Raw genomic sequence first — 54666 nt, forward strand, 5'->3', positions numbered from 1 at the left:
AAGTCGGAACGGGCCATGGCGCACACGCAGCCATTGGGGCAGCCGTCGAACTTGAACTTGAACTTGTAGGGGAAGGCCGGACGGTGCAGTTCGTCCTGATAGTCCTGGGTGAGCTGATAGCACATGTCCTGCGTATTGTAGCAGGCATATTCGCAGCGGGACTGCCCAAGGCAGGCCGCCGGGGTACGCAGGTTGGAGCCGGAGCCGCCCAGGTCATTGTGCAGCTTGTGGGTCAGCTCGTGGAAGATTTCTTCCAGCTGGGGGGTCTGGGTGCCCAGCAGCACGATGTCACCGGTGGAGCCGTGCATATTGGTCAGGCCGGAGCCGCGCAGATCCCAGATATTGCACAAGGCACGGAGAAATTCCGTATTGTAGTACTTGCCGGACGGCTGGGCCACGCGGATGGTGTGGAAGTGGGCCACGCCGGGGAACTTTTCGGGCTGGTCGCAGTAACGGCCGATGACGCCGCCACCGTAACCGAACACGCCCACGATACCGCCGTGCTTCCAGTGCGTTTCCTTGTCTTCATAGGACAGTTCCAGAAGGCCCAGAAGATCGTCGGGAGCGTCCGCGGGAATCTGATAGTCCAGCCCGTCAGGGTTGGCCGCGCGGTGGGCCGCTTCCTGCTTGATGTCGGACACAAAGCTCGGCCAGGGGCCGCTTTCCAGCTGATCCAGCAGAGGGGTTGCATGTTTCAACATTCGCCATACCTCCATTTACTAGCGCAACGATTTTTCGTTTATATGGACTGCCATTCCAGTATGACAGCATGACATCGATGCCCGTCTGACAGCACCAGCATTACCGATTTTCGTTGTTCCGCACAAGAAAAATTTGGTTGATTAAATCACTATACAGCATGGTTATGGAAAAAATACGCTGCGGCGCGGCACGCTGCGCTGCGGATGCCCCAGATTATTTTTCAACGATATTTCGTTTATAAACGCCCTTTTTCTTGATTTTTCTTGCCAATTCTCTTCCCGGATATAACGATATTTCGTTTTAACAATATACAGCATCATCCCGCCCAGCCCCGGAGGACCGCAGCGCACACAATTGGTGCAAAAAATAAGATACTCAGGAAAAGGAGCAGAAATGGCTGTGGGGCCAGTGCTGCGCAAGCCAGCGCCGCATCATCTGATATTCTTCTGTTGCCAGCCCGGCGTCACAGGCCAGCTGACAGAAAATGCGGGACCGCGAGAGCGCCTGAAGGCGCTCCAGCAGCAGAAAGAGGGAAGGAACCGCCGCGGGCAGACAGGCATCGCCACAAAAAAAGGCTTCGCCCCGGCGGGAAAAGGCCGTCATCAGGGACAGCGCCCCCTGATCGGGCGGCGGAACAATGCGGCACACGTACCAGGCCGTCATGCGCGCCCCCTGGGGCCGTGCTTCCGCTGCCCCGTCTCCCGGACAGTCCTCCGTCACGGCAGACAGCCCGGCAAAAAAGCGCCGGCCGCCGGGGGGCAGCCGCAGCCCCCACTGGTGAAACAGGCGCTGCAATGTCCAGCGGGAAAGGGCCAGGCCGTACAGGCGCTCGATGAGCAGGCCCACCGACTCCCGGTGCCAGAGCGGAAAGGCAATGTCGCTGCGCTCCGGAAGCCCCCGGGCCAGAAGCTGCAACAGGGCAGCGGCCCGCTCCTGCCCGATGAGCGCACCGTGGGGACGCCCCCGTCGCCGGAGGGTCAGGGCCGCCTCCCCTTCCTGCCGGAAGGCCCGCACCCAGCGGGCCACGGTAACGCGCGTCACCCCGAAGACCTCGGCGGCGCGCTGCTGCGTCAGCTCGCCGGAGGTGACGGCCTCCACGGCCTTGCGCCGTATGATGCACAGGATATCCGGGGACAGCGTTCTGCCGTCACGACGCGCCATGCCGCCCTGCTCCCGTCTTTCCGCCCCGCACCGGGGCAATGCCGTACTTCCTGAGCCGCGAACACAGGGTGGTGGGGCTGATGCCCAGCAGACGCGCGGCGCCGCCGTCCCCGTAGATTCTGTTGCCGCAGGCCGCAAGGGCGCGCAGGGTATTGTCCCTGGCCAGCCGGACCATTTCCTGTTCCGTGTACACGTGTTCCTCTGTGCCGGCGCTGCCGCCCTGCTGCGTTGTCTTCAGCACGGCGTGCAGCATGGCGGCGTCCACACGGCTTCCCGTGGCCGTCAGCACCACGCGCATGAACACATTGCGCAGCTCGCGCAGGTTGCCCGGCCAGGCATAGTCCCGCAGCAGCTGCCAGCAGTCTTCCGGCAGCTGCGGGCAGGGCCGCTTGTACTGACGGGCCAGGGATTGCAGAACCCGCTGCGCCAGCAGGGGGATATCCTCCCTGCGCTGGCGCAGGGGGGGCACGTCCAGGGAAAAGACATTGAGATAATAGAACAGGTCTTCCCGGAAGCTGCCCTGCCGGACCCGCTGGGGCAGGCTGGGATCAGCCGAGGCCATGAAGCGCGTGTGCAGGGGCTGGGGATTGGGTTCCCCCATCTTCCGGAATTCCCGGGAACGGAGGATGCCCAGCAGCTTGCGCTGCACCAGCGGCGGCAGGTCCTGAATATTGTCAAAAAAGAGAGAGCCGCGCCGTGCAGCCTCCAGAAAGCCGATGACGCCGGTTCCCTCCGTTGTGGCGGAGCCGAAGAAATCCCGTTCAAAATGTTCTTCGGAAAGGCGGGTGCAGTCCACCCTGACCAGCGGTCCCCCGGCCGCAGGACTCTGCCGGTGCAGTTCCCTGGCCACACTGCCCCGGCCGGACCCCACTTCTCCCACGATAAGCACGGGAATGGACGCATAGGCAACCTGCCGTATCCTGTCCCGCAGCTCGCGCATGGCCGGACCGTCTCCCAGCAGGGCTTCGTCCGAGGGCGCCATATCGGCCCGCAGATAGACATTTTCGATTTCCAGGCAGCGCTTCAGGCGGGCCAGCTCCTCAAAGGCCTGGGCATTGGCAATGGACACGGCCAGATATTCCGCCACAAGGCGCAGGCTGTCCATTTCCGGCGCTTCATGCCGCTGCCGGCTGAACAGGGCCAGCACGCCCAGCATGGTCCCCTTGTGCACCAGCGGAAGGCCCAGAAAGGTCTGAATCCCCTCCGCCTCGATCCACTGCGGATCACTCACCCAGGGCATGCGGGGGGAAACCCCGTCCACATGAAAGGCCTGACCGGATTGTGCAATGCGGCCCACCTTGCCCCGCCCCAGGGGAAAGCGCTGGAACTTCCCGTCAAGGGCCGTCCACTCCTGCCCGCCGCAACGGGACCGCCCGGAACTGGCCACCAGCCGCAGGCACTGCCGATGGTCCGTGCAGTCATAGAACTGCCGGCAGGTGGCACAGAGGTCGGGCGTGCTCTGCTCCAGCAGCCATATCCGGCACAGGGCCGTACCGGGCAGACGGCCCAGGGTGCCGGCCACCAGAGAGAACACCTGCTCAAGGGTATGGCACTGGGCCATCTTCAGCAGCAGCCAGTGCACATTGCCCAGCGAGGGCACCCCAGGCGCGCCGTCCGCCGGCCGCACGGCATGGCCGTCGGCATGGGAAGGAAAGGGCGCTGTGGTCATGCCGGCATCATCCTGACACCTGCCGCCCTGCTCCGGCCGGGACGGCTTGTCCTCCCCTGCCGGGCAGGAAGCACCGCCCGGAACGGCCGGCGCAGACGAAGAAACGCCGGCATCCTCCCGCACGGGCTGCGGCGGAAACTCCGCCCCCACGAGCTAGCCCCGCTTTTCCTGCTGGCGACGCTCCCGGCGCAGGCGCAGCATATGCAGCACCATGCGCAGCACAACCCAGCCGCCCACCAGAATCAGGATAAAGGCAAAGCCCAGCACGCCCCAGGCATGCAGGCCCACGCCCTCCCACAGGCCCAGCACCCAGAAGAACAGAAAACAGCCCACCAGAAAGGCGCCCCAGCCGCAGCCCCGCCGGAAGCCGGTCTGGGCAAAGAAATTGATGGCCGCGCCCAGCCCGAGAATGGAGACGGCGCTCATGAGCAGCAGGGAAAGAAATTCGATCATGCAAACCTCCGAAAAAAGAAGAGCGGGAGCAGCCGTCATCCGTCCCGGCGGGGGCGCACGGGCAGCGGCTGGCCCAGGTCGATGCCCTCCGGTCCCACCACGGCCCGGTAGGGATATATTTCCACCCCGGCGGCCTGGGCGGCATACATGAGGTCCGCGTATTCCGGGTCAATGCACGCCGCCGGCGCAAAGCAGTGCCCGTCAGGGCGCTGCACCAGATAGAACATGGCCGCCCGCTCGCCGCCGGCCACAATATCCATGAGTTCACGCAGATGCTTGCGGCCGCGTTCCGTGGCCGCATCGGGGAAGCAGGCGGCGTCATCCTCCATCATGGTGACGTTCTTGCACTCCACCCACAGCGGCGGCAGCCCGTCGCTCCAAAAGCAGGCATCCAGCCGGCTGGCGCCGCGCACGGCCTCGCGCCGGCAGTGGCTGTAGCCGGCGGCAAAGGGCAGCCGCCCGGCATGAAAGGCCGCCTCCAGCAGCCGGTTGGGGACGCTGGTATTGACCCCTACCCAGAAACCCCCGGCCCTGTCCAGCCCGCGGGGCGTGGGGTCCGGCGCGCGCAGGTCCTCATCGGCCGGCCGATCGGCCAGCCAGACAGCCTCCTGGGTAAAGCGGAGCTTGCGGGCCGGATTGGCGGCCGGGCTGGCCAGCACCGGCGCGCCGGGGCGCAGCAGGCCGAGCATGCTGCCGGAATTATTGCTGTGAATCCACACCGCCTCGCCCTGCAAGCGCATTTCCACGCTGAAACGCCGGTAACGGCGCAGAAAACGCCCGCAGACACAGGGGGCGGAAAAGGGAAGCAGGGGACGGGGCATACCACCTCACCACGACCGGTGGCATCAATTTACAGCACGTGCGGAACCTGCTATGCTGAAGGGCGCTTTTTCCCACCGGGAGAATGAACGCCATTGGCAAGCCATGCCTGCAAGGAGATCCTCATGCATATTTCCGATCGCTTGAGCACCATCAAACCTTCCCTGACCCTCAGTGTCAACACCCGCGCCATGGAATTGCGCGCCCAGGGCGTACAGATCACCAGCCTTGCCGTGGGCGAGCCGGACTTCCCCACCCCCAAGCACATCTGTGATGCCGCCAAAGCCGCCATTGACGAAAATTTCTGCCGCTACACGGCCGTTGCCGGCATTCCCGAACTGCGCAAGGCCGTTGCCGGCTACTTCAAGCAGTTCTACGACGCGGACATCGCGCCCGAGAATACCATCATCTGCGCCGGCGGCAAGCACGCCCTCTTCAACTTCATCCAGGCCACGGTCAATCCCGGCGATGAAGTGCTCATTCCCGCGCCCTACTGGCTCAGCTACCCGCCGCTGGTGACCCTGGCCGGCGGCAAGCCCGTCACGGTGCCGGCCACCTCCGAGCACGGCTTCAAGGTCACGCCCGCCATGCTGGAACCCTACCGCACGGACAAGACCACCCTGCTCATCCTCAATTCGCCCAGCAATCCTTCCGGCGCCGTCTACACGGCTGACGAACTGGATGCCCTGCTGGACTGGGCCGAAGCGCACAATGTCTTTGTGCTCTGCGACGAAATGTACGATCAGCTCGTCTTTGCGCCGGCCAAGATGGCCAGCGCCATTCACCGCTTCATCAAAAAACCCGAGGGCATCGCCATCCTGGGCGGCATGTCCAAGAGCTTTGCCATGACCGGCTGGCGCGTGGGCTATCTGGTGGGCCACCCCGAACTGATCAAGAAGATTTCCAGCATGCAGGGCCACAGCACGTCCAATATCTGCTCCATTGCCCAGAAGGCCGCCCTGGCTGCCCTCACCGGTCCCATGGACTGCCTGCATACCATGCGGGAAGCCTTCCAGCGGCGCCGCGATCTGGCCATGGACATCATTGCCGGCTGGCCCTGGGCTGTCTGCCCCCGCCCGGACGGCGCCTTCTACCTCTTTGTGGATGTGCATGCCTGCTACGGCAAGGAAGTGCACAATTCCACGGAAATATGCACCAAGCTGCTGGAAGAGGCCAATGTGGCCGTGGTGCCCGGCGCGGCCTTCGGCGACGACAACTGCATCCGCCTGTCCTATGCCGTGGCTGACGACGTGCTGCGCAACGCGCTGCTGGCCATGGGCAAGGTCTTTGCCCGGCTGTACGCCCAGAAGTAGCGCCCTGCTCCGGCCGGGAGCAGGCAGGCATGCCGGGGCGCTGCGCCAATCAGGAAAACTGCCTGTTTTTTTGTTGACAAGTCTCCCGGTCTGAGGCAGTATCACTTCTGCACCAAGGGGTTGTAGCTCAGTTGGGAGAGCGCTTGAATGGCATTCAAGAGGTCGGGAGTTCAATTCTCCCCAGCTCCACCAGAAAGCAAAGGCCGGTCAGCACGCTGACCGGCCTTTTTCTGTGCCCGCGACCAGTTTCCGTACCGACAGCTACAGTGCAGCGCCCGTTGCGCAGCGCGGCCTTTTCCGCCCCCTTGCGGAAAAACGGAAAAAAGGCTTGACAAAGTTGCCTCTTTCACGCAAAGTCATTCCCACGCCAAGGGGTTGTAGCTCAGTTGGGAGAGCGCTTGAATGGCATTCAAGAGGTCGGGAGTTCAATTCTCCCCAGCTCCACCAGAAAGCAAAGGCCGGTCAGCATGCTGACCGGCCTTTTTTCATGCGGCCCCGCCCCCGTCCGGAAGGGGGCCGCTCTCTTTACGGCATTGCCCCGCCTAGGCGTGCATGGCCCGGCGCACGGCAGCCACCTTGGCGCCGATGTCCTCGGCACCCACCAGCTCGGAAACCAGCGCGCAGCATTTGGCCCCGTGGCTGGCCACCTCGCGGATATTATGCTCCTTGATGCCGCCGATGGCCACAAAGGGCACGGAAATATGGGTCGCCACCCAGTCCAGATAGGCAAAGCCCACAGGGGCCACCACATCTTCCTTGGTCTGCGTGGCAAAGATGGGTCCCACGCCGATATAGTCCGCCCCCAGTTTCACGGCCTCGCGGGCCTGATCGGGATTGTGGGTGGACAGGCCGATGCACATGCCGTCGCCCACCAGGGCACGCACGTCCGGCAGCGGGATGTCCTCCTGCCCGATGTGCACGCCGTCGGCCTGGGCCAGTATGGCCAGGTCCACATGATCATCCACAATGAAGCAGGCCCCGGCCTCACGGGTCAGCCGGCGCATGAGGCGGCACTGTTCCAGCATTTCGCCGCCCTTCATCTTTTTTTCTCGATACTGGATAATGCGTATGCCAGCTCCCAGCAGGGCGGAAACCACCGTTTCCAGGGAACGCCCCAGCGAAAGGCGCGAATCGGTCAGGGCATAGATATCGGTCTGGCCGGGCAGGATGACAGGCATGAAAACCTCCTAGTTTTTGCAGGAAAGCCATATCCGGCGCAGGCAGCTCTTCAGCAGGCGTCCCGGCCGGAACGAGGTATGCGCCAGGTGGACGGGCCAGCGGAAATCCCGGACAGCCACCTCCTCCGGCGTCAGCAGGGGAAAACGCGGGCGGCAGCCGTTGGCACGGCAATGCGCCTCGCCCCGGCGTGCCAGCGCCTCAGCCAGCGGCACCTGGTCCACGGGGCAGCCCAGCAGGGCATAAACGGCCTCGTCCAGCGCCACGCAGGAAGCGCTGGCCGCCAGCAGGCCCAGGGCGTAGGGCTGGCCGGCGCTGGGACCGGTGACGTGCATGGCCGTAATCCCGTCCAGCAGGCCCAGCACGGGCGGCAGGGCCGCCCAGAGCGCCGCCAGACACGCGGCAAAAAAGGCCGGGTCCTGCCCCTGACGGGTATGGATAATGGCCTTGCGCAGGCCGCTTACGCAGCCGAAGCAGTTCTTGACGCTCAGGGTCAGCCGCATCTGGGAATGTGCCTTGACCCTGGCCGCGGAAAAAATCAGATCGCTTTCCTGTGCCAGACGGGCCACGGGAAAGGTCACCCCCGTATCCAGACGCAGCGGCAGGGGTGCCTCCAGAGCCTCCACGGCCAGCCCCAGAGGACGCAGGGCAGCGTCCAGTCCCACGCGGCGCGCCACGTACTGCGCCGTGCCAAAGCCCGGCGAATCCGCCACGCGCACCACGGCGCCCTGTTCCTGAAGCCAGCGGCAGAGGCCCGCCACCACCAGCGGTTCGGTACAGGCCAGCGGACGGGCGGAAACCAGATTGGGCTTGACCAGCACCCGCGCCGTGCGCAGCCCTTCTGCACCGGGCAGGGCCGCATCCAGCACGCGGGGCAGAACCTCCGCCACCTGGGTCGTGCGGGAGCAGCGGGCAATGGCCACAATCGGCTCCCCTGACGGGAAAACATCATACATGGGCAAACTATGCCGCCGGCCGCCAGACTTGTAAAGCAGCCTCTTTTCAAGGCATGCCTCTTGCGGTAGTGTGCGGCTTTCCGCTCCCCTTACTCTTTCGGAGGATTCCGTATGCTCCGTCTGTTCCGTATTCCGCTTTGCATGCTGCTGTGCTGTCTGGTGCTGACCCTGGCCGTGCCCCCCGCCGTGGTGCTGGCCGATGATGGGGATCAGACCGCCTCGTCGCAGAAGGACCCCGCTGCCCAGAAAGCCGACGATGACGCCCAGAAAAAGGCCGAGGAAGAAAAGAAAAAGAAAGAGGATGCCACCAAGCCCGTGGTGGATCCGTGGGCCGACATCTGGGAAGGACAGCGGGACTACCTGGTAAGCGTCATCAAGGAAGCAAAGGAAAAGAATACCCAGTTTTCCGGCCGCGTCACCAGCCTGAGCCCGGCGGAGGAAAACGAGGCCCGCCGTCTGCTGGTCCTGGCCAACAACTTCCGCAAGTGGCCCAACCCCCTGGAGGCCGTCAGCCGCCGCATCAGCCTGACCATTCGGCGTGTGGACCAGCTGCTGCAAACGCCCCTGCAGGAACGGGCCATGATCCAGGCCATGCTGGAGCGCGTGCGCGGTCTTTCCTCCTCGCTGCCCGACGATACCCAGAGTGCCGGACAGGAAATCAAGAACTACGCCAAGGATATCCGCGTGGCGCGCAGCCGCCTGGAAAATCTGCTGCGCCGCTACGATACGGCCCTGGCACCGGCACAGAATCTGCTGCGGGACCTTTCCACCACCCAGAAGGAAATTTCCGCCCTGCTGCCGGGCCTGTGGAAGGAATACTACCTGCACGGGGCCGTGCCCTATCTCAGCCCCGACACCTGGAAGCGCGTGCTGCGGCAGTTGCAGTACTTCACCCAGGGGCTGATACTGCGCGTGCCCGTGGAAATCCCCATCACGCCCGAACAGTGGGAAAGCGTCTTCCTGCGGCTGGGCGCCAGCGTGGCCTTCAGCCTGCTCATTCTCTTCCTGCTGTATCGCAACTGCCGGGGCTGCCGGGACAATATGACGCTGCGTCATATTTTCCGCGTCAGCCTGCCCTGGCTCTTTCTGGGCATCTGCCTGATTTCGGCCTCCATTGCCTCATCGGACGAGACCTTCCGCCTGTTCCTGGCCCTGGGCAATCTCAATCTCATTGTGGCCCAGGTCTTTCTGGCCTGGGACCTGCGCCGCCTGCGACATACGGAAGTGCCGGCGGAATCGTCGCCCCTGTGGCGCCTTATCCCGCTGACCGTCATGGCCTATATTCTGCTGTATCTGCCCCTGCCCGCCGCCATCGGCGTGGTCACGTGGATCATGAGCATCATTGCCTACATGATTGTGCAGCGCAAGCGCCGCTTTGACACCAACTTCGGCCCCATGCAGCTGGAAACCTCCATCTGTTCCGGCCTGCCCGCCGTCATCTGGATTGTGCTGATCCTGGCCCTGATGGGCCTGCACGTCTACAGCATGGTGCTCTACCTGCTCTATGCCTCGGTGTCGCTGGCCCTGCAACTGAGCATGGGCAGCATGTCGCTCATCAACCGCATCAACGACCGTCTGCCCAAGGACGGCGGCCGCGCTGCCCTGTCCAGCGTTCTGGTGGCCCTGGCCGCGCCCACGGTCATCATCCTGGCCTGCGGCAGCATCGCCATGTGGGTCATCACCCTGCCCGGCGGGGGCTATCTGCTGCAGGACTATGTTCTCAAGGGCGTTGACGTGGGCGCCACCCGCTTCAACGCCCTGCAGGTGCTGCTCATTGTGAGCATGTTCTTCATCACGCGCACGGCGGTGCGCATGGGCTGCCGCTTCATTTCCCACCTGCCGGAGCGCGGCCTGAGCATTGAAGGCTCGCTCATCCAGCCCATGCAGACGGCCGTCACCTATACCTTCTGGGCCTTGTTCGGCATGTTCGTGCTCCGGGCACTGGGCATGGAACTGAGCAATCTGGCCATGATCGCCGGCGGTCTTTCCGTGGGTATCGGTTTTGGCATGCAGACCATCATCAACAACTTCCTCTCCGGCCTCATCCTCATCTTCAGCCGGACCATGCAGGAAGGCGACGTGGTGGAAGTGGGCAATACCACCGGCCGCGTGCGCAAGATCAGCGTGCGCGCCACCGTGGTGGAAACCTATGACAATGCCATCATCTATGTGCCCAATTCCGAATTCGTGTCCAGCCGCCTCATCAACTGGACGCGCAACAGCCGTTCTGTACGCCTCCAGGTGGATGTGGGCGTGGCCTACGGCACGGATACCGCACTGGTCATGCGCCTCATGCACGACATTGCCGGCCGGCATCCCCGCATTCTCAAGCATCCCGAACCCATTGTGCTGTTCACGGCCTTTGGGGACAGCACGCTCAACTTCGCCCTGCGCTTCTGGGTACAGGACTATGACGTGGGCGTGTCCACCTCGTCCGATCTTCGCCTGATCATGGAGCGCGAATTCCGCGCCCACAATATCGAAGTGGCCTTCCCGCAGCTTGATGTGCACATCAAGCAGATGCCGCCGCGGGCCATCACCCCGCGCGACATGCCCCCCCGCAGCGAACCGCGCGCCCCGCAAATCCGCCGGCCGCGGCCCAAGGTCATGCGTCATCCCAGACGCGATGCCGCACAAACAAAAGGAGGAGCCAATGATCCGTCGTAAAAACGAACTCACCACCTTTGAACGCCCCATGTTCGGCGGCCCCGGCACGGGCAGCGGCTGGCAGATCCTCAATGACGGGGACTTTGCCGGCAAGGGCCGTCTGTTCAATCACCTGCTGCTCAAGCCCGGCTGCGGCGTGGGCAAGCATACCCACAAGGGCGACTTTGAAATCTACTACGTCCTGCGGGGCGAAGGCCACTATGACGACAACGGCACGGAGGTCATCCTCCATGCCGGCGACGTGGCCATCTGCAACGCCGGTGAAAGCCACGCCCTGGAAAACCGGGGCCAGGACGATCTGGAAGTCATTGCCCTCATTCTCTTTGCCTGAGGCCAGCTCACGCCACGGGCGCCGGGAAAAGGGACAGCCTCCGCAGAGCTTCCTGCCCCTGTCCCCCTTCCCCGCCACGCCTTTTCAGGGCGGACGGCACACACGTAAAACAAACAGGCCTTTCCCCATCTGGGGAAAGGCCTGTTTCCTTTCTGATATTGCGCCCCTCCGGGGCCTATGCCGCAAAATGATATCCGGCTTCCAGCGCCCGGATATTGTCGGGAATGAGGCGGGCATAATGGCCGCTCACCACACGCTGCATGGCCGCCGCCACCGCTGCCGTCGACAGCATGCCGGTGGCCCGCAGCCAGGCGCCCAGGGCCACCATATTGGCCATTTTCACATTGCCCAGCTCGCCGGCCATATCATTGGCCGGAATGTAGACCGTGCGCCGGGAGGGGTCCAGCAGCTCGCGGGAGATGAGCGAGGCATTGACCACCTGTACCCCGTCCTCCTGGAGACGCGGCTGGAACTTGCGCAGCGACGGCTCGTTGAGCACAATGAGGGAACAGGGCCGCCCCACCAGCGGCGAGCCCACGGGATGACTGTCCAGCACCACGGTACAGTTGGCCGTACCGCCGCGCATTTCCGCCCCGTACACCGGGATAAAGCTCACCTCCAGGCCGGCTTCCATGCCGGCCTGGGCCAGCAGATTGCCCGCCAGCATGACGCCCTGCCCGCCGAAACCGGCCATGATGACATCCATGTAACCGCTCATGCCGTTACCTCCTCGCCAGCCGGAGCCTGGGCGGTCACGTCCCGGTAGACGCCCAGGGGAAAGACCGGAATCATTTCCCGGCCGATGCGCTCATTGGCCTGTACCGGGTTCATGTGCCAGTTGGTGGGGCAGCCGGAGAGCAGCTCCACAAAGCCAAAGCCCAGCCCCTGCAACTGCACCTCAAACGCCTTGCGCAGGGCCTTTTTGGCCCGCCGCACATGCGCCACCGTGTCCAGGGCGCAGCGCTCGGCATAGGCCACACCGGCCAGGCCGGCCATGATCTCCGTCAGATGCACCGGTCCGCCATCGCCCCGCAGGTGACGCCCGGTGGGCGTGGTGGTGGTCTTCTGCCCCAGCAGGGTGGTGGGGGCCATCTGCCCGCCGGTCATGCCATAGACCGTATTGTTGATAAACACGGCCGTGATGGCTTCGCCCCGGTTGGCCGCGTGGACGGATTCGGCAAGCCCGATGGCCGCCATGTCCCCGTCCCCCTGATAGGTAAAGACCACGCTTTCCGGCCGGGCACGGCGGATGCCCGTGGCCACGGCACAGGCGCGGCCGTGCGGCGCTTCCACGGCATCCACGCTGAAATAGTCATAGGAAAAGGCCGAACAGCCCACCGACGCCACCAGAATAGCCTTGTCGGCCACGCCCAGTTCGTCCAGCACCTCGCAGACAAGGCGATGGGCAATGCCGTGATGGCAGCCCGGGCAGTAGTGCGTCTCCTTGCCGGACAGACTGGCAGGCGCATCAAAAACCAGTGTTTCGTCCGCGGACGGGCAGCAGCCGTCCTTGTGCATTGCGTCCTGCATCTCAGTCCTCCTTGAGTGCCGCCAGAATGGGATCCAGCAGATCGTCCGCGCCCACCAGCAGGCCGGGCATGATGCCATGCCAGCCCACCACCGTGCGCTGCGGCAGAATGTCCAGCGCCAGGCGCACATCTTCCACCATCTGGCCGGTATTCTGTTCCAACACCAGCACACGCCGGCCCCGGACCACCCGGCGCAGGGCCGCATCCGGCCAGGGGAAGAGCGTCACCGGGCGGAACAATCCCACCTTGAAGCCCTGATCACGCAGCTGCCGTATGGCGCTGCGGGCGATGCGGGCAATGGAGCCAAAGGCCACCACCACCAGCTCGGCATCGTCGCACTGCCAGGTTTCCCACGCCGCATCGGCGCGCATGGCCTCATAGGTCCGCATCAGTTCCTGATTGCGGGCGGCCAGGGTGCCCTCGGCCAGATAGACGGACTTGAGCAGCCGGGGCGCCGCCCCGGCACCGCGCCGGCCGCGGCCTTCCAGACGCCATGCGGATGACAGGCGGGCGTAATCCTCCGCCGTCAGGGCATCGGCCGGCGGCTGACGCCGCACCGGCTCCTTGATCTGGGCCACGATGGCATCCCCCAGCAGCATCACCGGATTGGTATAGCGGAAGGCCAGCGCAAAGGCCCGGAACATGAAGTCATAGCACTCCTGGGCCGTGGACGGGGCCAGGACAAAGTTGCGGTGATCGCCGTTGCCGCCGCCCTTGACCGCCTGAAAATAGTCGCCCTGTGACGGGCCGATGTCCCCCAGGCCGGGACCGCCGCGCATCATATTGACGATGACGCCCGGAATATGACTGCCGGCCATGTAGGACAGGGCTTCCTGCATGAGGGCAATGCCGCAGCTGGACGAGGATGTCATGGCCGGAATGCCGCAGGCCCCGGCGCCCAGAAGCATGGTGGAGGCCGCCAGTTCGCTTTCGGCCTGCACGAACTGTCCGCCGTTTTCGGGCAGCAGCCGGCTCATGGCTTCGGGAATTTCGTTCTGCGGGGTAATGGGATAGCCGAAATAGCAGCGGCAGCCGGCATCAATGGCCCCCAGCGCCACGGCTTCATTGCCCTTGATGAGAATGCGTTGATCACTCATGCCGTTTTTCCTCCGCCAGCGGTGCGAAATACGCGAATGGCCACGTCCGGGCACATGATGGCGCAGGAGGTGCAGCCCGTGCAGTGGCCGACGGCTTCCATGACTTCATAGCCCTGCCTGTTGAAACGGCCGGACGGGCGGATACACCGGGTGGGACAGGCCGAAACACAAAGGCGGCATCCCTTGCAACGGTCTTCCAGAAACACAATTCGTGACATAGGCAATCCTTTGGGCAACCGCCTTGATCCCGGCCACCCGGCAGGAATGTAAACCGCCTGAAAATCTCGTCAAGCCATCGCCGTTTTCCGGCGAAATCCCTAAAAAAACAGTTAATACCCTGGCAGCACTGACAAAAATGCCGCCCGACAGCAATTGAGAAAAAAGGAAATTTTTCCTGATTGCCGGAACGGACAAGGCGGAAGGCAGGAAGCGGCACGCCGTTTCCGGCCATATGCTCCGCGCATCCGCCCCCAAATCCGCGCACGCGAACGCCTGTGACCACACCGGTCATGGGGCTTGCATGGGCTGCCCTTTCCCATGCCCTCCCCGCCCCGGACGCCGGCAGGAGGTATCTTCCCTGCGGGCAGCAGCAAAGCCGGGCGCAGGGCCGCCGCACAACGCCGCCCCGTGGCGGCAACATGCCGAGGCCCTCGGACAAAACCGTCCCCGCATGCCGCACGCGCATTTTCCCGACATGGATGCCCCGGACAAACGGATCGCACTGCCGCCGGCAGGCCGGCGGAGTCAGCCCTAGCGTATGAGCATGGCGTCGCCGTAGGAAAAGAAGCGATAGCCCGCTGCCACGGCTTCCCGGTAGGCTTCCAGAATGCGTTCGCGACCGGCAAAGGCGGAAACCAGCAGCAGCAGCGAGGATTCGGGCAGGTGAAAATTGGTGATCAGCCCATCCACCACCCGGAAACGGCGGCCGGGATAGAGATAGATGTCCGTCCAGCCGGTATAGGCCTGCAAGGAACCACAGACCTCCGCCGCGCCTTCCAGGGCACGGGTGCTGGTGGTGCCCACGGCAATGACCGGCCGGCCAGCGGCCCTGGCCTCGCGAATGGCCCGCACGGTCTCCTCGCCCACCTCGATGTATTCCCGGTGCATCTGATGCCGGCGGATATCCTCGCTGCGCACGGGACTGAAGGTGCCATAGCCCACATACAGGGTCACCTCGGCCCAGCCGAAGCCCTTTTCCGCCAGCCGCTGCCGCAGCTCTGCGGTAAAGTGCAGGCCGGCCGTGGGCGCGGCCACGGAGCCGGTCTTGTCCGCGCGGGCATAGACGGTCTGATAGCGGCCCGCATCTTCCTCGCCATCGGGGCGCTTGATGTAGGGCGGCAGCGGGATGTGCCCGGTGGCGGCAAAGGCGGCCTGGAGGTCTCCCTGCCAGTCCAGGCGCACCCGCCGCTGCCCGAAAGGTCCGGTTTCCAGAACCGTCACACTGATGCCCGCGCCAAAGCGCACGCATTCCCCTTCGCGAATGCTGCCGCCGGAGCGCACCAGGCCGCTGACCTCGGCACTCCAGCCATCGGGCACATCCCGGCGCGCGCGGGCCTGGGCCATCACCAGCGGCAGGGGCGTCAGCAGCAGAAATTCCACCTTGCCGCCCGTGGCGCGAGACCCCAGCAGGCGGGCCTGGAGCACACGGGAATTGTTGGCCACCAGCAAGGCCCCCGGGGGCAGCAGATCAGGCAGCTCGCTGAAGAGGTGATGCTCGATGTCGGGCTGCCCGTAGCGGGACATGGTCAGCAGGCGGGACGTACCGCGCACTTCGGGGGGAAACTGGGCAATCTGTTCGGGGGGCAGCTCGTAATGATAGTTGCGCAGCAGAAAGTCGTCATCACTGACAGGAACAGCAGGGGTTTTCGGCATGGCTTTCTCCACGGTTTCGCAAGGAGGCAACGATAGGGCAGCAGCAGAACGGCCCGCCGGACAAGCGGCCCCGCTGCCTGCATGCTGCCGGGAAGGCAGGCTTGTCAGGGCAGGACGGAGAGGCTATTGTCTGCCCGTATTCCGCTTTCGGGCGGTCACCGTCGCCGCAGGAGTATAGCCATGCCACGCGTCTTTGTCACCCTGAGCCTGCTTGCCCTTCTTGCCCTGGGCGCGGGCTGCGCCCAGATGGGCATCAGCAGTCCCTTTGCGTCGGACAGCGCCCCGAGTCAGAGCGAACTGCTGGGGGTTTCCCTGCCGGCGGGCATGGAACGCTCGTCCAGGCATTCCCGCCCCGCCGAGGGCCTGGAAGTGGCCACAGGCTATGCCGATGCCAACAGTGTGGCGCAGGCCATGTTCACCGCGCTCCAGTCTGCCGGCTGGCAGCTGCGCCTGCAACAGATGCGCAACGGCAAGGGCCTGTTCCTGTATGAACGCGGCCCGCAGCTGGCCATGGTCAGCGTGGATGCGCAGACCGTCCAGACCATTCTCTATATTGTGGCCGGCACCCGCCTGCCCGACGGCAGCACGCTCAACCTTGCCGTGCCGGCCGAAAGCAGCGCAGAAGACGGCAGCAGCGAGGCCCTCCCGGACAGCACGCCCGCTCCGTCCGGCGGCGGCTGGGGCAGCTCCGGCGGCGGCCTGCAGGAGCGTTCCCTGTGAGCCTCAACGTCAGCTTTTCCCGCAGCCGCAAGTTTGCGGGCCGGCGGCTGCACCTGGGCATCTGCGGGTCCGTGGCCTGCTATCGCATGACGGATGTACTGCGCGCCCTGCGCGGCATGGACATTCACGTTTCCGTTACCCTGACCAGGGGCGCACGCCAGTTTGTGACGCCGCTGCTCTTCGAGGCCCTGGGCGCCATGCCCGTCTATGGCGACATGTTCGCCCCCGGCGATGATCCCTTTGCCCATCTGGAACCGGGCCAGCATGCCCAGGCCATGATGGTGGCGCCGGCCTCGGCCGATGCCCTGCGCCGCCTGGCCCACGGGGCGGCCTCGGACATGCTGTCGGCCCAGGCCCTGGCCTTTGACGGCCCCCTGCTGGTGGCCCCGGCCATGAATCCCCGCATGTGGCAGCATGCGGCCACGCAGGAAAATGTGGCCACCCTGCGCCGGCGCGGCGTCCATATTCTGCTGCCGGACAACGGCGCCGCCGCCTGCGGCGATGAGGGGCAGGGCCGTCTTGCTCCGGTGCCGCATCTCTTCTGGAGCGCCCTGCGCTGCCTTGCACCGCAGGATTGCGCCGGCCGGCGCGTCATGGTCACCATGGGACCCACCCGCGAAGCCTGGGACGGGGTACGCTTCTGGAGCAATCCGTCCAGCGGACAGATGGGGGCGGCTCTCTGCACCGCTGCCTGGCTGCGCGGCGCGGCGGTGACGGCCATCTGCGGCCCCGGCTGCCCGGAACTGCCGCCCGGCGTGCAACGGCTGGACGTGCTTTCCGCACAGGACATGTTTGCGGCGGCCTCCTCCTGCTGGCCCAGCATGGACATGGGCCTTTTTTCCGCAGCTGTGGCGGACTTTTCGCCCGTGCCCTACGGCGCGGCCAAATTCAAGAAAGACAGCGCCGCGGAAGGCTTTTCCATAGCCTTCCGCCCCAATGCCGACATTCTCAAAACCCTGGCCGCCCGCCGCCAGCCGCATCAGAAGGTGCTGGGCTTTGCCGCCGAAACCGCGCCGGACATGGACAGCCTCATGGAACTGGCCAGGGCCAAACGCGCCCGCAAGAATGCCGATGTGCTGGCGGGCAATCGCGTCAATACCGCGCAAAGCGGCTTCGGCACGGAAACCAACAGCATGGCCGTGGTGGACCGCCATGGTCAGGAAGCCATCTGGCCCCTGCAAAGCAAGGCCGATGTGGCCTGGGAGCTGATCTCGTGGCTTTTGCGCTGCTGAATCCGCTGGCCGCGCCGTGGCAGCATCTGGGCCTGCGCTATCTGCTGGCCCCGGCGGATCTGCCGCCCGAGCTGTCCCTCTGCGGCAGCAGCAGCGAAACGGCGGCGCCCGCCCCTTCCGGCAACAGGAGCGCGCCTGTGCCGCCTTCTGCCCCGGCCGCACGCCGGCCAGGGCGTCCGGCTCCCCAGCCTGCCGCCGCGCCGGCGGATAGCAGACCGCACGCCGCCCCACAAGCAGACCGCACACCCTCTGCCCGTGCCGGGCATGCCTGGCAGCCGCTGGCCCCGGCGCTCTGGCCGGATGCCTGGCAGCAGCGCCTCCGCCAGACGCGGCCCGGCCGCATCGTCTGGACCTACTGGAATCTGGGCAATGACCTGAGCGGCGTGGAAACCCCCGGCCGGCAGCAACGCAGCGCTTTCTTTCAACGGCTGCTCCAGGCCCTGCACCACCCCGCGGGCAGCCATACCTTCTGGCCCGTCTGCCTGCCCGCATCCGGCCAGCCTGCGCAGAACGGCCCTTCCGCGCCACAGCCGCAGGCTGATGTCTTCTGGTCCGGCCTGCCCCGCCTGGGAGCGCGCGGCGTTGTGATCATGGGATCGGCCGCCGTGGATGCCGTGCAGCTTCCCGGCAGCCTGCGGCCCCTGCAACACACCATCTACCGGGGGCACCGGGTCTGGGTGCTCTGGGATGTGGACAATATGCTCAGCGAAAGCCAGCGCTACAGCCAGATGCTGGCCATGCTGCGTCAGGCCCTGCATCCGCTCATCTACAGGTAACACATGTTTACAGCCATCAGCCTCATGCTTGCCGGCATGCTTGCCGGCTTTCTGCTGCGCCGCGTGACCTGGCTTGCCTGCCTGCCACGGGCCATCACGCCCACCATCCTGCTCATGCTCTTTGTGCTGGGCATTGCCGTGGGCGCCAATGACACCCTCATGGGCAACCTGCCCACCCTGGGCGGGCGCGCCCTGGCCCTGACCCTGGCCGGTGTGGGCGGCAGCCTGCTCTGCGTTCTGGCCATCCGCCGTTTCTTTCCCGGTGCAGAAGCCGGACGCCATGCCGGCCAGACCGCCCCGCAGGACAATGACGCCCTGAACACGGCCTTCCAGGACGGTCCCCGGCCGCCGCATCACGAGGAGAAGCGGGCATGAGCGGCAGCCTGACCATCCTCGCCTGTTTCTGCCTGGGCGTCCTGCTGTCATGGCTGGACCTGCTGCCGCACTCGCTGGCCGATGCCGATGCCACCCTCTATGTGCTGTATGCCCTCATGCTGCTGGTGGGCTTTTCCATTGGTTATGACCGGCGCCTGGGGGAAATTCTGCGCACGCTGCGGCCGCGCATCCTGCTGCTGCCCCTGGCCACCACGGTAGGGACCTTTCTGGGATCGGCGGTCATCAGCCTGTTTCTGACCTACCGGCTCAGTGACTGCCTGGCCGTGGGCGCCGGCTTTGCCTATTATTCCCTGTCCTCGGTATTCATCACCCAGTACCGGGGCGCAGAGCTGGGGACCGTGGCCCTCATGGCCAATATCATGCGCGAACTCATCACCCTGCTCTTTGCGGGGGTCATGGTGCGCTGGATCAGCCCCCTGGCGCCCATTTCCTGCGGCGGCGCGTCCACCATGGACACCACCCTGCCCATCATCACCAAAACCGCCGGACAGCAGTGGGTCTTTGTCTCCATTGTGCATGCCATGATCATTGACTTCAGCGTGCCGTTCTGGGTGACGCTGTTCTGCACCTGGTAAAAAGGAGGATTCCATGCCCCGCATGCGTTCCATCAAGGCCGACCTGCGCCGGCTGCTTGATGCGCCGGACTGGCGCGATCACCTGCATGACATTGCCGCCACCGGTCTTGCCGGCGTCGGCCCCCTGCTCTCCTTTCTGCTGCTGGACCCGCTGACCCGGCACAAGGCCGCCGTGGCCCTGGGCGCCGTGGTGGCCGGCCTGGAAAAGGCGCATCCCGAGGCCGTGCGCAACATCATGCGCCGCCTCATGTGGCAGATGAACGAGGAATCCGGCAATATCGGCTGGGGCATTCCCGAAGCCTTTGCCGAAATATGCTGCGCCTGCCCGCTGGCGGCCAAAGAATTCCACCGCGTGCTCATTTCCTACATCATCGAGCTGGAAAAGGACGACAATTTCTGCGACCACAACGTGCTGCGCCGTTCCTGCTTCTGGGCCGTGGGCCGTCTGGCCCAGGTGCATCCCGACATGGCCCAGTGGGCGCGCCCCTGGCTGGTGCGCGGCCTGGATGACGAGGACATTCCCTGCCGGGGCATGGCCGCCTGGGCGCTGTATCAGCTGCCCCCGGACATCATGACCGCACCGGCCCTGCGCCGTCTGGCGGCTGCCGGCTATACGGAATGCTGCGAGGTTTTCGACGGACAGCAGCTGCACACGGTAAGCGTCAGCGACCTGGCCGCCGGCAAGGGGCCGTCCTGCCGCGCATAGGCCGCACGCCGGCAGACTCCCGTCGTCTCCCGGCACGCCCGCGTGCCTGGCCGTCATGATCTGCGGCCCGCTCGCACCGCAGGCCGCTGCCCGCCTGCGGCCCTGCCCTAGGACTTGCGCGGGCAGGAAAGGTGCAGAAAGTCCACTTCCGGCACAGGGCTGACGCGCGGATCCCGCACAAAGACGTGCCGCTTCCAGTTGAGCAGGGCATGGTTGATCTGGGCCATGTCCACATAGTTGAGCAGCACCTGATGGCGGTCCGTCATTTCCCGCAGCATGCGCAGGGCCGCCACGCCCCCGGCATGCAGACCGTCCAGCATCTCGCAGTCGCCGGAGCCGAAGCGTCTGGGATCCGTAAAGTCCATGACGTCCACGCCCCTGTCCAGCAGCGCCTGCCGCAGGGCAAAGAGCTGCGGCCAGCGGGATTCCTGCGCCCGCAGCATGTCCAGCACCGGAGCCGCCACCGGCGGCAGCACCACCAGGGTCTGTATGCCCCGCGCCCGCAGCCGGCAGATGATTTCGGCAAAGGTTTCCACCGCCTCCGCATCCAGCGCCGCCACGGGGGCAAACTCGCCGCGCCCTTCCCTGGCCCGTGCCAGCGTGGCCGCAAAGCCCCTGTCCGCCGACGGACGCACCCCGGTGGGAATGGCCACATCCCTCCAGGCCCCGTCAGGCCCGAAGCCCTCGCCATAGACCTGGGCCAGCAGACCGTAGCGCCCATCCCGGCCGCCTGTCAGCAGATGCAGGGCCGGCAGGGGCGGCACCTCGCCGGACAACACGGCGGCCCACAGGCGGCGCAGCCTGGACGGCCCGTAGCCAAAGGGGTCCTGCGGCGCCTGACGCCAGAGGGGCACTGCCTCCCGCTGCGGGACAAACCACCAGAAGTCCGCCCCGATGATGACCACCTGGGGGCGATGGCCGCGTACCAGGGCATCCACCACGAACCGCAGGTCAGCAAGGCCGTGCACCGCGCCCCCCATGTTCACAAAGGGCCGGCTGAAAACATCCCCGTTGAAGCGGGCCATGCGCCATGACCCCAGCACCGCCACGTCCGGCCTGACCGCCTCGTACAGCCGCAGCTTGTACAGCAGCACGCCGTCCGCCGCCGGGCTGCCGCCGGGAGCGGGCGCCGCCATGGGACGCTGGACCAGAACGGAGCCGAACAGCACAAAGTCTCCGGCAGCCTGACGGGCCACCACCGCGTCCAGCGCCGCATCGCCGCTTTCGGCCAGCCACCAGCAGCTCAGGGGCCAGAGCGTCAGACACAGCACCAGCACCCAGCGCACCAGCATCCTGCCGTAACTGCGGCAGAACAGCCCGCCCGGTGATCCTGCCACCGGCGCTCCCGCCGGCGATGCCGTTGCCCCGGGCACATCATCAGCCGAGGCCCCGTCCTCCGGCGCAGCCGCCTCTGCATGGGCGCTGTCCGGCGTCGTGTCCGACAGGTCAGCGGCGTCCGGCTGTTCGGCGTCAGGTTTTTCGGCATCTGGCCTGTCCGGGGCTGACGCCTCCGGCAGCACGTCCGCCCCCGCTGCGCTGTCCGGCACAGCCGTCCCTGTCGCCGACGGCACGGCCTCTGCCGTCGTCTCCGTCCGTTCTGTCCCGTCCGGCATCTCATTGTCCGCAGGGCTGACCGTCTCCTCCGGCGTCACGCCGCCGGCAGCCTGCGCAGCAGCGGGATGGTCCCGCGTTTCCATGCTCATGCGTCTCTCCCGTTACCAGAGCCAGGGAACAGCCGTGCGGCCCGGCAGAAGCAGCAGCGACACGATGGTCAGCAGCACCAGCAGCAGCGCCCACAGGCGGCGATTGACGCGCCGGCGGGCATCTTCCAGCGCCGGCGCCCCTGCCGGTCGCGAACCGTCACGATGGCCCAGCACCAGTTCCCGGCTGTTGGGCAGCGCCCAGACAAGCAGCAGACCTGCCAGGGGCGGCAGCAGGGCGGACCAGCCGTGCACATAGCCATGCGGCAGCACACGGTCCAGCCAGGTGGCGGCCGCTGCCGGCTCTCCGCCGTGCAGGCCCAGCATGCTGCCCACGTAGTGCACGGCCGTCTGCGGGCTGTCGGCAAAAAAGATTACCCAGCTCACATTGAGGCAGACAAAGGTCAGCAGCACACACAGGCCGTGCAGGGGCGGCAGGTCCAGCGCATCCTGTACCGGCGTGCCGTAGACCAGACGCCGGAAGGCCTGATTGCCGCACAGCAGCAGACCATGCAGCAGGCCCCAGAGCAGAAAGCACCAGCCCGCTCCGTGCCACAGGCCGATGAGGCTCATGCTCAGGACCAGGGCCAGATACTGCCGCGCCCGCCCGTGTGCTCCGCCGCCCAGGGGCAGATAGAGGAAATCGCGCAGCCAGGCGGCCAGGGTCATGTGCCAGCGTCGCCAGAAGTCCACAAAGCCCGTGGCCTTGTAGGGGGAATCAAAATTATCCGGCAGCCGTATTCCCAGCAGCAGACCCACGCCCACGGCCATGTCGGCATAGCCGGAAAAGCTGAAATAGATATGCAGGCTTTGCGCCACGCTGCCCAGCCAGGCCTCCGCCGGATGCAGGGGCCAGCCCTGTGACGCGGCCTGAAACAGCGGTGCGGCCACACGGTCCAGGGCATCGGCCATGATGACCGTCTTGGCCAGCCCCATGACCAGCAGCGTCAGCCCCTGGGCAGGCAGCAGGTCATGGCACAGCGCGGGGACATGGCCGACAGAGCCGTCCTCCCGCGCCGGGAGCAGTCGTTCCAGCTGTTTCTGCCACGGACCGCCACGCAGCAGCGGCCCGCCCAGCACGCAGGGAAAGAAGAGGGAAAAAAGCGCATGCCCCAGCGGGCCGCCGGGGTGTACCTGACCACGATACACGTCCACCAGCCAGGCAATGATGACCAGAGTCACAAAGGGCAGACCGGGAGGCATGGCCCAGACGGCAAGGGGCCAGTCATGCCCCGTCAGGGCGCCCAGCTCCCCTGACAGCCAGGGCAGATAGCGCAGCACGCACAGCGGCAGCAGGGCCAGCAGCACGGCCCAGACAAGGCGGCTGCGCCGGGGCCGGGCCGCCACCAGCAGCCCCAGGCACCAGGCCAGGAGCACATAGGCCAGCATGCCCAGCAGCGGCCCGGCACCAAAGCGGGCATACCAGAGCAGCGATGCCGCCAGCAGAAAGAGGCGCAGGCCCTGCGGGGCCAGCGCGGCCGTCAGCCGCTGCCCCAGCAGGCACAGCGGCAGAAAAAGCAGAAGAAAGGAAAGGGAGGCAAACAGCATGTTCCCCTCTGGAACGGGGCAGACAGCAGACCGCGCCGGCGGCGAAAAGACGGCGCCATGAAAAACGCGCCCCGGAGGGCGCGTCAGACAGGAGCGGAGCTGCTCAGGAATTCATTTCCGCGCGGAATTTGCGCGACAGGCGAAAAACCACCACCCGACGCGGCGGGAGCGTGATGGACTCGTCCGTCTGCGGGTTACGCCCCTTGCGGGAAGCCTTGTCATAGGATTCAAACTTGCCGAAGCCGCTGATCAACAAGGCACGATCCTTCTTGATGGCCTCCTTCATGATTTCAAGGAGCTTTTCCACGACATTCTTCACATCCACACGGTTCTTGTCCGTGCTTTCGTAAATACGCTCGATGATATCCGCTTTGGTCAAGGTCTTGTTCATGACTTCCCCTAGTGATGAAGCGTCTTCACAGGTGATGGCTTTTCCAATATGGTATGTAAAAAACCCCTTACAGGCAAGGGGTTTCTCCGCTTTTGCAAACAGTCATTTCCTTCTGTCAGGCCTGTCGCCCATGCCCTTTGCAGCCTTTTCCCTTGTCTGGCCCCCTGCCCCTGCCGGTCCTGCCATTGTGCCCGTTTTTCTGCCCTTTGCCGGATGTCCGGCACGCTGCCTCTTCTGCGCACAGGACGTGCAGACAGGCCAGCCCCCCCTGCCTCTGCCCCGCATCCTGCGACAGGCCCGGCAGCGCCTGCTGGACCGTCAGGCACAGGGGCGCCCCCCGGCGGAACTGGCCTTTTATGGCGGCACCTTCACGGCCCTGCCCGCCCCCCGGCGGCAGCTCTGCCTGCGCTTTGCCCGGCAGCAGTTGCGTCAGGGCCGTCTGGCGGGTCTGCGCTGTTCCACCCGGCCGGACTGCACTGCCCGGGAATGCCTCCGGGAACTGCGGGACTTCCACTGCCAGACCGTGGAGCTGGGCATACAGAGCTTTGCAGACACGGCCCTGCGCACCAGCCGGCGGGGCTATGACCGCCGGACGGCTATGCAGGGCTGTCGGGCCGTGCGCCAGGCCGGGCTGCGCCTGGGGGTGCAGCTCATGCCCGGCATGCCGGGCAGCACGGTGGCGGATTTTCTGGAGGATGTGCGCCTGGCGCTGGACCTGGGGGCAGAGCTGCTGCGCTTCTATCCCTGTCTGGTGCTGGACGGCACGCCCCTGGCCGGACTGTGGCGGCAGGGCGCTTTCCGGCCCTGGGAACTGGACCAGACCCTGGAGGCGCTGGCGCAGGGCTATCTTCTGGCGCAGGCCGCCCGCGTTCCCGTTGTGCGCATGGGGCTTGCGCCGGAAGCGGGCCTGGCAGAACATGTGCTGGCCGGCCCCTGCCATCCGGCACTGGGCGCACGGGTACAGGCGCTGGCCCTGCTGCATGCCGTGGACAACGCCCTGCGGCAAGCCCGCCGGCATGGTGGACTGCCCGCTTCCGCAGCGCTGGACGTGACCCTGCCCCGCCGCCTGCAGGGCATGTACGCCGGGCATGGCGGCGAACTGCGCCCCGCCTGGGCCGCGCTGGGGGTGACCCGCATCGGCTTTCACGCGGACCGGCAGCGCATCAGCATCCGTCCGCTCACTGCACCGGATGAACAGCCCTCACCCGCATGCGAAGACGTTTGCGTTGACCTTCCTGTCCGCGGCAGGCACGCTGCAAGACAGCCAAGGAGTTTGCCATGAGCCAGCCCGCCCGCCTGCAACCCCTGATTCCCCGCAGACCGCCCATAGAAACCACCCTCTTCGATTTCTTCAAGGTGGGTCCCGGTCCGTCCAGTTCCCACACCATCGGCCCCATGAAGGCCGGCAACGACTTTCTGGAGCGCTGCCGTGCCCTGCCCGATGCCACGCTGGCCCGCGCCGCGGCCATCCACATTCTGCTGCTGGGATCGCTGAGCGCCACCGGCAGGGGGCACGGCACGGATACGGCTGTTCTGGCCGGTCTGCTGGGGACGGCGCCGGAACACTGTCAGCCCGGCATGCTGTCTGCGCTGGCCGCCCATCCGGAAGCCCGGCATGGCCTCCGTCTCCGGCAGTGGGAGATTTCCCTGTCCCTTGCAGACATCACCTTCGGCCCTGTGCTGCATGACGCGCCGTTCAGCAATACGCTGCGGCTTGCACTGGTGGACGCGCAGGGCCAGCCTCTGCTGGAAATGGAATACTATTCCGTGGGGGGCGGCTTTTTGCAGTGGAAGGGCTGGACCCCGCCGGAGCACGGCCATCCGGTCCATCCCTACGGCACCATGCGTGAACTGCATGAACAGCTTGACCGCACGGGCCTGACCCTGCACGAACTCATTCTGGAAAATGAGACCGCCATTACCGGCATGCCGCGTCCCCGCATCTTTGCCCAGCTCGAGGACATCATGGATGCCATGTATGACAGCGTGCGGCGCGGCCTGTCCGCCTCCGGCAGACTGCCGGGCAAACCGGGCGTCTGGCGCAAGGCCGGCGGTCTGCTGGAACGCGCCAAAAACCAGCCCTATCTGGTGGACCGCTTTCTCGGCAAGCTCAATGCCTACGCCTTTGCCGTGGCCGAGGAAAATGCCGCCGGCGGCGTCATTGTCACCGCGCCCACCTGCGGCGCTGCGGGGGTCATGCCTGCCCTGCTCTATGCCATGCGGCAGGACCTCAACATCGGCGAACGCGCCCTGCGCGAGGGCCTGCTGGCATCGGCTGCCGTGGGCTTTCTGGCCAAGCACAATGCCGGCATTGCCGGTGCCGAGGTGGGCTGTCAGGGAGAAGTGGGCGTGGCGTCCTCCATGGGCGCCGCCATGCTGGCCCATGCGCGCGGCAACACGGCCCGCGTGGTGGAAAATGCCGCCGAAGTGGCCCTGGAACATCACCTAGGCCTTACCTGCGATCCCGTGGGCGGCTATGTGCAGGTGCCCTGCATCGAACGCAATGCCGTGGGCGCCATCAAGGCCTACAATGCCGCCCTGCTGGCCACCTGCGAGGAGGCGCACCAGCACCTTGTGACCCTGGATGCCGCCATCCGCGCCATGGGCGAAACCGGGCGGGAAATGAGCGTCAAGTTCAAGGAAACCGGCGAAGGCGGCCTGGCGGTCAGCATCGTGGAATGCTGACCGCCGGCAGCGCCATCAGGCCCGTTACAGGGGCTGCTGTTTGCGGGGGTCGCAGTCCATGTCCGTCAGCACTTCCACCAGAGCCGGCCTGTCCGCAGCCAGGGCCTGCTCCAGGGCGGGCCGAATCTGATCGGGCTGCTCCACCCGAAGGCCCAGACAGCCCATTTCCTCAGCAATGCGGGCAAAATGGGTGGGACGGTACATGAAGAAGCCCTCGGGGCGGATGCGGCTGCCCTCGTGGGCCTTTTCCGCCCGTTCGCGGCACTGGCCCAGCCCGCCGTTGTTGTTGAGCACCGTGATGGTCCGGATGTTGTAGCGGGCGGCTGTTTCCATTTCCGCAAGGTGATACCAGAAGCCGCCATCGCCGGTGAAGCAGAAGACGGGCCTGTCCGGCAGGGCGCACTTGACCCCCAGCGATGCGGGAAAACCCCAGCCCAGCGAACCGCCGGTGGGCCGGAGAAAGCGCTGTCCCGGCCGGGTCAGGCGCACAAAGGCGCTGGCCCAGATGGCGGAAAAGCCCGTATCCGCCACCAGCACACTCCCTTCCGGCAGAAAGGCGGACAGCTCGTGGCAGAGCCGCTCCGTGCGCACGGGCACGGCTCCGCTGGTCAGGCGCTGCCGGTGGGCTTCCAGCCAGCGGGCGGCGGCGGTCTGGGCCTCTTCTGTCCAGGCGGCAGGCGCCTTCCAGTCGGCCAGCGCCGCGTCAAGCTCTTCCAGCACGCTCCGGGCATCCCCGAAAACGGGAAGACAACCGGCCGCATTGCGCCCCAGCTCCTCCATGCAGATGTCGATCTGCGCCACCGGCGTGCCGGGCGCGGGAATGGTCCAGTTCAGGGTCAGCTGGTCATTGAGGCTGCACCCTGCGTACAGCACAAAATCCGCCCGGCCCACCAGGGCATTGGCGCAGGTACGGTGATATTCGCCCACAGGACCGAGATAGAGGGGGTGACTGTCGGCAAGCAGGCCCTTGCCGTCCACGGACGAGGCCACGGGCAGGCCCCGGTCCGCCAGTGCCCGCACCACCTGGCCGGCCCCGGAAATGGCCGCGCCATTGCCCACCACCAGCACAGGCCGGCGGGCCTCGCGCAGCCTGTACGCCAGCTGGCGGAGCTGCCGGCTGTCAGGCCGGGGACGCAGGGCAGGCACCCGGGCATAGGGCGCTTCCGTGGTGGTATCAAAGGCCGCCCGGGCCGCATCGAAACTTTCGCCGGTATGATTGGGAATATCCAGATGCACAGGCCCCGGACGGCCGCAGGTGGCTTCCCGGAAGCACTGCCGCAGATAGAGGGGCACCAGCTCCGGCGTGGCGGCACAGGCATGATATTTGGTCACGGCGGCAAAGAGCTGCTCGTGATTCAGCTCCTGATAGCTGTGCCTGTGCTGGAACTGCGGAGGCTTCCTGCCCGTGATGGCAATGACGGGCGAACCGGCCAGGCAGGCATCCTGAAGTCCGGAAGCGATATTGGCCGCGCCCACGGACTGACTCAGGCAGACAGCCGGACGCCGCGCGGCACGGGCATAGCCGTCGGCCATATAGGCTGCGGCCTTTTCCGAATGGGCGATGATCTGCTGCACGCCCCGTTTTTCCAGCTCCACCAGCGTGTGCAGCAGCATGGACTCCATAAGAAAGATATGTGTGATACCGTAGGCGTGCAGAGTACCGGCCATGTATTCCGCACCGGTCTGCATTGCTTTGTGGGACATGTTGCACCCTTGTTTTTCTGTTGCGAAAAGGCAGCGGGCATGCTGCCGGCGTCACGAAACGCAACGTCCTTTCCCGCACCTGCCGCCGGACTGTTTCCCGTACCGGAACAGCATCCGGGCGGGGCATGACACCGGCAAAAGAAAGACCCACAACAGCCGCTCATCGGAGGGGCGGCCGCCACGGGCAACGCACAGGGTACGCAATGCTTGGGAAAAATGCCAGATATTCCTGACACAACGGCGGGCCGGGACGCCGGACAGCCGGCGGAAGCCTCTCGTGCGCGGCGTTACACGCTGCCCGCGGGGCTGCGGGAAACGGGCGCACAGCTCAGGCGGCGTGCAGGCTTTCGTGCCGCAGCAGCCAGCGCTTGCAGGACAGGCCGCACGCATAGCCTCCCAGCGTGCCGCAGGAGGTAATGACCCGGTGACAGGGCGTAACTATGAGCAGGGGATTGGCATGATTGGCCATGCCCACGGCGCGAAAGGCACGCGGGCGGCCTATGGCACGGGCAATGTCCGCATAGCTGCATGTCCGCCCGTAGGGAATGCGCCGCAGGGCCTGCCAGACCTCACGCTGAAAGGCGGTGCCGCCTTCTTCCAGCGGCAGGCAGAACTGCCGCAGCCGGCCGGCAAAATAGGCTGTCAGCTGGGCCGCGGCTTCCCGCAGCAGAGGATGGCAGACAGGCAGGGACAGCCCCATGGCAGACGCCGGGCGGGCAAAGGCTATCTGCCGCAGGCCCGTCTGTCCGGCCACAAGCAGCAGGCAGCCCAGAGGCGTGGACACAACGGCCCGGGCCAGCTGGCCGCCTGGGGGCGTCTCGTGCTGCCGGGCGCCGGCCAGGGGCGCAGGCAGCCCAGAGGCGGGCATCAGTCCTCCTGCTCCTCGGACGGCCGCACGGCGGGATCACGCAGGAACAGGCTGGCCGTTCCGCCTGCCAGCACCACGGGAATGAGACACATGAGCGCGGACGGCAGCCCGCCGTACAGGTCGGCCACACGGCCCAGCAGCGGCGTCACAATGCCGCCGGCCGTCATGGCCACCCCCAGGGTCATGCCCGAGGCAAAGCCCACATTGCGCGCCAGATACTTCTGCCCCAGCACCACCAGCGAGCTGAACGGCGCAAACAGGCCGATGGCCACGGGCACCAGCATGAGCGCCGCCAGCCACGGCGAGGTCAGGAAGGGAAAGATGCTCATGGACGGAATGGAAAGGCAGTAGGACAGGCGCACCACCCGGCTGAAGCCGATGCGGTCGGCCAGAATGCCGCCCAGCACATTGAAGGTCACGCCCACGCCGCAGAAAAAGGCCAGTACCAGCGAGGCCGAGGTCTTGCTGGTGCCGAAGACATCCACCCAGTAAAAGGGGATGTAGCTGTTCATGGTCAGGAAGAGAACGGAACGGGCCATGAGCGCCACCATGAGCACGCCAAAGGCCCGCCAGTTATTGACGCCCCGCTCTTCCTCGGCCGAGCGGATCACGGCGCCCGATCCGCTGGCGGAGGGTCCCAGCACCAGCAGCTGCATGAGGATGCCGGCCATGACAAGGGCCAGCAGCGAAAAGGCCGCCGTACCATGCAGGCCGAACAGGGCAGTGCTCACCGTGACCACCAGCGGCCCCAGCACAAAACCGCTGTTGCCGCCCACCGAAAAGATGCTCAGCCCCATGCCCTTGTGCGAACCGGAAATGCGGTTGGCGTAGCGCGCGCCCTCGGGATGGAAAAGGGCGGCCCCCACGCCGCTGATCATGAGGCCGAAAAAGATGGCCCAGTAGTTTTCCAGATAGCCGGAAAGGCCCACGCCCAGCCCTGCCAGCAGAACGCCCAGCGGCACAAACCACGGGCGGCTGCTCCGGTCAGCCATAAGGCCGAAGAAGGGCTGAACAATGGACGAGACCACGGCATAGGCAAACATGAGTCCGCCGGCCGTCTGATAGTTGAAGCCGTACATGGCCGCCAGATACGGCAGAAGCGACGGCAGGGCACCGCGGTTGATGTCGCACGACATGTGCCCCACAGAGATGACAAGAAGTTTCCTGAACTGCATGGCTTCCCCCCATCGCGTCAGATTGCCAACGAGCATACATGAGGGAAGCACTGCCGTAAAGCGCATACGCGCCGGAAACATCAACAGAGTTTGAGGATATCCTTGTAGACCTGATAGACATCCAGCACGGCATCACGTGGCGAGAGCTTGCGGTCTCCGGCCATGAGCAGGCAGGCCGACCTGGCCATTTCCAGACGCACTTCCTTGTCCAGTCTGGCCAGATCCGCCTCGATGGCGGCAGGCTGATCCTTGGCATTTTCCGACATAGCTTCCTCCCGGGGGGAAATACTTGCTAAAGAATATTTGAAAACATCTTATTTGCCAAGGAAGATTTCTCGTGTCAACGGCATTCCCCTCAAAAAAACTGCGGGCAGGCACGGCCGGCAGCCGTCCTGCCCGCGGCAGTCAGTCATGCGGGGCCGGCCGTTTCCGGCTCAGGCGGTGACCACCGTTCCCAGGGGTTCGCCGTCCAGCAGATAGCGGCGCAGGCTGGAAGGCTGGCGCCCGTCAAGGATAAGGGCGCGCTGGCAGCCCTGATCCAGGGCATGCAGGCAGGCCTGCACCTTGGGAATCATGCCGCCGCTGATGACCTCGGCCTCCATGAGGGCGGCGATGCGCTCCCGGCTCAGGGAGGGAATAAGCTGCTTCTGGGCATCCAGCACGCCCGGCACATCGGAAATGAGCACAAAGAAATCCGCCTGAAGGGCGCCGGCCACGGCCCCGGCGGCCGTATCGGCATTGATGTTCAGGGCCTGCCCCTCGGGGCCGGAAGCCACCGGCGCCACCACGGGCAGAAAACCGCCATCCAGCAGGCAGGAAAGCAGGGCTGGGTCCACCTGATCCACCTCGCCCACCAGGCCCAGAACCGGGTCCTTCACCCGCGCGCGCAGCAGGCCGCCATCCCGTCCGGACACGCCGGCCGCACGGGCGCCGTGCTGGAGAAAGCGACTGACAACGCGCTTGTTGACCTCACCGCAGAGCACCATTTCCACGGCCTGCATGGTGTCGGCATCGGTCACCCGCAGGCCCTTCTCGAAGTGGCTGGCGATGGCCAGCCGGCCAAGCAGGGCATTGATCTGGGGGCCGCCGCCATGCACGACCACAAGACGCATGCGCTGCTGCAAAAAGGCCATATCATCGGCAAAGGCCGCATTCAGTTCATCCTGATCCATGGCGTGACCGCCGTATTTGATGACAACAGTCCGGGTGCTCATAGGTTCTCCTTGAGGCAGAAAAAATTGCGGCAGGGCCGCCTTCCCGCTGTAGCACTGCCCCTGCGGACGCGCAAGGGCGCAGCCTGCGGAAGCGCCCCGTCATACCGTTGCAAGGAGCAGCCATTGGCGGTATCCTGTGCGCCCTGTGCCGCAGGCGCACCGCGTGTCCGTGGTGGCCCCCCGGCCCTGCTCCCCCAAAATTTCCCCGGCAAATCCCGCCATGAAGGACCGTATCATGAATCATGTCGTTACCCGTTTTGCGCCCAGCCCCACGGGCCATCTGCACATCGGCGGCGCGCGTACCGCCATTTTCTGCTGGCTGCTGGCCCGCCACTACGGCGGCCAGTTCCACCTGCGCATCGAGGATACCGACCTGCTGCGCTCCAAGCAGGAATATACCGACTCCATCCTGGCTTCCATGCGCTGGCTGGGCCTGGACTGGGACGGCCCGCTCAACTACCAGACGCAGCGCACCGCCCTCTACAACCAGTATGTGGACAAGCTGCTGGAAACCGGTCACGCCTACTGGTGTTCCTGCACCCCGGAAGAGGTGGAGGCCATGCGCGAAAAGGCCCGTGCCCAGGGCCTCAAGCCCCGCTACAACGGCTGCTGCCGCGAACGGCACCTCGGCCCCGGCGAAGGACGCTGCGTGCGCCTCAAGGCGCCCCTGGCCGGCAAGGTGGTTTTTGACGACATGGTCAAGGGCACCATTGCCGTGGACGTGAGCGAACTGGACGACATGGTCATCCGCCGGGCCGACGGCATGCCCACCTACAATATGGCCGTGGTGGTGGATGACCACGAAATGGGCATCACCCACGTCATCCGCGGGGATGACCATGTTTCCAACACGCCGCGCCAGATTCTCATCTACGAGGCCCTGGGCCTGCCCGTGCCGCGCTTCGGCCATGTGCCCATGATCCTCGGCCCGGACCGGCAGAAGCTCTCCAAACGCCACGGCGCCCGCGCCGTCATCGAATACCAGAACGACGGCCTGCTGCCCCAGGCCCTGGTCAACTACCTGGTGCGTCTGGGCTGGTCCCACGGCGATCAGGAAATCTTCACCCGCGAGGAACTCATCCGCTTTTTCGACGGCACCAGCCTCAACCCCGCGGCAGCGGCCTTTGACCCGGCCAAGCTGGAATGGGTCAATGCCCACTTCATGCGCGAGCTGCCGCTGGACGAACTGGCCGGGCTGGTAAAGCCCTTTGCCGAAAAGGCCGGCTATGACATGAGCCGCCTGGATGCACCCCGGCTTCAGGCTCTCTGTCACATGTTCCGCGAACGCGCCGCCAACCTCAAGGCCCTGGCGGAAGCCTTTGCCCCCCTGCTGGCCAGTGCCGACGAGCTTTCCTACGATGAAAAGGCCGTGAACAAGAACCTCACCGAGGCCAGCAAGGCACACCTGGCCGCGCTGGCGCCCCTGTTTGCGGCCACCGATTTCAGCGAATCCGCCCTGGATGCCGTGCTTAACGGCTATATTGCGGACAACGGCCTCAAGTTCAAGGACGTGGCCCCGGCCCTGCGCACGGCCCTCATGGGCTTTATGGGCGGCCCCCATCTGCCCGAAATCATGGCCTTCCTGGGCAAGGACGCCACCCTGGCCCGACTGGCCCGCGCCGGGGCCTGATCCCGCCGCCACTCCCGGATACGCCAAGAGGGCGCGGCTTCGGCCGCGCCCTCTTTATTTCCTCATGCACCGGCCCTGTGGCCGGCACCGGCATGTGCCGTGGCGGCATCTCCTGCCGCATCAGGCAGCAGCCGCAGCTCCAGCGAGGGGTCCACAGGGACATCCCGCGAGCACCATATCTTGTCCATGCGCACGGTACCCGGCCCCGCGCCGCGCAGGGAACGGATATGCCGGACCTCCGCATAGAGGATGCGCGCCCGGGCCGCGTCACGCAGCCAGCTCTTGTTGGCAGCCAGGCCCCCGGCCTGATCAAGGGTGCGTTCCGGTATCTCCTGCCCGGCATGGGCACGCCGGATAATGACGTGCGATCCCGGGCCGCCATCGGCATGCAGCCAGATATCGTGCGGGGCCGCCAGCTTGCGGGCAGCCGCATTGCCCCGGGCATCCCGCCCGCGCAACAGCACAAAGCCATCTTCGCTCACAAAGAGCTGCACATTCTTGGGCAGGGCCTCCGGCAGTGGCGCACGAACGGCCGCCGCTGCCGCGTCAGGAACCGGTCCGCCGCGCCGGGCCGCTTCCCGCGCGGCCTCCAGGGCCGCCAGTTCCTGGCGCAGGAGACGCCGGCGCTCTTCAAGATGCACACGCCCCCGCTCGCCGCGCCGGGCCGTATGAAAGAAACGGGCCATGTTTTCCCGCACGGTATAGCGCGGGTCCAGGGACAGGATGCGCCCCTGCCCCGCGGCATCCGGCGGCAGCTCCACAGAGGCCGCGCGAAAATCGGCCGGCCAGCGCCAGAGCTGGGCCTGGAGGGCAAGCCCCTGCTCGCGGGCGGCGCACATGGCATCCAGGCGCTGTTCCTCTTCCCGCAGCTTGTCCAGCAGCCGGTTCAGCTTGCGGCTGCGCCGGGTAAGGGGCAGGGCGGCAGCATCGGAAGCCTGCCGGGCCAGCACGTCCAGGGCCAGCAGCTGGCCGGCGCGTTCCACCGCACCCAGAATGTCTTCCTCGATCTGCTCGTGCCAGTGTTCCGGCGCCTTGCCCAGCAGGGGCGCGGGCAGGGGCCAGGCACTGATCCGGCAGGGCGGCTCGCCCGGCTGTTCCGCATCCGGACGGTAGAAGAACAGATCGCCGTCACCCAGGCGCAGGTCTTCCAGCAGGGCCTGCCGGTCCAGCGGATCCCAGAAGGGCAGGGCGCGCCGCAGGGCCGGCGTCAGCACCGGCCAGTTCCGCCAGTGGCAGCAGGCATCCTCCAGCTCTTCCGGGGCGGGCCAGTGCAGCTCCTCTTCCCGGGGCTGTTCCTCCGGGCTGCAAAAACGCAGCAGCGCGCCCTGGCGCAAGTCCAGCACCACCCAGATGCTCTTGCCGGCAGGGGCATCTTCTGCCGCCTCGGAACGGCCGCCCATGAGCAGCCAGAGCTGACGCTCGGCAAAGCGGCTTACCGTGGCCATCACGCGCCGCCCCTGCGTGTACTTGCGCAGACGCATGATCTGCGCACCAGGAGCATGCCCGGCCGCCAGCCGGCTGGTGGTCAGAAAAAGAAAGGGGTCCCTGCGGTCAGCCCGCAGGCAGAGCTGCACCTTGCGCCCGGCCTTTCGGTTGGGCAGGGTCAGATGGCAGCTGATGAGGCCAGGCACGGGTTCCTGAATCTTTTCCAGCCAGGCATCCGCAATGCGCGGGGCAAGCTCCCGGCAGAAGCGGCGGAAGAGGTGGGCATCCATGAAGACTCCTGAACGGCGGCGCAGTGGCCGCCACGAAAAACGGCTGCTCAAAGAGCAGCCGTGAGGAAAGAACGGTGTACCCCCGCCGGCAGGGGCCGTTTGCGGGTGGCGCCGTCCACGATGAAGCCCTTGCGGGTGTACCCCCGCCGGCAGGGGCCGTTTGCGCAGAACATGACAGAGATCGGAGCGCTAATCGCCGCGCAGGGTTTCATCCTCTTCCTGCTTGGCCTTGCAGTTGATGCAGAGCCGGGTCACGGGGCGCGCCTTGAGGCGGGCAACGCCGATTTCCTCGCCGCATTCCTCGCAGATGCCGTATGTCCCGTCATCAATGCGCTGCAGGGCGCTCTGAATCTTGCGAATGAGGCGGCGCTCGCGGTCACGGATACGCAGGGTGAAGGCACGATCTGACTCTGCCGTGGCCCTGTCGGCCGGATCGGCAAAAACCTCATTGCTGTCAGTCATTTCCTCCAGCGTCACGTCGCCCTTCTGCTGGGCTTCTTCGAGCATCTTATTCAGCAGCTTGCGGAAATATTCCAAATCCTTCTGATCCATGAAACCTCCCGGAAGCCCGCCTGAGGCTTCCCTCCAAGGGTCTATCAAGCTGACGACTTTTACAGACAAAAATGAGCTTTGTAAAGACGGTTACGCTTTCCCGGCAGGCTCTTCGCGCCGGGGGCTGCCGGTGGCAGCATGCAGGCGGGCCTTCTGTTCCGCGCGAATTTCCTGATGGGCCGGCTCCCACAGCGGCTCCTGCCAGAGGCCGTCGCGCGCGGGCATCACCACGCCCTGCCAGTCTGCGGGGCCGTCCGGCGTCTGCCAGTGGGCGCGCACGCCCACGCCCTGCCCGTCAGCGGCCTGACGGACCGCCCGCCCCGAATAGGAGGCCATGAGCGCCCCGGCAGCGGCCAGCACCGGCTCCGGCCAGAAGGCGGCCTGCCGGCCCACAGCCAGCGGCCCGGGAATATCGGCCAGAAAGATGCGGGCATCTCCCATGCGGGTGGCGGCCTGAAGGGCCTGATTGTCGCGGCTATTGCGGCCGATGGCCAGCCAGTAGTCCCGGCCGTCCACATGGCACCAGAACTGCCGGCCCAGATTGGCCAGCACAAAGTCCGCCGTGTCGGCCTGGGGCAGGCGCGAGAGCACCGGCCAGTAGCGGCGGGCATTTTCCACCTCGGTCAGGCGGCAGCCGCCGCCGGGGGTGGGGATATGCGTCAGACCGAAATGGCGGGCCAGCGCCATCTGTTCCCTGCGGCCACGGCCGCTGATGGCGGGCAGGCGCTCGCGATCCACCAGACCGGAAAGCTCCACGGGCGAAGGGTCCAGCAGACGGGCGCTCAGGGGACGGACAAGCACATCGGCCACGCCGGCATCACGCCGGATGGCATTGAGCACATCGCGCCGCTGCGACATGGGCCGCTGCCCCAGCACCTCGCCCGTGGCCAGGCAGGATGCCCCCACGGCTTCCATATAGCGCCGGGCATGACGCAGCAGCAGAATCTTGCAGTCCACGCAGGGATTCATGACCTTGCCGAAACCATGGGCCGGACGCGCGCGCAGCATGGCGCAGAACGCGTCGGACACATCCAGCGTGGCAATGTCCAGCCCCTGCTGCCGGCGCCAGCGCGGCACGGCATCGGGATCACCAAAGAAGGGAGAATAGCAGTGCAGGCAGCGCACGCGCAGGCCCTGTTCCTGCAACACGCGGGCCGCCAGGATACTGTCCAGCCCGCCGGAAAACAGCACAACAACCTGCGGGGAAGGCGACTCGCCGCAGGGCTCGGAAAGAAGTTGGGAAGTGGTCATGCCGCCTTGTATGCGAAAGCCGCCGCAGGAGCAAGCGCCCTGCGCCAGCGCCCCTGACAGAACGCCTTAGCGGCGCTCCACCCACCAACGGCTTTCCACGCGTGCATACCACCAGCGGCTGGAAGGCGCCTGCATGAGTTCCCTGCCCAGCTCCCTGCCCCAGGGCGTGCGCAGGCGCTGCACGGCATTGTCCAGCCACTGGGCGGCAAAGGCATTGCCCCGGTCCAGCTCCACCCGCAGATTGGCCATGAGGTCCAGCTGGTCCGCATCGCGGGCCAGACGGGCTTCCAGCGTGTCCCGGGCCTCAAAGGCCGCAAAGCCGGCAAGAATGTCCTCTTCCAGGCCGGTGCCCTCCACAGCATCGGCCAGGGCCTCGCGGGCGCGGCAGGTATTGTAGCGGTGATTGACGTAATTGAAGTCCCCGGTGCGGGCCTCGTGCAGATCGTGGAACAGGCAGAGCTGCATGACCTGCCCCACATCGGCCCCGGCCAGACGCGCCAGCACATAGCCGATGACCGTGGTGCGGTAGCTGTGTTCAGCCACACTTTCCCGGCCGCTGCCCAGAAAGGCATAGCCGCTGCGCGGCGTATGGCGCAGCATGCCGCATTCCTGAATGAAATCCGCCAGACGCTCGCACTGCCGGGAGGGCAGGCTTTCCGCCTGATGCGCCGACGGGGCTTCCTGTTCCTTGTCCATGTGGTTTCCTTCTCTGCACCGGCCCGGCTATTCCAGGCCGTACTTGCGCAGCTTGTTGTGCAGGGTGGCCCGGGTAATGCCCAGACGCCGGGCCGCCTCGCTCTTGTTGTCTCCGGTCTGGCGCAGGGTTTCCTCGATGGCACGCCGCTCCACATCATCCAGCTTGAGGCCGGCCAGCGAGCCGTCCCCGGATTCCGCGGGCTGGGCCGCCGGCAGCGGCGCATCGGCGGCACGGGCCACACTCACGGGCAGTTCGCGCAGGGTGATGAGATCCCCAGAACAGAGAATGGCCGCGCGCTCCACGGCATTTTCCAGCTCGCGCACGTTGCCGGGCCAGTCATAGCGCAGCATGGCGTCCAGGGCCTGCGGCGAAAAGCCCTTGATGCTCTTGCGGTTGCGTTCGGCATAGCGTTGCAGGAAATGGGCGGCCAGCAGGGGGATGTCGTCCGGGCGGGCACGCAGGGGCGGCACATCAATGCTGATGACATTGAGACGAAAATACAGGTCCTCGCGAAAACGCCGGGCCGCCACCTCTTCCTGCAGATTACGGTTGGTGGCCGCAATGACGCGCACATCCACGGTCAGGGGCTTGTCCGATCCCACGCGCTGCACTTCCCCCTGTTGCAGGGCACGCAGCAGCTTGGCCTGGAGGGAAAGGGGCATCTCGCCGATCTCGTCCAGAAAGAGCGTGCCGCCATCGGCCTGCACAAAGCGTCCCTCCCGGCGCCGGTCCGCGCCGGTGAAGGCGCCCTTTTCATGACCGAACAGCTCGCTTTCCAGCAGATTTTCGGCCAGGGCGGCGCAGTTGACGGTCACCAGCGGCCGCGAGGCACGCTCGCTGGCCTGATGCAGGGCGCGGGCCACCAGTTCCTTGCCCGTGCCGGACTCGCCACAGATGAGCACCGTGGCCTCGGTGGGCGCCACGGTGGCGATGATGGAGCGCAGCTCCTCGATGGCGGCACTGCGCCCCAGGATTTCCGGCCCCGCGGCGGCCTCGCTGAGCTGGCGGCGCAGTTCGCGGTTTTCCACGCTGCACCGCGAATGGTCAATGGCCCGTTGCAGGGTTTCGCGCAGGGCATCAAAGTCCAGCGGCTTGATAAGATAGTCGTAGGCACCCAGGCGCAGGGCATCCACCGCCGTTTCCACGGAGGAATACGCCGTCATGAGTATGACCGGCAGGGCCGGATTGTAGGCCAGTATGCCCTTGAGCGCGGCAATGCCGTCCATGCCCGCCATGCGCACGTCCGTGAGCACGGCGTCATAGGAATGCTCGTGCACGGCCGCCACGGCCTCGGCCCCGTCGCGGCATTCGGCCACCTCGTAGCCCCACGAACGCAGCATCATGCCCAGCATGCCGCGATGGGCATCATCGTCATCCACAACCAGGATCGTCGTCATGCCTGCTCCTTTTCAGCCTTTTTTCCCCCGGGCTGCGCCGCCGCATCGGCCACGGGCAGACGGATGCTCACCACGGTTTCGCCACGGCGGCCGGCCTCGGCCCGCCGCGAACGGATGCTGACGTCTCCGCCATGGGCTTCCACGATCTTGTGCACCGTGGCCAGCCCCAGACCGGTACCGTGCCCCTTGGTGGTAAAGTACGGATCAAAGATATGTCGCAGATTTTCGGGCGCAATACCTTCGCCGTTATCGGTCACGTCCAGGCGCAGCATGCGGCCTTCGCGCGATACGTGTATCTGCAGGCGGGCCTGCCCGTCCTGTGCAGATGCCCCCTCTGTCTGCAGGGCATCCAGCGCATTGAGGCAGACATTGAGCAGCGCCTGGCCCAGGCGGTCCGGGTCCACCAGGGCGGGCGGCAGATGCGGCGCCGCCGTGCAGGACAGGGTCACGCCATGGTTGGCCGCATCCTGCCTGATGAGGCGCAGCACATGTTCCGCCACCTGCTCCAGCCGGGCGGGCCGTGCCCGCACATCCGTGGGGCGGGACAGGCCGATAAGATCGGTAATGACCCGGTTGAGGCGGTCCACCTCGCGCACCATGACCTGGGCGGCCTTGCGGTCCTCGCTGTCTTCCGGAAAGCGCTGCCCGAAATAGGTGGCATAGCCCTTGATGGAGCTGAGCGGATTGCGGATTTCATGCGCCACGCCGGCAGCCAGCGTGCCCACGGCAGCCAGCTTTTCCTTGCGGCGCACCTCTTCTTCCAGCCGGCGCACCTGCCCTTCGGCCAGGCGCTGCCCGCGCCGGGACTGGCGCGCCCGCTGCGCATAATAGAGGGCCACCAGCGCCACCAGGCCCACCAGCAGAGAGCCGGAGGCCAGAATGACCAGATAGTCGCGGTCCTGCCGGCGGATGATGTCAAAGGGCGACACATCCAGCCCCAGAAAAAGCACCGGAATGGGAAAGCGCCCGGCCAGCTCCGGCGGCGGCGGCATGAACTGCCGGTAGACCACAAAGACCGGGCGGCCCTCCATATTCATGAAGGCCCATTGCGTTTCCTTGCCCGGGTTCAGATGCGCCATGACCTTTTCGTCCATTTCCTGGCCGTCCATGAGCAGGATTTCGCCGCGCCGGTTGCGCTGGCTGTGGGCAAGAATGGTGCCGTCCGGCATGGTCACGGCAATGAAGCGCACGTCGCTGCTGTCGCCCATGGTGTCCAGCAGGCTTTGCAGGGGAATGCCCACCTTGCTGCGCAGCCCCAGGCGGAGCATGCTTTCCAGGGTATCCACAAGGGTAGCCCCCTTCTCGGCCAGCAGGCGACTCATGGCATCTTCATTGCGATCGATGGAGGCCACGGCCAGCAGGCCGATCATGAGGCCGAAAACCAGCGCGGCGCCGCCCAGCAGCAGCCCCAGCGACGCCGGCGACGAAACCGGCGGCGCGGAAGCGGCCTGCATGTCCGGAGGGCGGGCCACGGAAGCGCTATTTTCCTGTGCTGGAGATGTCATGGGGGGACTATAAACCTCCTTGCGCAGGCTGTCATCCGACCGGCCGGACCGGCGGAAGACAGCCAGTAGCGGGATTTTGCATGCTTTTTGCAGAGACCCCGACAAGGCCACGGCTTGCACCGGCATCCTGCAGCTGGTATGTCAGTCCTGGCCACTTCAGCCAAGGAACCGCCTATGCACACCACGCTTCTGATCCTGCTTCTCTGCCTGAGCCTGACGCCCTCCTGGGCGCTGGCCGGCGGGCACGAGGACGGAGGACACAACAACGGGCATGGACGCTCCCGCAATATGGAAGAATGGCTCGCCGAGCTGCCCCAAGACAAACGCGACAGCATCCGCATCATCCTTGACGAGGAACGACCGGCCATTCAGGAACTGCGCCAGCGTATCCGGGGCAAAATGCAGGAACTGGACAATCTGATCTACAGCTCCGACACGCCGGGTGACGCCCTGGCACGTCTGGGCTGGGAACTCCAGACCCTGCGAGAATCCCTGAGAGACCGCTATCACCGCGTCAGGCAGCGGATATATGAAGAAGTCGGCGTCAGACTGCCCCGTGCGCGGGGCCGCGGCTGCCGCAGCATTACCCAGCCCGGCCCGCACTTCTGACAGCGCCCTCCATGCCTCCTTCCGGCTCCCGTCCCGTGCGGGAGCCTTTTTTTGTCCCAGCCCGGCGCCGCCGCAGGCAACCAGACGGAGCGCGCTCTCCCTCCCTGCCCCGCCGGGGCCCCCCTGTGCGAAAATCGAGCACATGTCTAAAAAATGAACAGGCGCGTCCGCCAGCTGTTCGATTTATGAACATCTCCTGCCGTACTTCCTGCCGCCTGCGGGAAGCATACGCAACGAATTCTACATAACATATTGAAATAAAAATAAAAATAAACTTTGGCACACCGATTGCTACATAGCAGGCAAGGCGGCGCTGCCGCCCCGAAAAAAACATTCAGGAGCCATCATGACCCTCTTGCTTCTCTGCCTGACCGTGGCGCTTGTTTCCCTGGGGGGAGCCGCAATGCCCCTGCCGCAGGAAGTGCGCCTCCCGCGCCGGCCCAGAAGCGACAGCCCCCGGTCATTCCGCTAAGGAGAAATTGACATGCGTACCAAGATCATCGTTCCCGCCCTCCTGGCCGCCCTTGTGGGTGGCAGCCTTCTCGCTACCGACAGCATGGCCGGTCCGCATCACCGTGGCGACTACGGCCCGGGCTACTCCCACGGCCGCTGTGACTACGGTCCCGGCTACTACCACGGCCGCGGTGACGGCATGGGCTGGGGACATTACGGGCACCCCTCCTGCTGGGGTTACTACCGGAACCTGCCCCAGGAAAAGCGTGATGCCTTTGCCAAAATTGTGAACGACTACAGCCCGCGCATGGAAGCCCTGCGCGACCAGATCTTCGTCAAGCGTCAGGAACTGAAAGCCCTGCAGAACGCCACCAATCCCGATGTGGCTCAGGTGCGCCAGACCGCCGACGAACTGGTGAAGCTGCACAATCAGATGGCGGACCTGCATAACGAAATGGGCGACCGCCTGAGCAAGGAAGTGGGCAGCCCCATGCCGCCCCGCCGCGACCGTGGTGACCGTCCTGCCATTGACGATACGGACGACGCCCCTCGCGCCAACGACAACTAGCGTTTTCCCTGACCAGAAGACACGCGTAACGTGAAACTGTCCGCCACAGGCGGTAACCATACCTTCTCCTCAAGAAACAGCGACTTCAACAACCTCCTCCTCTCCTAACCTCTAACCGTTGGAACATCCTCCTCCCCCGGACAGGCCGCCGCTCCCCCGGCGGCCTGTCTCATAATTGCCGGGCAACAGTGCCGGAGCCTTGCCGGCATGGCAAAAAAAGCCCTTCCTGCCACCGGGGCAGGAAGGGCTTTTTTCTTTTAAGCCCCCTTGCGGGGGCCTGATGCAGGTTTTGAGGCAATGGCTCACCTTGCCGGCGAAGCAAGGGAAATGTCAGAACCTGCGGAGGTCGGCAAATCAGGCATTGGCAGCGCGAAGCAGCTCTTCCACCTGTCCAAGCGTGGGGGTGGCCGCGGCATCCAGCCCGCACAGGCCGCGCACGGCCAGCATGAGCATGTCAAAGGGCAGGGACATCTCGGTCACGCCATTGAAAATGGTGCAGCTCTCGCCCTTGACGGCAAGGCGATAGGCATGGCGTGTACGCTGCTGCCCCCGCGAGCGGACAATATAGTAGACCTGCTCGTTGGTGTCCGTGACGTAGAGCTTCTGTCGCGTCAGAGTTCCGTTCTCCTCGTCAAACCAGGAGCATTCGGAAAAAAGGCGTCCCCGGAAGCTGAAATCGCTGCCGTTATCGTGTTTGAGCGAGATGGATTCAAGGGTTTTCTGCACGGTGCATCCTTCCTTTCGCGCGGCGTGAGCGCTGCCGTCAGCGCGTCGCCCCGGCTCGCCAGCGAGCGGTTTCCTGCGCCAGGTATCCCCCGAAGCCATGGACGGTTCGGGCAGAAAAAACCTAGCACCGCATCCTCTTTCTTGTCAATCATACCCCGCACAGAATGGGGAGAACATCTCACTGAACTTCCTGGTATTCCTCACAATCTTTCAAAAAGCTCTCCACGGCCCTCCGGGCACGGGCGGTTCGGCTCCCAGGGCTGCACCGGGGCCGGAAAAAGAGACAGCCATGCGGGCGACGACATCGCCGGAACGGACAGCACAGCACCGGCGCAACCGGGCCAGTAGCGTCAGGAGCGCCGGGCCTGCGCCACAAAGCGGGCATAGCAGCGGGCCACGGGAGAATCGGGCCGCATGCTCCGCAGGGCGCTGCCGTCCAGCCGGGGGCGCAGGGTGGGCAATGGCGGCGGGGGCGCGGGGGCGCGGATGGCATCCAGCGCCGTCTTCTGGAAGCAGAGACTGACCTTGACGCAGGCAAAGTAGGGACCTTCCATAAAGGCATTGACCCGCTCCAGAATCTCGGCGGATTGCAGGTGCAGTTCCTGCATGAGCATGGCATCTTCCGCGCCGATGAGCAGCACGTCCCCGCGGTGTCCCAGCGGCCGCGCCAGGGGCGCCAGCTCCGGCCCCATGACCATTTCCCAGTTGCGCCAGAGCTGGATAAGGCGCATGCGCACCGGGTCTGCCCCCAGCCCCTCCAGAACCTGCGAAAGCACCTCGCCCACGCCGCTGGCCGCATGGGCCAGCACCTCTTCCGGCGTGCCGTCCGGCCGCTTGCGCAGGGCACGGGGACGCCAGAACCGGGGCCCGTGCGCAGGCGGGGCGTCGTTGGCCGCAACCGGCGCCCGGCGGCCTTGCCGGCCGACAGCAGAGGCGTCGCGTTTTTTTGTACGGGATACGGGCATGACAGCTTGACTATATCTGGATACATTGATATTCGCATCACCGAATCGTGATGCACTTTCCGCCGCCACGGCGCTCTCCGGGTACCACCATGTCACTGCTCTACTTCAAGGCTCTTTCCGATGAAACACGGCTGCGGCTCGTGCATATCCTGATGCATTACGAGCTGTCGGTCAACGAGCTGGTGCGCATTCTGGACATGGGGCAGTCCCGCGTCTCGCGCCACCTCAAGATTCTCACCGAGGCCGGCCTGCTGACCTTTCGTCGTGACGGCCTGTGGGTTTTCTATTCCGCCGCGGCAGCGGGCACCCCGCGCAATTTCCTGCGCGCGCTGGAACCCTTTCTGCCCGATGATGCCACCACGCATGCCGACATGGGCATGGCAGCCCACATCCTGGAAGAACGCGCCCGCAGAACGCGTCAGTTCTTCAATGCCATTGCCGAAAACTGGGACGAACTCAACCACGAGGTGCTGGGCGATTTTGACCTGCCGGCACAGGTCTGCGCCGCCCTGCCCGCAGGCTGCGGCACGGCTGTTGACCTGGGCTGCGGCACCGGCGCCGTGCTGGCCCGCATGCTGCCCCTGGCCGGAACCCTCATCGGGGTGGACGGCTCCGCCCGCATGCTGGACATCTGCCGCCGCCGCCTGGAAGGCGAAGGCGTGCCGGAAGAGCGCTACTCCCTGCGCATCGGCGAACTGGACCACCTGCCCCTGCGGGATCATGAGGCGGACTTTGCCTGCATCAACCTTGTTCTGCACCACCTTTCCGATCCGGCTGCCGGTCTGGCGGAAGTGCGCCGCATCCTTGCGCCGCAGGGGCGCCTCTTTGTGGCGGATTTTCTGCGCCACAACGACGAGACCATGCGCACCCGCTATGGCGACCGCTGGCTGGGCTTTGATGAGGAGCAGCTCACCGCCACCCTGCGGCACACGGGCTTCCGCCTGGTGCGCAGCACGCGGCAGGCCGTGGGGCGCCAGCTTTCCCTGCTGCTGCTGCTCGCCGAAACCTGCTGAAACCACTCTTTCTCTCTGGAGGAATCATGACCAAAGCTCTGGACCTGTCCCTTGACTACAAAGTGGCCGACATGAGCCTTGCCGATTTCGGCAAGAAGGAAATGCAGCTTTCCGAGCGCGAAACCCCCGGCCTCATGGAATGCATCCGCAAATATGGCGACAGCAAGCCCCTCAAGGGCCTGCGCATCACCGGCTCCCTGCACATGACCATTCAGACGGCCATGCTCATCAAGACCCTGCATGCCCTGGGCGCCGACATCCGCTGGGCCTCGTGCAATATCTTCTCCACCCAGGACCATGCCGCCGCCGCCATTGTGGAGCAGGGCCTGGCCAAGGTCTTTGCCTGGAAGGGCGAAAGCCTTGAAGACTACTGGTGGTGCACGGAAATGGCCCTCACCTGGCCCGACGGCTCCGGCCCCGACCTCATCGTGGATGACGGCGGGGACGCCACCCTGCTCATCCACAAGGGCGTGGAAGCGGAAAACGACCCCTCCCTGCTGGAACAGAAGGCTGACAGCAAGGAATTCCAGTGCGTGCTGGACCGCCTGGCCCTGCGCCTTAAGGAAGACCCGCAGCACTGGCACAAGGTGGCCGCGCGCGTTCGTGGCGTTTCCGAGGAAACCACCACCGGCGTGCACCGCCTCTATCAGCTGGAAGCCGAAGGCAAGCTGCTCTTCCCGGCCATCAACGTCAACGACTCCGTAACCAAGTCCAAGTTCGACAATCTCTACGGCTGCCGCGAATCCCTGGCCGACGGCATCAAGCGCGCCACGGACATCATGATCGCCGGCAAGGTGGTGGTGGTCTGCGGCTATGGCGACGTGGGCAAGGGCTGCGCCCAGTCCATGCGTGGCCTCGGCGCCCGCGTGCTGGTGACGGAAATCGACCCCATCTGCGCCCTGCAGGCCGCCATGGAAGGCTACGAGGTGGTGACGGTGGAAGATGCCCTGCCCATGGGCGACATCTACATCACCTGCACCGGCAACTATCATGTCATTACCGGCAAGCACATGGAAGGCATGAAGGACGAGGCCATTGTCTGCAATATCGGCCATTTCGATAATGAAATCGACATGACCTACCTGGAAGACACCCCCGGCATCACCAAGATGAACATCAAGCCCCAGGTGGACAAGTGGACCCTGCTCTCCGGCCGCAGCATCATCGTGCTGGCCGAAGGCCGTCTGGTGAACCTGGGCTGCGCCACGGGGCATGCCAGCTTTGTCATGTCCAACAGCTTCACCAACCAGACCCTGGCCCAGATCAAGCTAGCCAGCGAAAAGCTGGAAACCAAGGTCTACACCCTGCCCAAGGAACTGGACGAGGAAGTGGCCCGCCTGCATCTGGACCGCCTGGGCGTGCACCTTACCACCCTGACCCAGGAACAGGCCGACTACATCGGCGTCAAGGTGGAAGGCCCCTACAAGGCCGAAAACTACCGCTACTAGCCGCCCTGACACCGGCTGGCGCCGGCCGGCGGCGGACGCCGCACAGGCCGCATATCACCGGGAAGGCCGTCCCTGCCTGCGGGCAGGAGCGGCCTTCCCCGCGTTTTCGCCGTGCGGCCTCTTGCCTTGCGGCGTCCGGCATCGCACAATGGGCACGCCGGGAAAGCTCGCCGGCAGGAGAACAGCATGAAGCATGACGGCACCCTCACCGTGACCAAAATCTATGAATTCGCCTATGCCCACCGCCTGCCCGCCTACGCGGGCAAATGCGTCAACCTGCACGGGCACACCGGCAGGCTCGAGGTGGAGGTGGCCGGCAAGGACGGCCCCGCCTATCCGGGCATCGTGGTGGACTTTCATGACCTCAAGGCCATCATGGCCGACATTGTGGCCGAGGTGGATCACACCTATCTCAATGACGTGCTCAATGCCCCCTGCTATGCCCGCTGGGCACAGAGCCATCTGGACCCCGTGCAGGACGAGAACGGCCAGGAAGTCTATGCCCCCACGGCCGAAAACATGGTCCTCTGGGTGCTGCACCGCCTGCAAACGGCCCATGTCGGCCTGGATGTGCGCCGCATCCGCTGGTGGGAATCCGGCACCTCCTATGCCGAATGGCGGGCAGGCGCATGAGCGGCGCCCCCCTTGCCCTGCGGGTCATCTCCCTGTTTCTGAGCATTGACGGCGAGGTTAATGCCAGGGGCCAGGGCACGCCCTCCTTCTTCATCCGGCTGGCGGGCTGCAATCTGCGCTGCTGGCAGGATCGCGGCGGCTGCGATACCACCTATTCCTTTGGCGCCGGCACGGAAATGCCCGTGGAAAGCCTGCTGGAACGCGTCCGTATCAGCGGCTGCCCCAAGGTCACGCTCACCGGCGGCGAACCCCTGTTGCAGCGCGGCCCGGCTCTGGAAGCCCTGCTGCGGGGCCTGGCGCGGGAGGGTATCTTCATCTCCCTGGAAACCAACGGCAGCCTGCCCCCGGACTTTGCCGGCCGGGACTGTGTGGGCAGCCTTGTCTACGACTACAAGTGCCCGTCCAGCGGCTGTACGGACCGCATGCTGCCCTTTGCCCGCATGTATCAGCAGCTCGGCCCGCAGGACTTCATCAAGTTTGTCATTGCCGACGAGGCGGACTATGCCTGCGCCCGCGCCTGCGTCCAGACGGCGCGCACCCTGGCCGTACCGCCCGGGGCCGGCCCGGTGCTGGCCTTTTCGCCCATGATTCCCGGCGGTCTGGCACCGGACGCGCTGGTGGCCCGTCTGCTGGAAGACCGCCTGTTCGAGGTGCGCCTCAACCTCCAGATACACAAGTTCATCTGGCCCGATGCCACCACGGACATCTGAGCCGGCGTGCATTGCCAAGACGACGCATCTTCCCTACACTCCCCACCATGAAAAAGGTCACCATCTATACCGACGGCTCCTGCCTGGGCAACCCCGGCCCCGGCGGCTGGGCCGCCATCCTGCAACTGGACGGCACGCCGCACCGCCGGGAAATGAGCGGCGGCTACGCCCTGACCACCAATAACCGCATGGAACTGCGCGCCGTGCTCTTTGCCCTGGGGGCGCTTACCGAACCCTGCGCCGTGGACCTGCACACCGATTCCCAGTACGTCTGCCATGCCGTGGCAAAGGGCTGGCTCTGGGGCTGGAAAAAGAAAAACTGGATCAAGAGCGACAAAAAGCCCGTGAAAAACGTGGACCTCTGGCAGCAGCTGCCCCCCCTGCTGCAACGGCATGACGTGCGCCTGCACTGGCTGCGCGGCCATGCCGGCCATCCCGAAAACGAACGCTGCGATGTCCTGGCCCGCGGCTGCGCCATCCGGCCCGGCCTGCCGGCCGATACGGGATTTCTGCCGGAAGACGCCTGATGGATGCGCTCGCCCCATTCTGGCAGGCGCTGGGCTGGCCGCTCTGCCGCCTGCTGCTGGGCCTGGCCGCCGGCCTGCTGCTGGCCAATGTGCTGGAGGCGCTGCGCTGGACGCGCCACCTGGCCCGGCTGGCGGCGCCGCTGGCCCGTGTTGCGCACCTGCGCCAAGTGGCCGGCGCCGCCTTTGCCCTGGCCTTTGTGTCCCCGGCGTCGGCCAACGGGCTGCTGGCCGACCGCTACGATGCCGGGGAACTGTCCCGGCGCGAACTCATGCTGGCCAATCTCTTCAACAGTCTGCCGGCCTTCTTTACGCACACGCCCACCATCTTTTTCATGACCTGGCCCGTGCTGGGCTGGCCGGCCTGCATCTACGTGGGGCTGACCCTGGTGGCGGCCCTGCTGCGCACCGCACTGACCGTGCTGGCGGCCCGCCACCTGCTGCCGCCACCGCCGCCCGCTCCGCCCCTGCCCACGGGCGCACAGCCTGCCTTTGCGCTGCGCAGCGCCCTGCACAAGGCGGGGCGGCGCTTCATGGCCCGCCTGCCCCGGCTGGTCCTGTTCACCGTGCCTGTGTACGTGATCATGTTTCTGTTGCAGCGGCAGGGCATCTTCTCCGCCGCGGAGACCTGGCTTGCCCAGCATATGGACTGGCTCTCCTTTCTCAAGCCGCAGGCCATGAGCATCATTGTGCTGCATCTGGCCGCCGAGCTGGGCGCCGCCCTGGGCGCTGCCGGCAGCCTGCTTCAGGCCGGCGGGCTGGACGCTCACGACGTGGTGCTGGCGCTCATGGTGGGCAATATCCTGTCCACTCCCATGCGGGCCATTCGCCACCAGCTGCCGGCCTATGCGGGTTTTTTCCGGCCGGCACTGGCCATACGGCTCATTGTGGCCAACCAGGGGCTGCGGGCCGCCAGCATGGTACTCGTGACACTGGCCTACGTCCTGTGCTATGGCTAGCGTACGTCGTACTGGTCTTTTGGGGAAAATCCCCGTATGGTACCAGCGACGACAATTGATCGAACTTTCGTACCAAAATCCTGGGGATTGTCCGGCGGGACAGCTCCGGGATATGACGCGTTACGCACCTGACCCGAACCCCGAACAAAAACCGGGCATGGCGCCCCGCCGGCAACGGGGTCCCATGCCACAAGCAGAAGGAGGCATCATGCCCGTTCCCGATCTCATACCGCTCATAGGCGACGACCTTGAAGAAAAGGCCCGCCTGAACAAGGCCAGCGGCTACCGCTGCACCCAGCAGATATGCTGCACCTTTGCCGAAAAGCTCCATGAAAACAGGGACTGGCTCCTGCGCGCCACCCTGCCCTTCGGCAGCGGCATGGGCCGCGGCAGCGTCTGCGGCTGTGTGGTGGGCGCCATCATGATTCTTGGCCTGCGCTATGCTCCCGTGGACGTGACCGACAAGGCCGCCCGCCGCGCCCTGCTCAAAAAGCAGAACCTTTTCTTCAAGCGCTTTGAAGATCGCTACGGCTCCATCCTCTGCTATGATCTCACGGCCCGTGCCCGCAAGGAATCCGGCATGGACATTCCTGCCGACGGCAGCTATTTTTCTTCTTCCTGCATTGCCCTCATTGCCGAGACGTGCAACATCCTTGACGACATCCTGCAGGAAGACCGCCCCGCCATCCTGCTGGCGGGCAATGCCTGATAGCGGCAAACCGGAGGACGCATGAGCACCCAGGAACATCCCACCATCGTCAGGCCCGACTATTGCGGCCCCCGCGTGCTTGTGCATGTGCAGCCCGGCGAGGACTGGCTTTTGCTGCCGCGCCCCAAGCTGGCCCGGCAGCTGCTGCTTGCCCTGGGCCTGGAAGAGGAATGCGCGCTTGTGGCGCGCAACGGCGAGCTGCTGACCCCCGACAGGCAGATATGGCCCGATGACCAGCTGCTGGTGCGCAAGGTGGCCTCATCGGGCTAGGGGCTGTTGCCACACTCTGTCAGACAGAAGGGGACTCTCCGCCGGTGCGCGAGGGGTCCCCTTTTTCCCGGTCCGCCGCCCGTTTCCCGCGCGCGCGCCCGTGGCAAATGCGCGGGCGTGACAGAGCATGCTGCCGTTTTTTCGCCGCCGCACCGCTGCCGGCCACCTGCGCAACAATGCGGGAAAAGACCGTCCGCCCCTCCGGGTCTCCGGCGTGCATATCGACTTTTGCGCCCGCCCGTGCTAGAGCCGGAACATGTTTGGAGCTGATTTCAATCTCGCGGAATCTGTCCGCCTGCTGACGGTAACTCTTCTGCCCATGCTGCTGGGCATGATCCTGCATGAAGTGGCGCACGGCATGGTTGCCCGCCGCCTGGGCGACCCCACGGCCTATACCATGGGCCGACTGACGCTCAATCCCCTGCCGCATATCGATCCGCTGGGGCTGGTCTGCTTTGTGCTGACCAGTCTGGCCGGCGGCTTCATCTTTGGCTGGGCCAAGCCGGTTCCGGTCAATCCCCGCTTTTTCCGCAAGCCCGCCCGTGACATGATGTGGGTGGCGCTGGCCGGCCCCCTGGCCAATCTGGGCCTGGCCGTGGCCTTCGGCCTGGGCATGAGCCTCTGCCTGGCCCTGTGGCCCCAGCTGCTCTACAGCCAGACGCCCACCCAGCTCTTTCTGTTTCAGATGTGCGCCCAGGGCGTGCTGGTCAATTTCTGCCTGATGTGGTTCAACCTCATTCCCCTGCCGCCCCTGGACGGCAGCCGCGTGGTGGCAAACTTTCTGCCCTTCCGCCTGGCCATGTCCTATGCCAGGCTGGAGCGCTATGGTTTCATCCTGCTGCTGGTGCTGCTGTTCAGCGGCGTTCTGGGCCGCGTGCTCGGACCGCTGATCCGCATCAGCTATACGGCGGTGGTGGAGCTGGCCGTGGGCCTGCTGTAGGCTTTTTTCTCAACCTCTCTTACGTTTGACAAGGAACACTCATGAGCATGGAACGTCCGCGTACCGTATCGGGCATGCGCCCCACCGGTCCGCTGCATCTGGGTCACTACTTTGGCGTGCTGAAAAACTATGTGGCGCTGCAACATACCGAAGATGCCTTCTTTTTCGTGGCCGACTGGCACGCCCTGACCAGCGACTATGCCGACCCTTCCCGCGTGCGCGAAAACATCAATGAAATGGTCAAGGACTGGGTGGCCGCCGGTCTGGACCCCGCCCAGTGCGTCATCTTCCGCCAGTCCTCCGTCAAGGAACATGCCGAACTGTCCCTGCTGCTTTCCATGATTACGCCGGTTTCCTGGCTGGAACGCAATCCCACCTACAAGGAACAGCAACAGCAGATCACCAACAAGGACCTGGGCAATGCGGGCTTTCTCTGCTACCCCGTGCTCATGGCCGCCGACATCCTCATGTACCGGCCGCACGGCGTGCCCGTGGGGGAAGACCAGCTGCCGCACATGGAGCTGACCCGCGAAATCGCCCGGCGCTTCAACTATCTTTACGGCGAAACCACCTTCCCGGAACCGGAAGCCATGCTCACCCCGGCCGCCAAGTGCCCGGGCCTGGACGGGCGCAAGATGTCCAAGAGCTACAATAACGGTATCTTCCTGCGTGACACCATGGCCGACGTGGAACCCAAGGTGAAGACCATGTTCACGGACAAGAACCGCCTGCGCAAGTCCGACCCCGGCAATCCCGACGTGTGCAACCTCTTCCCCTACCATGTGCTGCTGGCCAGCAAGGAGGAACAGGACGAAATCCGCGAAGGCTGTACCCACGCCACCATGGGCTGCGTGGAATGCAAGCAGCGCTTCCTCAAGCACATCGCCGAATTCCTTGGCCCCCTGCAGGAACGGCGCCGGGCGCTCACCGATGCCGCCGTGCAGGACATTCTGGCTGACGGCAACGAACGCGCTCGCGCCTTTGCCCAAACCACCATGGACATGGTGCGCCAGCGCATGGGCCTTTAGGGCCACATGAAGATTGTTGCCATTGATTACGGACTGGAGCGGACCGGGCTGGCCGCCTGCGATGACGCGGGCGTGCTGGCCTATCCGCTGGTCACGCTGCGCCTGGCGGACTTTGCGGACCGCAAGGCGCTGCTGGACGCCCTGGCCTGCCGTGTGCGGGACGAGGGCGCCCAGGCCGTGGTCATGGGACTGCCCCTGCTGGATGACGGCACGGAAAGCCTGACCACCCGGCAGGTGCGCAACGTGGCCCAGAGGCTCAGGCGACGCCTTGATCTGCCGTTCTACTGGATGCCGGAGCTGCTCAGCTCCGTGGAGGCAGAAATGGACCTGCGCGAGGCCGGCATGAAACGCCACCGGCGCAAGGCCGTGCTGGATCAGCAGGCAGCCGTGCGCATTCTGTCCTCCTTTCTGGCGCTGCCCCCCCGGCAACGCCAGCCCATCTGAATCCGTCTGCCCTGTCCGCAGGAAGGAGGCCCCCCCGCATGAAGACCCTGCTTCGCTGTCTGGCGCTGCTTTTTTTCCTTGCCCTGCTGGCTGCGGGCGGGGCGGCATACGTGGGCTATACCTTTTTGCAGACGCCCCCCGAAACCGCCGGCCGCGAAGAGCTCTTTGACGTTCCGCCGGGCGCCCGCTTTGCCCGGGTGGCGGAGGCGCTGGAAGCCCGCGGCCTGGTGACCGATGCCCGCAAATTCTGCTGGCTGGCCCGCTACCGCAAGATGGATGCCCGCCTCCAGGCCGGGCGCTTTGCCCTGCGCACGGACTGGAAGCCTGACCAGGTGCTGGACTGGCTGGTCAACGGCCAGCCCGTGCTCTTCCGGGTAACCGTGCCCGAAGGGCTTACCTGGTGGCAGACCGGCCGCGTGCTGGAAGAGGCCGGCCTGGTGCGCTTTGAGGACTTCCGCGCCGTCATCATGGACAAGGACTTTCTGCGCAAGTACGGCATTCCCTTTGCCACGGCAGAGGGCTTTCTCATGCCGGATACCTACCTGCTCAAGAAAGCCGATGTGCCGGACATGGCCCAGGCCCGCAGCGTGGCGGGCCGCCTTGTGGATACCTTCTGGCGCAAGGCCGCCCCGCTCTGGCCGGACGGCAAGAAACCCGCGTCAGAGGAACTGCGGCGCCTGGTCATTCTGGCTTCCATCGTGGAGCGGGAAACCGCCATCGATGCCGAGCGCCCGCGCGTGGCCGGAGTCTATGCCAACCGCCTGCAACGCAATATGCTTCTACAGGCCGATCCCACCGTCATCTACGGTCTGGGGCCGTCCTTTGACGGCAACCTGCGCCGCAGCCACCTCGACGATCCCGCCAATCCCTACAATACCTATCAGCGTCCGGGCCTGCCGCCCGGTCCCATCTGTTCCTTCGGAGTGGCGGCGCTTGCGGCGGCCATCACCCCGGAACAACACCGCTACCTCTACTTTGTGGCCAAGGTTGACGGCGGCGAGCACGTTTTCAGTACCAACCTCAACGATCACAACCGGGCCGTGCGCCAGTACCTGCGCAACCGCCGCAACCGACGCTGACCCCTGGGAGGCTCCATGAAATACCTTATCATGCAGGATTTTTCGGGACAGGCCGTCCCCTTTATCTTCCCCCGTCGCGTGGACCACTGCGACATGCGCGAGCAGCTGCCCTATGCGCAGGTGCTTTCCGCCGGCTTTGTGGAGCATGATGCCAGCGGCTTTGTCTGCCACGGCGGCAATGCGGAACTGAACGTGCAGGCCCGCCCTGAAGAGGATGCCGCCATTATTGCCGAAGCCCTGCGCCCGGAACGGCTGCGGCGCTGAGGCCCGGCAGCCATCTATGAACGAGTGGAGAGACCATGCCTTTCCACTCGTTTTATTATACATAAATGTGAAAATAATCACGAAATATTTTGCAATCTTGTTGAAACATTTTCAACCGTCATATATCAGTGCTTTTTTATATCATTATAAAATAATTATAAAAAAATTTATTTGTCGAGGACTAAAAAATTTTTCTGAAAAAATTTCAGCCTATTTTCTGAACAGCGTGCAAAAAAGTACGAACATCCCATTGCCTTTTCGTGCAGATAATATTACCTCATGCGTAAGCACGTTCGTATCGCGCATAACCAAACGAAGGAGTTGTTATGTCTGTCGAATACCTCAAAAAAGCCACGAAAACCCCGGAAAGCAATACCGCAGCTGCCCAGCAGGTCGTCACCGAAATGCTGGCCAATATCCGCGAACGGGGCGAAGAGGCCGTCCGCGAATATGCCCTGAAGCTGGATAAGTGGTCCGGGGACATCATTATGAGCGAAGAGGCCATTGAAAAGGCCATCAAAGATGTCCCTGCCAGCGTGAAGCGCGACATCGAATTCGGCGCCAAGCAGGTACATGATTTTGCCGCTGCCCAGCGTGAATCCATCAAGGACTTCTCGGTCGAACTGTACCCCGGTGTCACTGCCGGTCAAATAGTCCTGCCCGTCAACGTGGTGGGCTGTTACGCGCCTGCCGGCCGCTATGCCCACATCGCTTCCGCCTACATGGGCGTAGCCACGGCCAAGGCTGCCGGCGTCAAGAATATCATTGCCTGCTCCTCTCCCTTCCGCGGGGGCGGCATGCATCCCTATCTGCTGTATGCCTTCAAAGTGGCCGGCGCTGATACCATCATGACCCTGGGCGGCGTACAGGCCATTGCCTCCATGGCCTATGGTCTCTTTACCGGCAAGGAAGCCGACGTCGTGGTTGGCCCCGGCAACAAGTTCGTGGCCGAAGCCAAGCGCACCCTGTTCGGCAAGGTGGGCATTGACGTTTTTGCCGGTCCTTCCGAAATTGCCGTCATTGCCGACGAAACGGCCGACCCCGAAATCGTGGCTTATGACCTCGTGGGCCAGGGCGAACACGGCGTGGAATCCCCCGTGTGGCTCATCACCACCAGCCGTGAACTGGCCGAAAAGGTCATG

At 65.2% G+C, this 54666-nt stretch carries 56 protein-coding genes, 2 tRNA genes and 1 pseudogene (1 of these 59 only partly in view); 31 read left to right on the plus strand and 28 right to left on the minus strand.

Annotation, left to right across the window (positions count from 1 at the left end; translation table 11 throughout):
• The 5 genes and pseudogenes from Q0J57_RS07955 to sfsA all read right to left on the minus strand — a co-directional run.
• Nucleotides 1-701: pseudogene (locus Q0J57_RS07955) on the minus strand (sulfite reductase, dissimilatory-type subunit alpha); the annotation flags it as partial.
• 376 nt (nt 702-1077) lie between these two features.
• A complete protein-coding gene (locus Q0J57_RS07960) occupies nt 1078-1863 on the minus strand; it encodes a helix-turn-helix domain-containing protein (RefSeq protein ID WP_297219038.1) in 786 nt (261 codons plus the stop codon).
• The gene (locus Q0J57_RS07965; RefSeq protein ID WP_297219039.1) at nt 1850-3532 is read right to left on the minus strand and encodes a sigma 54-interacting transcriptional regulator; all 1683 of its coding nucleotides are present in this window, start codon (nt 3530-3532) and stop codon (nt 1850-1852) included. The genes Q0J57_RS07960 and Q0J57_RS07965 overlap by 14 nt, the downstream gene beginning before the upstream one ends.
• Before the next feature lie 153 nt (nt 3533-3685).
• Nucleotides 3686-3985 carry a hypothetical protein gene (locus Q0J57_RS07970; RefSeq protein WP_297219041.1) on the minus strand — a complete coding sequence of 100 codons (300 nt, stop codon included), beginning with the start codon at nt 3983-3985 and terminating at the stop codon, nt 3686-3688.
• A 35-nt stretch (nt 3986-4020) separates the two neighbouring features.
• The gene (gene sfsA, locus Q0J57_RS07975) at nt 4021-4806 is read right to left on the minus strand and encodes a DNA/RNA nuclease SfsA (protein WP_297219043.1); all 786 of its coding nucleotides are present in this window, start codon (nt 4804-4806) and stop codon (nt 4021-4023) included.
• 123 nt (nt 4807-4929) lie between these two features.
• Between sfsA and Q0J57_RS07980 the strand changes: the two genes are divergently transcribed.
• From Q0J57_RS07980 to Q0J57_RS07990, 3 genes are all read left to right on the plus strand, one after another.
• On the plus strand, nt 4930-6117 hold the full coding sequence (locus Q0J57_RS07980; RefSeq protein WP_297219045.1) for a pyridoxal phosphate-dependent aminotransferase: 1188 nt from the start codon (nt 4930-4932) through the stop codon (nt 6115-6117).
• Nucleotides 6118-6233: 116 nt separating this feature from the next.
• Nucleotides 6234-6309, plus strand: a tRNA-Ala gene (locus Q0J57_RS07985).
• 179 nt (nt 6310-6488) lie between these two features.
• A tRNA-Ala gene (locus Q0J57_RS07990) sits at nt 6489-6564 on the plus strand.
• A 95-nt stretch (nt 6565-6659) separates the two neighbouring features.
• Here Q0J57_RS07990 and thiE read toward each other — a convergent pair.
• Both thiE and Q0J57_RS08000 read right to left on the minus strand, forming a co-directional pair.
• Nucleotides 6660-7295, minus strand: coding sequence for a thiamine phosphate synthase (gene thiE / locus Q0J57_RS07995; protein ID WP_297219047.1), 636 nt, complete (start codon nt 7293-7295; stop codon nt 6660-6662).
• Between the two features lie 9 nt (nt 7296-7304).
• A complete protein-coding gene (locus tag Q0J57_RS08000; RefSeq protein WP_297219049.1) occupies nt 7305-8249 on the minus strand; it encodes a DUF362 domain-containing protein in 945 nt (314 codons plus the stop codon).
• Nucleotides 8250-8360: 111 nt separating this feature from the next.
• Between Q0J57_RS08000 and Q0J57_RS08005 the strand changes: the two genes are divergently transcribed.
• A complete protein-coding gene (locus tag Q0J57_RS08005) occupies nt 8361-10916 on the plus strand; it encodes a mechanosensitive ion channel domain-containing protein (RefSeq protein WP_297219051.1) in 2556 nt (851 codons plus the stop codon).
• Nucleotides 10903-11247, plus strand: coding sequence for a cupin domain-containing protein (locus Q0J57_RS08010; RefSeq protein WP_297219053.1), 345 nt, complete (start codon nt 10903-10905; stop codon nt 11245-11247). The genes Q0J57_RS08005 and Q0J57_RS08010 overlap by 14 nt, the downstream gene beginning before the upstream one ends.
• Before the next feature lie 175 nt (nt 11248-11422).
• On the opposite strand, the gene Q0J57_RS08015 is transcribed toward Q0J57_RS08010, so the two are convergent.
• The 5 genes from Q0J57_RS08015 to queA all read right to left on the minus strand — a co-directional run bounded on the left by Q0J57_RS08015 (nt 11423) and on the right by queA (nt 15745).
• Entirely contained in the window at nt 11423-11965 is a 543-nt protein-coding gene (locus Q0J57_RS08015) for a 2-oxoacid:acceptor oxidoreductase family protein (protein WP_297219055.1), read from the minus strand.
• Nucleotides 11962-12777: a thiamine pyrophosphate-dependent enzyme gene (locus Q0J57_RS08020; RefSeq protein ID WP_297219057.1), complete on the minus strand. Its 816-nt coding sequence runs from the start codon at nt 12775-12777 to the stop codon at nt 11962-11964. The genes Q0J57_RS08015 and Q0J57_RS08020 overlap by 4 nt, the downstream gene beginning before the upstream one ends.
• 1 nt (nt 12778) lies before the next feature.
• Nucleotides 12779-13873: a 3-methyl-2-oxobutanoate dehydrogenase subunit VorB gene (gene vorB / locus Q0J57_RS08025; protein WP_297219059.1), complete on the minus strand. Its 1095-nt coding sequence runs from the start codon at nt 13871-13873 to the stop codon at nt 12779-12781.
• Nucleotides 13870-14091 carry a ferredoxin family protein gene (locus Q0J57_RS08030; RefSeq protein ID WP_297219061.1) on the minus strand — a complete coding sequence of 74 codons (222 nt, stop codon included), beginning with the start codon at nt 14089-14091 and terminating at the stop codon, nt 13870-13872. The genes vorB and Q0J57_RS08030 overlap by 4 nt, the downstream gene beginning before the upstream one ends.
• A 532-nt stretch (nt 14092-14623) precedes the next feature.
• The gene (gene queA / locus Q0J57_RS08035; RefSeq protein WP_297219063.1) at nt 14624-15745 is read right to left on the minus strand and encodes a tRNA preQ1(34) S-adenosylmethionine ribosyltransferase-isomerase QueA; all 1122 of its coding nucleotides are present in this window, start codon (nt 15743-15745) and stop codon (nt 14624-14626) included.
• 180 nt (nt 15746-15925) lie between these two features.
• Here queA and Q0J57_RS08040 point away from each other — a divergent pair, with 180 nt between their 5' ends.
• Genes Q0J57_RS08040 through Q0J57_RS08065 form a run of 6 tightly spaced genes read left to right on the plus strand, consistent with a single transcriptional unit; the run spans nt 15926 to nt 20150 of the window.
• Entirely contained in the window at nt 15926-16465 is a 540-nt protein-coding gene (locus Q0J57_RS08040; protein WP_297219065.1) for a hypothetical protein, read from the plus strand.
• Nucleotides 16462-17697, plus strand: a complete 1236-nt coding sequence (coaBC, locus tag Q0J57_RS08045) for a bifunctional phosphopantothenoylcysteine decarboxylase/phosphopantothenate--cysteine ligase CoaBC (RefSeq protein ID WP_297219067.1) — start codon at nt 16462-16464, stop codon at nt 17695-17697. The genes Q0J57_RS08040 and coaBC overlap by 4 nt, the downstream gene beginning before the upstream one ends.
• The gene (locus tag Q0J57_RS08050; RefSeq protein WP_297219069.1) at nt 17679-18473 is read left to right on the plus strand and encodes a hypothetical protein; all 795 of its coding nucleotides are present in this window, start codon (nt 17679-17681) and stop codon (nt 18471-18473) included. Before coaBC ends, Q0J57_RS08050 begins: the two co-directional genes overlap by 19 nt.
• Before the next feature lie 3 nt (nt 18474-18476).
• Entirely contained in the window at nt 18477-18848 is a 372-nt protein-coding gene (locus Q0J57_RS08055) for a LysO family transporter (RefSeq protein ID WP_297219071.1), read from the plus strand.
• Nucleotides 18845-19444 carry a lysine exporter LysO family protein gene (locus Q0J57_RS08060; RefSeq protein ID WP_297219073.1) on the plus strand — a complete coding sequence of 200 codons (600 nt, stop codon included), beginning with the start codon at nt 18845-18847 and terminating at the stop codon, nt 19442-19444. The genes Q0J57_RS08055 and Q0J57_RS08060 overlap by 4 nt, the downstream gene beginning before the upstream one ends.
• 13 nt (nt 19445-19457) lie before the next feature.
• On the plus strand, nt 19458-20150 hold the full coding sequence (locus Q0J57_RS08065; RefSeq protein ID WP_297219076.1) for a DVU0298 family protein: 693 nt from the start codon (nt 19458-19460) through the stop codon (nt 20148-20150).
• A gap of 107 nt (nt 20151-20257) precedes the next feature.
• On the opposite strand, the gene Q0J57_RS08070 is transcribed toward Q0J57_RS08065, so the two are convergent.
• The 3 genes from Q0J57_RS08070 to Q0J57_RS08080 form a co-directional block, all read right to left on the minus strand.
• Nucleotides 20258-21853 (minus strand): hypothetical protein, encoded by a 1596-nt coding sequence (locus tag Q0J57_RS08070; RefSeq protein WP_297219078.1) that lies wholly within the window; start codon nt 21851-21853, stop codon nt 20258-20260.
• A gap of 12 nt (nt 21854-21865) precedes the next feature.
• Nucleotides 21866-23398: an MBOAT family O-acyltransferase gene (locus tag Q0J57_RS08075; protein WP_297219080.1), complete on the minus strand. Its 1533-nt coding sequence runs from the start codon at nt 23396-23398 to the stop codon at nt 21866-21868.
• A 103-nt stretch (nt 23399-23501) separates the two neighbouring features.
• Complete coding sequence (locus tag Q0J57_RS08080) at nt 23502-23789, minus strand: integration host factor subunit alpha (protein ID WP_297219082.1); 288 nt, start codon at nt 23787-23789, stop codon at nt 23502-23504.
• A gap of 130 nt (nt 23790-23919) precedes the next feature.
• Here Q0J57_RS08080 and Q0J57_RS08085 point away from each other — a divergent pair, with 130 nt between their 5' ends.
• Nucleotides 23920-25071 carry a radical SAM protein gene (locus tag Q0J57_RS08085; protein WP_297219084.1) on the plus strand — a complete coding sequence of 384 codons (1152 nt, stop codon included), beginning with the start codon at nt 23920-23922 and terminating at the stop codon, nt 25069-25071.
• Nucleotides 25068-26474, plus strand: coding sequence for an L-serine ammonia-lyase (locus Q0J57_RS08090; RefSeq protein WP_297219086.1), 1407 nt, complete (start codon nt 25068-25070; stop codon nt 26472-26474). Before Q0J57_RS08085 ends, Q0J57_RS08090 begins: the two co-directional genes overlap by 4 nt.
• Nucleotides 26475-26498: 24 nt before the next feature.
• Here Q0J57_RS08090 and Q0J57_RS08095 read toward each other — a convergent pair whose 3' ends face one another.
• From Q0J57_RS08095 to argB, 5 genes are all read right to left on the minus strand, one after another.
• Nucleotides 26499-28178, minus strand: coding sequence for a thiamine pyrophosphate-binding protein (locus tag Q0J57_RS08095; protein WP_297219088.1), 1680 nt, complete (start codon nt 28176-28178; stop codon nt 26499-26501).
• 328 nt (nt 28179-28506) lie between these two features.
• Entirely contained in the window at nt 28507-29046 is a 540-nt protein-coding gene (locus tag Q0J57_RS08100) for a methylated-DNA--[protein]-cysteine S-methyltransferase (RefSeq protein WP_297219090.1), read from the minus strand.
• Complete coding sequence (locus Q0J57_RS08105) at nt 29046-30221, minus strand: MFS transporter (protein WP_297219092.1); 1176 nt, start codon at nt 30219-30221, stop codon at nt 29046-29048. The genes Q0J57_RS08100 and Q0J57_RS08105 overlap by 1 nt, the downstream gene beginning before the upstream one ends.
• An 80-nt stretch (nt 30222-30301) precedes the next feature.
• Complete coding sequence (locus Q0J57_RS08110; RefSeq protein ID WP_297219094.1) at nt 30302-30487, minus strand: hypothetical protein; 186 nt, start codon at nt 30485-30487, stop codon at nt 30302-30304.
• Nucleotides 30488-30655: 168 nt separating this feature from the next.
• Nucleotides 30656-31435, minus strand: coding sequence for an acetylglutamate kinase (gene argB / locus Q0J57_RS08115; RefSeq protein ID WP_297219096.1), 780 nt, complete (start codon nt 31433-31435; stop codon nt 30656-30658).
• Nucleotides 31436-31670: 235 nt separating this feature from the next.
• Between argB and gltX the strand changes: the two genes are divergently transcribed.
• Entirely contained in the window at nt 31671-33065 is a 1395-nt protein-coding gene (gltX, locus tag Q0J57_RS08120; protein ID WP_297219098.1) for a glutamate--tRNA ligase, read from the plus strand.
• A 62-nt stretch (nt 33066-33127) separates the two neighbouring features.
• On the opposite strand, the gene Q0J57_RS08125 is transcribed toward gltX, so the two are convergent.
• From Q0J57_RS08125 to zraS, 6 genes are all read right to left on the minus strand, one after another.
• Entirely contained in the window at nt 33128-34780 is a 1653-nt protein-coding gene (locus tag Q0J57_RS08125) for an NFACT RNA binding domain-containing protein (protein WP_297219100.1), read from the minus strand.
• 189 nt (nt 34781-34969) lie between these two features.
• Nucleotides 34970-35332: an RNA polymerase-binding protein DksA gene (dksA, locus tag Q0J57_RS08130; protein WP_297219103.1), complete on the minus strand. Its 363-nt coding sequence runs from the start codon at nt 35330-35332 to the stop codon at nt 34970-34972.
• A 90-nt stretch (nt 35333-35422) separates the two neighbouring features.
• Complete coding sequence (locus tag Q0J57_RS08135) at nt 35423-36583, minus strand: tRNA(5-methylaminomethyl-2-thiouridylate) methyltransferase (protein ID WP_297219104.1); 1161 nt, start codon at nt 36581-36583, stop codon at nt 35423-35425.
• Nucleotides 36584-36649: 66 nt separating this feature from the next.
• Nucleotides 36650-37279: an HD domain-containing protein gene (locus Q0J57_RS08140; protein ID WP_297219107.1), complete on the minus strand. Its 630-nt coding sequence runs from the start codon at nt 37277-37279 to the stop codon at nt 36650-36652.
• 27 nt (nt 37280-37306) lie between these two features.
• The gene (locus Q0J57_RS08145) at nt 37307-38677 is read right to left on the minus strand and encodes a sigma-54 dependent transcriptional regulator (RefSeq protein ID WP_297219109.1); all 1371 of its coding nucleotides are present in this window, start codon (nt 38675-38677) and stop codon (nt 37307-37309) included.
• On the minus strand, nt 38674-40182 hold the full coding sequence (zraS, locus tag Q0J57_RS08150) for a two-component system sensor histidine kinase ZraS (protein ID WP_297219111.1): 1509 nt from the start codon (nt 40180-40182) through the stop codon (nt 38674-38676). The genes Q0J57_RS08145 and zraS overlap by 4 nt, the downstream gene beginning before the upstream one ends.
• 174 nt (nt 40183-40356) lie before the next feature.
• On the opposite strand from zraS, the gene Q0J57_RS08155 reads away from it, so the two are divergent.
• From Q0J57_RS08155 to Q0J57_RS08165, 3 genes are all read left to right on the plus strand, one after another.
• Complete coding sequence (locus Q0J57_RS08155; protein WP_297219114.1) at nt 40357-40791, plus strand: periplasmic heavy metal sensor; 435 nt, start codon at nt 40357-40359, stop codon at nt 40789-40791.
• A 346-nt stretch (nt 40792-41137) separates the two neighbouring features.
• On the plus strand, nt 41138-41263 hold the full coding sequence (locus Q0J57_RS08160; RefSeq protein WP_297219116.1) for a hypothetical protein: 126 nt from the start codon (nt 41138-41140) through the stop codon (nt 41261-41263).
• 12 nt (nt 41264-41275) lie between these two features.
• Nucleotides 41276-41812, plus strand: coding sequence for a periplasmic heavy metal sensor (locus Q0J57_RS08165; RefSeq protein WP_297219118.1), 537 nt, complete (start codon nt 41276-41278; stop codon nt 41810-41812).
• A 354-nt stretch (nt 41813-42166) separates the two neighbouring features.
• On the opposite strand, the gene Q0J57_RS08170 is transcribed toward Q0J57_RS08165, so the two are convergent.
• Both Q0J57_RS08170 and Q0J57_RS08175 read right to left on the minus strand, forming a co-directional pair.
• Nucleotides 42167-42538 carry a hypothetical protein gene (locus Q0J57_RS08170; RefSeq protein WP_297219120.1) on the minus strand — a complete coding sequence of 124 codons (372 nt, stop codon included), beginning with the start codon at nt 42536-42538 and terminating at the stop codon, nt 42167-42169.
• Nucleotides 42539-42888: 350 nt separating this feature from the next.
• Entirely contained in the window at nt 42889-43503 is a 615-nt protein-coding gene (locus Q0J57_RS08175) for a DUF721 domain-containing protein (RefSeq protein ID WP_297219122.1), read from the minus strand.
• An 89-nt stretch (nt 43504-43592) separates the two neighbouring features.
• Here Q0J57_RS08175 and Q0J57_RS08180 point away from each other — a divergent pair, with 89 nt between their 5' ends.
• From Q0J57_RS08180 to hisD, 14 genes are all read left to right on the plus strand, one after another.
• The gene (locus Q0J57_RS08180) at nt 43593-44516 is read left to right on the plus strand and encodes a metalloregulator ArsR/SmtB family transcription factor (RefSeq protein WP_297219124.1); all 924 of its coding nucleotides are present in this window, start codon (nt 43593-43595) and stop codon (nt 44514-44516) included.
• A gap of 26 nt (nt 44517-44542) precedes the next feature.
• Entirely contained in the window at nt 44543-45964 is a 1422-nt protein-coding gene (ahcY, locus tag Q0J57_RS08185) for an adenosylhomocysteinase (RefSeq protein ID WP_297219126.1), read from the plus strand.
• A gap of 186 nt (nt 45965-46150) precedes the next feature.
• Complete coding sequence (locus Q0J57_RS08190; RefSeq protein ID WP_297219127.1) at nt 46151-46597, plus strand: 6-carboxytetrahydropterin synthase; 447 nt, start codon at nt 46151-46153, stop codon at nt 46595-46597.
• A complete protein-coding gene (locus Q0J57_RS08195; protein WP_297219129.1) occupies nt 46594-47307 on the plus strand; it encodes a 7-carboxy-7-deazaguanine synthase QueE in 714 nt (237 codons plus the stop codon). The genes Q0J57_RS08190 and Q0J57_RS08195 overlap by 4 nt, the downstream gene beginning before the upstream one ends.
• A 47-nt stretch (nt 47308-47354) precedes the next feature.
• On the plus strand, nt 47355-47834 hold the full coding sequence (gene rnhA / locus Q0J57_RS08200) for a ribonuclease HI (RefSeq protein ID WP_297219131.1): 480 nt from the start codon (nt 47355-47357) through the stop codon (nt 47832-47834).
• Nucleotides 47834-48790, plus strand: coding sequence for a hypothetical protein (locus Q0J57_RS08205; protein ID WP_297219133.1), 957 nt, complete (start codon nt 47834-47836; stop codon nt 48788-48790). The genes rnhA and Q0J57_RS08205 overlap by 1 nt, the downstream gene beginning before the upstream one ends.
• 208 nt (nt 48791-48998) lie before the next feature.
• Complete coding sequence (locus tag Q0J57_RS08210; protein ID WP_297219135.1) at nt 48999-49499, plus strand: C-GCAxxG-C-C family protein; 501 nt, start codon at nt 48999-49001, stop codon at nt 49497-49499.
• 21 nt (nt 49500-49520) lie between these two features.
• Nucleotides 49521-49769, plus strand: coding sequence for a hypothetical protein (locus tag Q0J57_RS08215; protein ID WP_297219137.1), 249 nt, complete (start codon nt 49521-49523; stop codon nt 49767-49769).
• Nucleotides 49770-50025: 256 nt separating this feature from the next.
• On the plus strand, nt 50026-50709 hold the full coding sequence (locus tag Q0J57_RS08220; protein WP_297219139.1) for a site-2 protease family protein: 684 nt from the start codon (nt 50026-50028) through the stop codon (nt 50707-50709).
• A 47-nt stretch (nt 50710-50756) separates the two neighbouring features.
• Complete coding sequence (gene trpS, locus Q0J57_RS08225) at nt 50757-51737, plus strand: tryptophan--tRNA ligase (RefSeq protein WP_297219279.1); 981 nt, start codon at nt 50757-50759, stop codon at nt 51735-51737.
• A 6-nt stretch (nt 51738-51743) separates the two neighbouring features.
• On the plus strand, nt 51744-52181 hold the full coding sequence (gene ruvX / locus Q0J57_RS08230) for a Holliday junction resolvase RuvX (RefSeq protein WP_297219141.1): 438 nt from the start codon (nt 51744-51746) through the stop codon (nt 52179-52181).
• Nucleotides 52182-52219: 38 nt separating this feature from the next.
• Nucleotides 52220-53260: an endolytic transglycosylase MltG gene (mltG, locus tag Q0J57_RS08235; protein ID WP_297219143.1), complete on the plus strand. Its 1041-nt coding sequence runs from the start codon at nt 52220-52222 to the stop codon at nt 53258-53260.
• Between the two features lie 15 nt (nt 53261-53275).
• Nucleotides 53276-53524: a hypothetical protein gene (locus Q0J57_RS08240; RefSeq protein ID WP_297219145.1), complete on the plus strand. Its 249-nt coding sequence runs from the start codon at nt 53276-53278 to the stop codon at nt 53522-53524.
• 326 nt (nt 53525-53850) lie between these two features.
• On the plus strand, nt 53851-54666 hold the 5' portion of the coding sequence (gene hisD, locus Q0J57_RS08245; RefSeq protein WP_297219148.1) for a histidinol dehydrogenase. 498 nt of this gene lie beyond the right edge of the window; only the first 816 of its 1314 coding nucleotides appear in the window; the start codon lies at nt 53851-53853; its stop codon lies off the right edge, out of view.

The organism is uncultured Desulfovibrio sp. (assembly GCF_944324505.1).
Lineage (GTDB): Bacteria > Desulfobacterota > Desulfovibrionia > Desulfovibrionales > Desulfovibrionaceae > Desulfovibrio.

Bases quoted from the DNA above. Each gene is read 5' to 3' on its own strand.
- zraS (WP_297219111.1), bottom strand. From the start codon at position 40,182: ATGACATCTCCAGCACAGGAAAATAGCGCTTCCGTGGCCCGCCCTCCG.
- Q0J57_RS08210 (WP_297219135.1), top strand. From the start codon at position 48,999: ATGCCCGTTCCCGATCTCATACCGCTCATAGGCGACGACCTTGAAGAA.
- dksA (WP_297219103.1), bottom strand. From the start codon at position 35,332: ATGGATCAGAAGGATTTGGAATATTTCCGCAAGCTGCTGAATAAGATG.
- Q0J57_RS08095 (WP_297219088.1), bottom strand. From the start codon at position 28,178: ATGTCCCACAAAGCAATGCAGACCGGTGCGGAATACATGGCCGGTACT.
- Q0J57_RS07965 (WP_297219039.1), bottom strand. From the start codon at position 3,532: ATGACCACAGCGCCCTTTCCTTCCCATGCCGACGGCCATGCCGTGCGG.
- argB (WP_297219096.1), bottom strand. From the start codon at position 31,435: ATGAGCACCCGGACTGTTGTCATCAAATACGGCGGTCACGCCATGGAT.
- Q0J57_RS08030 (WP_297219061.1), bottom strand. From the start codon at position 14,091: ATGTCACGAATTGTGTTTCTGGAAGACCGTTGCAAGGGATGCCGCCTT.
- Q0J57_RS08090 (WP_297219086.1), top strand. From the start codon at position 25,068: ATGAGCCAGCCCGCCCGCCTGCAACCCCTGATTCCCCGCAGACCGCCC.
- mltG (WP_297219143.1), top strand. From the start codon at position 52,220: ATGAAGACCCTGCTTCGCTGTCTGGCGCTGCTTTTTTTCCTTGCCCTG.
- Q0J57_RS08140 (WP_297219107.1), bottom strand. From the start codon at position 37,279: ATGGACAAGGAACAGGAAGCCCCGTCGGCGCATCAGGCGGAAAGCCTG.
- Q0J57_RS08010 (WP_297219053.1), top strand. From the start codon at position 10,903: ATGATCCGTCGTAAAAACGAACTCACCACCTTTGAACGCCCCATGTTC.
- Q0J57_RS08075 (WP_297219080.1), bottom strand. From the start codon at position 23,398: ATGCTGTTTGCCTCCCTTTCCTTTCTTCTGCTTTTTCTGCCGCTGTGC.
- Q0J57_RS08105 (WP_297219092.1), bottom strand. From the start codon at position 30,221: ATGCAGTTCAGGAAACTTCTTGTCATCTCTGTGGGGCACATGTCGTGC.
- gltX (WP_297219098.1), top strand. From the start codon at position 31,671: ATGAATCATGTCGTTACCCGTTTTGCGCCCAGCCCCACGGGCCATCTG.
- trpS (WP_297219279.1), top strand. From the start codon at position 50,757: ATGGAACGTCCGCGTACCGTATCGGGCATGCGCCCCACCGGTCCGCTG.
- Q0J57_RS08015 (WP_297219055.1), bottom strand. From the start codon at position 11,965: ATGAGCGGTTACATGGATGTCATCATGGCCGGTTTCGGCGGGCAGGGC.
- Q0J57_RS08220 (WP_297219139.1), top strand. From the start codon at position 50,026: ATGTTTGGAGCTGATTTCAATCTCGCGGAATCTGTCCGCCTGCTGACG.
- Q0J57_RS08160 (WP_297219116.1), top strand. From the start codon at position 41,138: ATGACCCTCTTGCTTCTCTGCCTGACCGTGGCGCTTGTTTCCCTGGGG.
- Q0J57_RS08155 (WP_297219114.1), top strand. From the start codon at position 40,357: ATGCACACCACGCTTCTGATCCTGCTTCTCTGCCTGAGCCTGACGCCC.
- thiE (WP_297219047.1), bottom strand. From the start codon at position 7,295: ATGCCTGTCATCCTGCCCGGCCAGACCGATATCTATGCCCTGACCGAT.
- ruvX (WP_297219141.1), top strand. From the start codon at position 51,744: ATGAAGATTGTTGCCATTGATTACGGACTGGAGCGGACCGGGCTGGCC.
- Q0J57_RS08085 (WP_297219084.1), top strand. From the start codon at position 23,920: ATGCCCTTTGCAGCCTTTTCCCTTGTCTGGCCCCCTGCCCCTGCCGGT.
- Q0J57_RS08195 (WP_297219129.1), top strand. From the start codon at position 46,594: ATGAGCGGCGCCCCCCTTGCCCTGCGGGTCATCTCCCTGTTTCTGAGC.
- Q0J57_RS08215 (WP_297219137.1), top strand. From the start codon at position 49,521: ATGAGCACCCAGGAACATCCCACCATCGTCAGGCCCGACTATTGCGGC.
- queA (WP_297219063.1), bottom strand. From the start codon at position 15,745: ATGCCGAAAACCCCTGCTGTTCCTGTCAGTGATGACGACTTTCTGCTG.
- Q0J57_RS08145 (WP_297219109.1), bottom strand. From the start codon at position 38,677: ATGACGACGATCCTGGTTGTGGATGACGATGATGCCCATCGCGGCATG.
- Q0J57_RS08100 (WP_297219090.1), bottom strand. From the start codon at position 29,046: ATGCCCGCCTCTGGGCTGCCTGCGCCCCTGGCCGGCGCCCGGCAGCAC.
- Q0J57_RS08000 (WP_297219049.1), bottom strand. From the start codon at position 8,249: ATGTATGATGTTTTCCCGTCAGGGGAGCCGATTGTGGCCATTGCCCGC.
- Q0J57_RS07960 (WP_297219038.1), bottom strand. From the start codon at position 1,863: ATGGCGCGTCGTGACGGCAGAACGCTGTCCCCGGATATCCTGTGCATC.
- Q0J57_RS08240 (WP_297219145.1), top strand. From the start codon at position 53,276: ATGAAATACCTTATCATGCAGGATTTTTCGGGACAGGCCGTCCCCTTT.
- Q0J57_RS07970 (WP_297219041.1), bottom strand. From the start codon at position 3,985: ATGATCGAATTTCTTTCCCTGCTGCTCATGAGCGCCGTCTCCATTCTC.
- ahcY (WP_297219126.1), top strand. From the start codon at position 44,543: ATGACCAAAGCTCTGGACCTGTCCCTTGACTACAAAGTGGCCGACATG.
- Q0J57_RS08135 (WP_297219104.1), bottom strand. From the start codon at position 36,583: ATGACCACTTCCCAACTTCTTTCCGAGCCCTGCGGCGAGTCGCCTTCC.
- vorB (WP_297219059.1), bottom strand. From the start codon at position 13,873: ATGAGTGATCAACGCATTCTCATCAAGGGCAATGAAGCCGTGGCGCTG.
- Q0J57_RS07980 (WP_297219045.1), top strand. From the start codon at position 4,930: ATGCATATTTCCGATCGCTTGAGCACCATCAAACCTTCCCTGACCCTC.
- Q0J57_RS08125 (WP_297219100.1), bottom strand. From the start codon at position 34,780: ATGGATGCCCACCTCTTCCGCCGCTTCTGCCGGGAGCTTGCCCCGCGC.
- Q0J57_RS08055 (WP_297219071.1), top strand. From the start codon at position 18,477: ATGTTTACAGCCATCAGCCTCATGCTTGCCGGCATGCTTGCCGGCTTT.
- rnhA (WP_297219131.1), top strand. From the start codon at position 47,355: ATGAAAAAGGTCACCATCTATACCGACGGCTCCTGCCTGGGCAACCCC.
- Q0J57_RS08165 (WP_297219118.1), top strand. From the start codon at position 41,276: ATGCGTACCAAGATCATCGTTCCCGCCCTCCTGGCCGCCCTTGTGGGT.
- Q0J57_RS08020 (WP_297219057.1), bottom strand. From the start codon at position 12,777: ATGCAGGACGCAATGCACAAGGACGGCTGCTGCCCGTCCGCGGACGAA.
- Q0J57_RS08110 (WP_297219094.1), bottom strand. From the start codon at position 30,487: ATGTCGGAAAATGCCAAGGATCAGCCTGCCGCCATCGAGGCGGATCTG.
- sfsA (WP_297219043.1), bottom strand. From the start codon at position 4,806: ATGCCCCGTCCCCTGCTTCCCTTTTCCGCCCCCTGTGTCTGCGGGCGT.
- Q0J57_RS08175 (WP_297219122.1), bottom strand. From the start codon at position 43,503: ATGCCCGTATCCCGTACAAAAAAACGCGACGCCTCTGCTGTCGGCCGG.
- Q0J57_RS08040 (WP_297219065.1), top strand. From the start codon at position 15,926: ATGCCACGCGTCTTTGTCACCCTGAGCCTGCTTGCCCTTCTTGCCCTG.
- Q0J57_RS08190 (WP_297219127.1), top strand. From the start codon at position 46,151: ATGAAGCATGACGGCACCCTCACCGTGACCAAAATCTATGAATTCGCC.
- Q0J57_RS08005 (WP_297219051.1), top strand. From the start codon at position 8,361: ATGCTCCGTCTGTTCCGTATTCCGCTTTGCATGCTGCTGTGCTGTCTG.
- Q0J57_RS08205 (WP_297219133.1), top strand. From the start codon at position 47,834: ATGGATGCGCTCGCCCCATTCTGGCAGGCGCTGGGCTGGCCGCTCTGC.
- Q0J57_RS08065 (WP_297219076.1), top strand. From the start codon at position 19,458: ATGCCCCGCATGCGTTCCATCAAGGCCGACCTGCGCCGGCTGCTTGAT.
- Q0J57_RS08080 (WP_297219082.1), bottom strand. From the start codon at position 23,789: ATGAACAAGACCTTGACCAAAGCGGATATCATCGAGCGTATTTACGAA.
- Q0J57_RS08180 (WP_297219124.1), top strand. From the start codon at position 43,593: ATGTCACTGCTCTACTTCAAGGCTCTTTCCGATGAAACACGGCTGCGG.
- Q0J57_RS08070 (WP_297219078.1), bottom strand. From the start codon at position 21,853: ATGAGCATGGAAACGCGGGACCATCCCGCTGCTGCGCAGGCTGCCGGC.
- Q0J57_RS08060 (WP_297219073.1), top strand. From the start codon at position 18,845: ATGAGCGGCAGCCTGACCATCCTCGCCTGTTTCTGCCTGGGCGTCCTG.